This is a genomic window from Bradyrhizobium sp. Arg816 (assembly GCF_029989365.1).
Classification (GTDB): Bacteria; Pseudomonadota; Alphaproteobacteria; order Rhizobiales; family Xanthobacteraceae; genus Bradyrhizobium.
The window spans coordinates 338,180-395,414 of the sequence record NZ_JAPRAQ010000001.1 but is presented as its reverse complement, the minus strand read 5'-3'; the positions used below and the strand labels follow the sequence as shown (position 1 = coordinate 395,414).

Genomic DNA, 57,235 nt, shown 5'->3' with positions numbered 1-57,235 from the left:
TACTTATGCCCTCGAAAAGCTTGACGAGAGCGGGGAACGGGAACGGCTCGCGCGCCGCCATGCCGAGTATTACCGGGACTTGTTCGAGCGGGCTGAAGCGGAGCTGGAGATGCGCCCCACGGTCGACTGGATGGGCGACTACGGACGGCACATCGACAACCTGCGCGCGGCGCTGGGTTGGGCCTTCTCACCCGGCGGTGACGTGCAGATTGGCGCGGGGCTGACCGCGGCCGCCGTGCCCCTATGCATCCATTCGTCGTTGCTGGAGGAATGCCGAGGCCGCGTGGAGCGGGCGATCGCCGCCCTTGGGGCTACCGTCAATGGCGACGCGCGCCTCGAGATGAAGCTGCATACTGCGCTCGGTACGACCCTGATATTTGTCACCGACGCGAAAATTCCCGCGCTCGGCGGAGCCTGGACAAGGGCGCTGGAGCTTGCAGAGAGGCTTGACGATGTCGAGCATCAATTGCGGTCGCTGTTGGGCCTGTGGTTCTTTCACCGGGTTGCCGGCCGACTTCGCGCCTCCTTGACCGCCGCGCAACGATTCAGCGCCCTTGCGGCAAGCCGGTCAAATTCCAACGATCGGCTGATCGGTGAGCGATTGATCGGCATCTCGCAGCAATGCCTCGGCGATCAACCAAGCGCGCGGTATCACCTCGAACGCATGCTCGCGCACTATGTTCCTCCCGTCCAAACGTCGCGGATCAGCCGTTTCCGGAGCAACCAGCGGGTGACCGCCGGCGCCTTTCTGGGCCGGACCCTATGGCTGCAGGGATTTCCGGATCGCGCAATGCGCATCGCCGAAACATACCTGCATGAGGCATCTGCCAGCAGACACGTCAACTCGGTGTGCTACATCGTCGCCAACGCAGCATGCCCGATCGCGCTGTGGAGCGGCCATATGGATGTCGCAGACCATTATGTGACAAGGCTGATCGACCTTTCGACCAGGCATTCGCTGATGCGCTATGTCGCCTTTGCCCGCAGCCATCAAGGACTGCTTGCGATCAGGCGCGGAGATACCGCCGGCGGATTGCCGCTGCTGCGGTCAGGCATCGACGAACTCGGCGACGAAGTCAACGCATCGCACCGCTATTTCCTGTTCGTTGGTGAGATGGCGGAAGGCTTGGGGCGCGTCGGGCAAGTGGGCGAAGGACTTTCGGTGGTGCACGATGCGATCGCGCGCGCGGAGGAGACCGAAGAACGCTTGAGCATCGCCGAGCTGCAGCGCATCAAGGGCGAACTGCTGCTGTTGCAAGGTGCGCCCGGCGCTGCGGCAACGGCCGAGGATCAGTTTTACCTGGCGATGAAGTGGGCGTGCCTGCAAGGCGCTCTGTCCTGGGAACTACGCGGCGCCACAAGCTTGGCGCAGTTGTTTCGCGATCAGGGCCGACCGGCTGAAGCGAAGGCGCTGCTGCAACCGATTTACGACCGGTTTACCGAAGGTCTCGACACCGCCGACCTTAAGCGAGCAAAAGGCCTTTTGCGTGATCTCGGTTGAGCCAATCTCCGTTCTTTGGGGAGCGCAGGTCAGCGTCAGCGCCAGGCCCAGCAGGCTCACTCCCATCAGCCCGAACGAGATGAGCACTGCTGGCTTGCGGCGATAAGGTCGCAAAACGATGTAGACAGCAACAGCTCGCTTACATTTTCCTCACTGGCAGCTTATTCTAGGGGTTTCAGAGGTGGCTCCTGAGAGGGAATGCAGCTTGCGTTTTCTTTTTGAGGATTACGCATTGGATACCGACAGGCGCGAACTGCAGCGCGCAACGGACGTGATCGTTGTCGCACCCCAGGTGTTCGATCTGCTTGAATACCTGATCCGAAACAGAGAGCGCGTCGTCAGCAAGGACGACCTCATCAACGCCGTTTGGAAGGGGCGCATCGTCTCGGATGCTGCGCTGACGACTCGCCTCAATGCCGCCCGGAGCGCAATCGGCGACACGGGCGAGAGACAGCACTTGATCAAAACATTGCCGCGCAAAGGTTTCCGCTTCGTTGGTGCAGTGCAGGAAGACCGGAGGCCCGCAAATCAGGCGGTGGACCCAGTCGAGCGCACTGGCGACGCACCGCCGCGCCTATCCATCGTCGTGCTGCCCTTCGCAAACCTGAGCGGTGATCGCGAGCAGGACTATTTCGTGGATGGTGTAACCGAGAGTCTGACCACGGACTTGTCGCGCATCGCTGGTTCATTTGTCATCGCACGGCACAGCGCCGTCTCATACAAGGATAGAGCAGTCGATGTACGGCAAGTCGGCCGCGAATTAAACGTTCGCTACGTGCTCGAAGGCTCAGTGCAACGCAGCGGCAAGCGACTTCGGATGAATGTTCAGCTGATCGATGCCAGGAGCGGCCAGCATCTTTGGGCCGAGCGCTTCGAGAAGCCTGTCGTCGACCTGTTCGATATGCAGGACGAAATCGTGTCGAGGCTCGCCGGTACATTAGGTGCCCAGCTCATCGAGGCTGAGGCGCGACGAGCCGAGCGTACGCTGCATCCCGATGCGATGGACTTGTGCTTCCAGGGCCGGGCCTGGTTGATGAAGGGGATTAGCCTTGAATGCGTTACGCAAGCGCGGGGCTTCTTCGAACGCTCGCTGGAGTTCGATTCCGGCAACGTCGAAGCAATGATTGGTCTGGCAAATGTTGATACGGTAGTTGGAGGTAGCTTTACGACGGATGATGGGCCCGCGCGGCTTGCGGCGGCCGAGGCGATGGTGAACAAGGTGTTGTCGATTAGGCCGAACAGTGCCTCAGCCCACATGGCTCGGGGTTGGGTCCAGACCTTTACGAACCGGGCCGCCCAAGGCATCCGTGAGTTCGAACATGCGTTGGCGCTGGCTCCGAATTTGGTCAACGCTCATGCTGCCCTTGGTTTCGCCAAATCCTACATAGGTCGCGCTACCGAGACCGAAGGCCATATACTCGAAGCTTTACGGCTCTCTCCTCGCGACGTTTTCGCCTACCAGTGGGCGTGTTTTGCGGGCGTGGCCAAGCTGCTGCTTGGTTCAGACGTCGAAGCCGTCAGTTGGCTGCGACGAAGCACCGAGGCGAACCGTAACTTTCATCTCGCTCATATATCGCTCGCCGCTGCCTTGGCCTTGACCGGCGCGCTCGATGAGGCGCGAACTGCTGCGAGAACGGGACTTGCGCTCAACTCAGGTTTCACCATTCGTCGCTTGCTCGCAGCTCAACAAAGCGACAATCCAATTTACCTTGCCGGGCTGCAGCGCTTGTGTGAAGGCTGGCGCCTCGCTGGCGTGCCGGAAGGGTGATGAGCGCTTCCGGTCAGAAGCCGACTTCAGCGCGTTCCCGCCCTACGTCGGCTTTGGGTCAAAGTGCGAAGAACTCGGCCTGAGCAAAACCAGTCCGCTTCCACCCACGAAGCGGACCTCAGTAAGACGGTTCGCCACTTAGCTGATGAGCCAGCAGCGTTGCATGGGACGCCAGAGGGCGATGCCCCAGGGTCGGCACTGGGCTGATCTGTGCTAGGCTTCTTCAACACATGGTTGGTTTTGGCGGAGGCGATTGTGAGGCGACGTGAGTTCATCGCGCTCCTCGGCGGCGCGGCGGCAATCCGACCACTCGGCGCGCATCCGGAGCGTCCGCCAGAGCGCATCCTCTATTTCACATACTCCGCCGGCTACCGGCATGACGTCATACCGCTTTCTAAGGCAATCGTGACCCAGCTCGGAAGCAATTCGGGTGTCTTTGAAGTCACTACAACGGAAGACACGTCTGAATTTTCAACCGAAAACCTCGAGCGCTACGCAGCGGTGATGTTCTACACGTCAGGAGAACTTCCGATGAGCGACGCGCAAAAGAGAGCTCTTCTCAACTTTGTGCGCTCGGGCCGCGGGTTCCTTGGCGTTCATTCGGCGACGGACACATTCTACACTTGGCCGGACTATCTCGATCTGGTCGGTGGCTACTTTAATGGTCATCCTTGGCATCAGGCCGTGAAGATCGAGGTGGTTGATCCTGGCGATCCCCTGGTGGCTTTCCTTGGGAATTCGTTGCAAGTCGAGGACGAGATCTACCAAATCAGCGACTTCGACTATCGTGGATCACACGTGCTTCTGCGCCTCGACCCAAGCTCGGTGGACCTTGGCAAGACCGGCGTACATCAACGATTCTATGGCTGGCCTCTCATCTGGACCCGATTCTATGGCGAGGGACGAGTATTTTATTCGGCGCTAGGCCACGAGCCGTCAGTTTGGCAGGACGCCCGCTACCAGCGAATCCTCACGAACGCTATCCTCTGGTCGATGCGAAGGTCGCCCTAGTAGACGCCGCGGCACTTCGCATTTGCGCCACCGCCGGATTCGTCGGCAGGTCGCCGTGCCAGAGGTTCGGACCGTCCTGGTCTGCGACTTCCGCTCCGGGTCAAATTGCGAAGAACTCAGAGCGAGCAAAATCGGTCCGCTCCACCCCACCAAGCGGACCTCAGTGAAAGGTGTCGCCACTTCGCGGATCGGCCAGAAGCTAGCACCAGCCTATCCATCTCCGTGTCGGCCGAGGTGCGAACAAACGATTCCGGCAGCTTAGCGAGGCTCTGATGTTTGCGGGACGTTTTGCTTGCTCAATTGAGGAGGCAAGTACTTCGGCTTCCCGGGCGCTGTACTCGGTCTCGCTGGTAGGGCATCCCGCGAGGTGAAGGCGTCCCCTAGCTTCCGAAAAGACAGCGACGTGAGCGGCGATGATGGCATCATGCCACTGTTTTGCCCGACGGATCAAGCTGATTTCGTAAAATCCGCAGACGCCGGCCAGCAAGCCATTGATATCGCTGTCACCGGCTACTGTGCATGGGGTTGTTTTGGACTATTTTGTTGTGCGGCTCGCCGGGCCTGATCCGAACCGGCGCTAGTGCCCGCCGAGATAGGCCGTGATCAGCCTGGGATCGTGGATGAGATCCTTGGCGGGGCCGGACTGCACGACCTCGCCGGTCTCGAGCACATAGCCGTAGTCGGCCGTCTCCAGCGCGGCGCGGGCGTTCTGCTCGACCAGCAGGATCGAAACGCCGAGATCGCGCAGCGACGCGATGGTGCGAAAGATCTCGCGCACGATCAGCGGCGCGAGGCCGAGGCTGGGTTCGTCCAGCATGAGCAGCTTCGGCTTGGCCATCAGCGCGCGGCCGAGCGCGAGCATCTGGCGCTCGCCGCCGGAGAGCGTGCCGGCGGCCTGGCGTTGCCGCTCCTTCAGGCGGGGGAAGCGATCATAAACCTCGTCCAATGTCTTCTGGACGCCCGTGCGGTCGCGCAGGCTGTAGGAGCCGAGCAGGAGGTTGTCTGCGACCGTCATGTCGGAGAACAGCTCGCGCTTCTCCGGCACCAGGCACAGCCGGCGCTCGACGCGGTCTTCGACCGACATTCTGCCGATGTCGTGACCCTGGAAGACCATGCGCCCGCGAGAGGCGAGCAGGCCGATGGCCGCCATCAGCAGCGTGGTCTTGCCGGCACCGTTCGGGCCGATGACGGTGACGATCTGACCTTCCTCGACCGACAGCGACACGTTGCGGACCGCTTCGACATTGTCGTAGCAGACCGTCACATCCGTCATGGACAGCATCTCGCTCACGCGACGCCTCCGAGATAGGCTTCCTGGACCCGTTCGTCGCTGCGGATCGCGGCTGGCGCGCCTTCGCAGAGTTTTGAGCCGAAGTCGAGCACCACGATGCGGTCGACCAGCGACATCACGAACTCCATGTCATGCTCGACGATCAGGATCGTCAGATGGTCCGCCCGCAGCGACCTGAGCAGTTCCGCGAGCCGCAGTTTCTCCTGGCGGCGAAGGCCGGCGGCCGGCTCGTCCAGCACCAGCAGCGCAGGGTCGGCGGCGAGCGCACGCGCGATCTCAAGGATGCGCTGGTTGCCGAGCGGCAGATTGCCCGCGAGCTCGAACGGCTTGTCGCCGAGCCCGACGCGTTCGAGCTGCATCAGGGCCTCGTGCCGGGCGCTGGCCTCCTCGCGCTGGTTGAGGCGGAAGGCGCCGGCGAACAGGCCGCTGCGCGTGCGGGCATAAGTGCCGAGCATGACGTTTTCCAGCAGGCTCATGCGCGGTCGCAGCTTCACATGCTGGAAGGTCCTGGCGACGCCGGCCTTGGCGATGCGGGACTGCGCATCATGCGTGATCGGGCGTCCCGCAAAGACGATCTCGCCCTTGTTGACCCGGAGCGCCCCGGTCAGGCAGTTGAACATCGTGCTCTTGCCGGCGCCGTTGGGGCCGATGACGGCAAGGATTTCGCCGGCGCGGACCTCGAAGCTGACATTGTTGACCGCGACCAGGCCGCCGAACCGGCGCTCGGCGCCATCCACTTTCAGAAGCAGCTCTCCGGGCGTCGGTTGTGCACGACGGGGCAGGGGCGGCGCCGGTTGAGGTCGCTCGCGCCTGGCCTTGGGCAGATAGCGCACGACGAAGGGAACGATGCCCTGCCGGGCCCATTGCAGGAACAGGATGAACAGTGCGGAGAAGGCGACGATCTCGAGCTGGCCGGAGGCACCCTTGGCGATCAGCGGCAGATAGTCCTGCACGCTGTTCTTGAGCAGCGTGACGACGGCGGCCCCCACGACACCGCCGAGCAGGCTGCCGGCGCCGCCGACCATCGACATCATCAGATATTCGATGCCCATGCCGGCATCGAACGGACCGGGGCTGATGAAGCGGCTCATATGCGCATAGAGCCAGCCGGAGAGCGAGGCCAGGAAGGCCGCGATCACGAAGGTCGCGAGCTTGATGCGGAAAGCGTTGATGCCGAGGCTCTCGACCAGCGTATTGCCGCCGCGGAGCGCGCGCATGGCGCGGCCGAGCCGGGAGTCCAGCAGGTTGTAGCCGAGGAAAAGCACCGCGGCGACGATGCCCCAGATCAGGAAATAGATCTGGGCGCTCGTGACCAGCGCAATCGAACCGACGCTGATCGGCGGGATCGACGAGATGCCGTTGAAGCGGCCGAGCCCCTCGACATTGCCGAACAGGAAGCCGATCGCGAGGCCCCAGGCGACGGTCGAGAGCGAGAGGAAGTGACCTTGAAGCCGCAGGGTGACGACGCCGAGAACCGTTGCGACGCCGCAGGTCAGCACCACGCCGAACACGAGGCCGAGCCACGGGGAGTAGCCGTTCAACGCGGAGACCCACGCGCTTGCATAGGCCGCGACGCCGACGAACGCCGCCTGACCGAACGACACGATGCCGCCGACGCCGGTGAGGAGTGCAAGACCAATGGCGACCAGCGAATAGATGCCGATATAGTTCATCAGCGTGATGCTGAACGGACTGAGCACGAAGGGAGCCACCGCGAGACACAGCACGGCGAGGATGGCGGCAAACTGAATGTGGAGGCGCGTCATTCCTCGATCTCCTCCTCGGAATGCAGCGAGGCGAGGGATCGCCAGATCAGGATCGGGATCAGCAGCGAAAAGACGATGACGTCCTTGAGCGCGCTGCTCTCGAAGGAGGCGAAGCTTTCGAGGATGCCGACGCCGACGGCGCCGATCGCCGCACCGGGATAGCTGGTCATGCCGCCGACGATGGCGCCGACGAAGGCCTTGAGGCCGATCAGGAAGCCGGAATCGTAGAACACGGTGTTCACCGGCGCGATCAGGATGCCGGATACGCCGGCCATCAGCGACCCCAGCAGATAGGCGATCGTGCCGGCGCGGGCGGGGCGTATTCCCATCAGCCGGGAGCCGGTCCGGTTCACGGCCGTGGCGCGCAGCGATTTTCCGACCAACGTGAAGTCGAAGAAGAGGTAGAGGAGGCCGCTGAAAACGAGTGCCGCGATCACGATCAGCATGGTCTGGCCCGAGATCAGCACGCCCGCGAACTCGGTCGAGAGCGAGGTCAGCGGCTCGGTCCGGACCCCTTCGGGCCCGAAGAACAACAGGCCAAGGCCGACCAGCGCGAAATGCAGCGCCACGGACACCGTGAGCAACAGGAGCACGGTGCCGTCAGCGATGGGACGGAAGACGATCCGGTCCAGCAGCGGAGAGATCGGCGTGATCAGCATCAGCGCCAGCACGAGCCTGACGGCAAGCGGCGGGTCCAGGCGCATGACAAGCCAGGCTGCACCGACCACGGCGAGCGGAAGCAGGAGATAGAAGGACAGCGCGCGGGGCAGCAGCCGGAGTTCGCCGGAGCGCATCAGCGAGATGATCTCGATCAGGGTCGCAAGACAGGCCAGGATCACGACCAGCGCTCCCGTGCCCGGAAAGCGCTTCGCGTCGAGGGCAGCCAGCGTCAGCGCAGTGAAGGCCGCGATGTCGCCGAAGGGAATGAAGATGACCCGTGTCACCGTGAAGATGAGGACGGTCCCGATCGCCACCAGGGCGTAGACGGCCCCGGTGGCGATCCCGTCGATCGCGAGAATGGCTGCAATGTCGCTCGTCATTGAGACGTCGTTGCTCCCTGTGATGCCGGGGCCATTGATCCGGTTATGGCGCGTACTTCCAGGCGCCGCCGGTCAAGCGCACCACGACGAGCGAGCGCTCGTCGACGCCGGTGACCGCACCGGGCTTGAAATTGTAGACGGCATGCACGCCCGGCAGCTCCTTGGTGCTGAGGATCGCGTCCCGCAGCGCGGTGCGGAATTCCGCCGTTCCGGGCTTGGCGGTCTTCAGCGCCCGCTCGGCGGCGTTGGCGAAGATCAGCCAGGCGTCGAAGGAATAGGCGGAGAAGCCGTCGGTGGTCGGGATGTTATGGGTCTTCTGGTAGACGCTGCGGAAATCCAGCGCGATCTTCTTGGCAAAGTGCTCGTCGGGAAGCTGCTCGGCGACGATTACGGGACCCGCGGAGACCTGAATGCCGTCGGCCGCCTTGCCGCCGACATTGACGAAGTCCGGATTGACGAGCGCGACCGTGCCGTAGGTGTTGCCCTTGAAGCCCCGCTCGGCCAGCGTGAGAAGGGGCAGCGCGCCTTGCGTACCCGAGCCGCCGTCGAGCACGGCGTCGGGACGTGCGGCCATCACCTTGAGGATCTGCGCGGTGACCGAGGTGTCGGTGCGGGCATAGCGCTCGTTGGTCTGAATCTTGATGTCGCCCGCGGCTTCGGCGGCCTTGGCGCCGTTATAGACGAGGTCGCCCCAGGCATCGGAGAAGCCGACATAGCCGATGTTCTTCATGCCGTCGCGCTTCATGCGGTCGGCGACGATCTTGACGAGGAGCGAGGCCGGCTGCGGCACCGACACCACCCACTGCTCCGGTGTATCCGGCAGCTTGCCGATCGGCGAGACCGCGATCATCGGCACTTTCAGCTCGCTCGCCACCGCCGCCATGGCGATGGTCGAGGGCGCCGTGGCCGTGCCGATCAGGAGATCCACCTTCTCTTCTTCGACCAGCTTGCGCGCATTGCGGGTCGCGGCCGACGGGTCTGAGCCGTCGTCGAGCTGGATCAGGCGAATGGTCTCGCCGTTGATGGTCTTCTTGTATTCATGGGCGGCGTTGATGCCGCGCCCATAGGGGATTCCGATCGACGAGCCGTTGCCGCTCAGCGAGGTGACGAAGCCGATGGTGATGTCGGCCTGCGCAGCCGGCGCTGCGAAGAGTCCGGCGACAGTTGCGAGTAGGCTCAGAGTCTTGCGCATACGCGTTCTCCTCCGTTGTTGCTGGATAGGAATGCCTCGAAGCTGTCGTGCGGGGACCCCGAACGACGAATGAACCGATTGAAAGCATTGCTGCAGCGCCGAAATCCGGGCGCGACCGAAGAGGGTTTGCTCGGCCGGATCTCAGCGGCCATGGCGCTGGTTGCCGCTCGAACGACAGGCCCATCGGCAGATGCGGGCGGGACTTTCCTGAAGCAACGAAAGGCCGTTGGCCCGGCCGCGATGCGCGGCCGGCGATGGTGCTGCTGCCGGCTGTTCGAGCACGGCGACTGTCCACACGATCGAGTCTCTCAAAATCGGTGCCCTGCAACATCATGGTCATGGCCACCGGTCCCTGGCCGGTGATGAATTACTTAAAGCCTAAAGTATTGTTGGTGGAGCCGTCAACACGTGTCACGCCTCTGTCAGAAAAAATGTTGTTGCATACAATTTCGCCAGAGTGCGGCGCCCCCGTGTCGATCGAGCGTACGAAAAGGCCGTGCTTGCCTTGCCGTAGCAAGGGCCGTCACCGGCGACGCCGAGCGCATTTGACGCGTGAATTAGTTTATGATTGAAATATCTTCATCGGCCGTCGACGACCGATCCTCCGATCACCGCCTGAGGAGAAGGACGATGCGCATCTTCTGGCAGAGCTTCGTTGATGCGAGCGTGAACGCGCCCTACATGGCGCGGCTGTCGGAATACCTCAACAACATCGCCGCATCGGGCACGACAGTTCACGTCGAGGGCATTTCGCCGCCCGACCGGGAGTTCGGACGGCTCGCGGAATTGCGCTGCGCCGTCCAGGCGATCGACAACGGCATCGCAGCCGAGGAGGGTGGGTTCGACGCCTTCGTGATGGGACATTTCCAGGATCCCGGGCTCTACGAGTTGCGTTCGACGCTCGACATTCCCGTGATCGGGACCGGCGAGGCGACGTTGTTGGCGGCCTCTCAACTCGGCCGGAGACTCGGCCTTGTGACGCTCGATCCCGTCTTCGAGGTCTGGCACTACGAGCAGGCCGAGCGTTATGGCCTCGGCGATCGCGTGGTCCACGTGACCGGCCTCGGCTGCAAGCCGGCGGATTTCGCTGATGCCTTTGACGGAGATCAGGCCGCGCAAGCCCGCATGATCAAGGACTTTGTCGCCTGCGCACGTCCGCTGGTCGAGCACGGCGCCGACGTCGTGATCCCCGCCGGTGTGCTGCCCGGCCTTCTGATCGGAAGGGAGCATGGCCTCAAAGTCGGGCACGCGCCGGTGGTCAATTGCGCGGCCGTGGCGCTGAAAAGTGCCGAGATGTGGGTGCAGCTCCGGCAGCTCAATGGCACGGAGCCCAGCCGCGGGCCGAGCTTCAAGCGGGCCAGCGCCCAGGCGCGCGACGATTTCCGCGCACTGCTTGCTCGCAACAGCCGGTAAGACTGGAGAATGAATCATGATGACTCCCGAAAAGATCCTGTACGAGACCGAGGTGACGGCAACCGGCGGCCGGGACGGCAAGGCCGCCAGCGCCGATGGCCTGTTGTCGGTATCGCTGTCCTTGCCGAAATCGCTGGGCGGCCCCGGGGGCGAAGGCACCAACCCCGAACAGCTCTTTGCGGCCGGCTACGCCGCGTGCTTTCTCGGAGCGGTCAAGCTCGTTGCGCGTACCCGGAAGGTCGTCCCATCCGCTGAGCCGTCAGTGACCGCGAAGGTTGCGATGGGTCCGGTTCCCGTCGGATATGCGCTCGCCGTCGAACTGAAGGTCAATCTGCCCGGTGTCGAGAGGTCGGTGGCCGAGGAGGTCGTCGCGGGCGCGCACGAGCGCTGTCCCTATTCGAATGCAACACGCGGCAATATTGCCGTGAAGCTGACGGTCATCTGAGACAATGAACGAGGCGGGCGGTTGGTGACCAATACCTTGCGCACACCGTACGACGGCGTCGTGATTGCTGCGCCCGTCACGATTCCCTATGTGCGCTACTCCATCGAGAGTGCGCAGTGGTGGATCGGGCGGGCACTGAGCACGCTCGTTGCGCAGGCTGGCATCAAGGCTTCCGACATCGACGGTCTGTGCGTCTCCAGCTTCACCATGGGCACCGACAGCGGGATCGGGCTGACGCAGCATTTCGGGCTCTGCGTGCGATGGCTGGATACGATTCCGCTCGGTGGCGCCAGCGCCATCGCAGGCTTGCGAAAAGCGGCGCGCGCGGTTCAGGCGCGCGACGCCGACATCGTGGCGTGCATCGCCGGCGATACCAACCACGTCGATTCCTTCCGGCTGACGCTGGAGAACTTCTCGCGCTTCAACCAGGATGCCGTCTATCCCTATGGCGCCGGTGGCGCCAATGCGAGCTTCGCGCTGATCGCCCGCAACTACATGCGGACCTTCGGCGTCACGCGTGAGGATGTCGGCAGGATCGCCGTCGCCCAGCGCGCCAATGCCCTGCGCAACCCGCATGCGCTGATGAAGACGCCGCTGACGATGGAGCAGTATCTGGCGGCACGGCCGATCTCCGATCCCATCCATCTCTTCGATTGCGTGATGCCTTGCGCCGGCGCCGAGGCCTTCCTGGTGATGCGGGACGAGACCGCGGCCTCGCTCGGGCTGACAGCAGCACGGCTGCTTTCGACGATCGAGCGGCACAATGCCTTTGCCGACGATCCGATACAGGTCCGCGGCGGCTGGGCAATGGACATCGGCGAGCTCTACGCAATGGCCGGCGTGAAGCCTGACGATCTCGATATCGTGCAGACCTATGACGATTACCCCGTCATCACGATGATGCAGTTCGAGGATCTCGGCTTCTGCAACAAGGGGGAGGGCGCCGAGTTCGTGCGCCAGCACGACCTCACCATCGACGGTGACTTTCCGCACAACACGTCGGGCGGGCAGCTCTCGGCCGGGCAGGCCGGTGCCGCCGGCGCCTATCTCGGTCTCGTCGAGGGACTTCGACAGGTTCTGGGGACTGCAGGCCCCACCCAGGTCAGGAATGCGAGCCTCGCCTTGGCCTCGGGGTTCGGTATGATCAACTATGACCGTGGTCTCGCCTCGGGCGCCGCGATCTTTGCAGGGCCGTCGCGATGATAGAGCCGATCAAGCCGCCCCGGCGCAAGAATCCGCTGCTGCGGACGCGGCTGCCTGCTTCGCCGCCGCGACCGCGCAGCAGAACGTCGCATGGGTTTACGCGGGCGGCCGCCGAGGGCCGCTTCATGCTGCAACGCTGTGAGGCTTGCGGTTCTTTTGCTTATCCGGCGCGGGAGGCCTGTCCGTCTTGCCTGTCGGCCGGCCTTGCCTTCGTCGATGCGCCACGACAAGGTGTTCTTCTTGCCGAAACGACCGCGCGCGTGCCGAGCGACGTCTATTTCCGCGAGCGGGCGCCCTGGCGTATCGGCCTCGTGAAGATGGATTGCGGTCCGACGATTGTGACGCACCTCCATGCCGACTGCGTGGAGGGCGCACCGGTCCGCATGTCGTTTCAACTCGACAAAAGCGGCCAGGCAGTGGCCTTTGCCCATCCCGAAGGGGAGACTCCCAACATGGCAGACGACAAGCAGTGGCGGGAAATGACGGCCGATCCGAAATTCCGGCGCGTGCTGGTCACCAACGGTCGGAGCATGATCGGTCAGGAGGCCGTCGCCGCTCTGAAGGCCGCGGGCGCCAAGACGGTCTTCGTCGGCGTTGCCGAACCGTGGCGGCCTTTCGCCGGCGAGCAGCTGCTGCGCGGTCAGGACGGAATCGAGATCGTGACCCTTGACGCCGCCGACGAGAAATCTGCGGCCGATCTCGCGGCCGACATCGGCGGTAAGGTCGATATCCTCGTCAACACGACGGAATATGTGCGGCCGGGCGGCCTGCTCGACCGCAGGGGCACGAGCATCGCGCGCGACGAGATCGACCAGGCCTATCTCGGCTTCATCAACCTCGCGCAGGCCTTCGGCCCCGCGATGCGGATGCGGGGTGCCGATGGCATCAACAACAGTGCCGCGTGGGTCAACATTCTCTCGGTCCATGCGCTGGCGAACTGGCCGGCCTTTGGCGCCTACTCGGCCTCGCAAGCGGCGTGCATGTCGCTCTCGCACTGCCTCCGCGCCGAGCTCAGGCCCGGCGGCGTCAGGGTGATGAATCTGTTCACCGGGCCCGTCGACACCGAGTGGTTCCAGACCGTACCGCCGCCGAAGGTCGCGCCGCGCGCAATCGCGCAGGCGATCGTGTCGGGGCTGAGAGGCGGGCTCGAGGAGATGTATGTCGGAGATGTCGCCGAAGAGATCCGGCAACGTCTCGGGGCCAATCCGAAAGCGCTCGAGCGCGAGCTCGACAGGTGACATCTGGATTTCAACCAAGCCGGAGGACGTGACGATGCAGAGCAACAATCTCCTGGAGCTGGCGGGTGCGGTTTCTTCCGGCGCGGTGCGCGTCGTCGATCTGACCTTCACGCTCAGTCCGGATTTTCCGGTCATCGTGCTGCCGCCGGAGTTCGGCCAGGCCGCGCCGGTCCGCATCCAGGAAATCTCGCGTTACGACGGTCGCGGTCCGGCCTGGTACTGGAACAATGTCACGTTCGGCGAACACACCGGCACGCATTTCGATGCGCCGATCCACTGGTTCACCGGCAAGAACCTGCCGAACAATGCCGTCGACACGATGCCGGCCAAGGACATGATCGCGCCGGCATGTGTGATCGACTGCTCCGCTCAGGCGGCGCAGGATCCCGATTTCCTGCTGACGGTCCCGCTCGTCGAGGCCTGGGAAGCAAAGCACGGCCGGATCCCCGAGCGGAACTGGGTGCTGCTCAGGACCGACTGGTCGAAGAAGGGCTGGCGCGACTATTCCAATCTCAAGGATGACGGCGCACACACGCCCGGCCCCAACGCGGCCGTCATGAAATGGCTGGTGGAGGAGCGCGGCGTTATCGGGTTCGGCACCGAGACCATCGGTACGGATGCGGGGCAGGCCGGGCATTTCGAGCCGCCTTATCCGGCGCATCATTTCCTGCACGGCGCCGGCCGCTACGGCCTGCAATGCCTTTGCAACCTGGATCAGCTTCCGGCCACCGGGGCGGTCATCGTGGCCTCGCCACTCAAGATCCAGAACGGTTCCGGCAGTCCGCTTCGCGTCATCGCGCTGGTTGCGTCAACCTGAATCCAATCCATGGCGCGTGCCAATCGGAACAAGAACATCCTCACGAAAGACAGGTGCCATGAACTTGATCAAGAGCCTGCTGGCCTCCACTGCATTGCTTCTCGCCGTCCCGCAAATTGCTCAGGCCGAGATCCTCGTCGGTTTCGTCACCGGTCTCAGCGGGCCGGTATCCTCGATCGGCATCCCGAATGCAAAGGGCATCGCCGCGGGAGAGGCCTATGTCGGTGAGATTGGCGGCGAGAAGGTCCGCGTCATCCAACTCGACGACGCTTCCGATGCCACCGCCTCGGCGCGCAACGCGCGCAAGCTCGTCGAGCAGGAGAAGGTCGATATCCTGATCGGAACGTCGGGCGCGCCGCAGACCCTGGCGATGGCGACCGCCGCGATCGAGATGAAAGTGCCGATGATCGCAGTTTCCCCGATCGCATCCGTTCCGGACGGCGAGGGCGGTCCCTGGGTCGTGCAGACGCCGCAGCCAATGCCGCTCCTGGTCCGTGGCATCGTCGACCACATGAAGGCACAGGGATTGAAGACGGTTGCCTTCATCGGGTTCTCGGATGCGCTCGGCGACCTCTTGTATGATTCGCTGTCGCAGAGCGCCAAGGCGGTGGACATCAAGGTCATCGCCAACGAGCGCTATGCCAGATCCGACTCGTCGGTGACCGCACAGGTGCTGCGCGCGCTAGCGGCGCGTCCCGATGCCATCATGCTCGGTGGCACCGGAACGCCGGGCGCGCTGCCCGCCATCGCCTTGGCCGAGCGCGGGTATAAGGGGCCGCTCTACGGCAACAATGGAATGATCAGCGCCGACTTCCTGCGCCTCGCCGGCAAGACCGCCAATGGCATCATCTGCCCGACCGGGCCGGTGATCGCGGCCGAACAGCTTCCGGCGAGCAATCCGATTCAGAAAGTCGCCTTGGCCTACCGGGCGGCCTATGAGAAGGCGAACGGCGAGATGCCGACCGACTCGTTCTCCTCCTACTCATTCGATGGCTGGGTGGTCCTTGTCGATGCCGCCAAGCGCGCGATGGCATCGGGTGCCAAGCCCGGCACGCCGGAATTCCGCGCAGCGCTTCGTCAAGCGCTGTTCACGACCAAGGAGGTCGTCGGGACGCAGGCCGTCTACACCTATACGCCGGCGGATCGGCATGGCGTCGACGATCGCTCGCGCATCCTGGTCCAGATCGACAACGGCAAATACAAGCTGTTGCCCTGAGGCGGAAGCATGATCGTGACGGAGAACGCGCCGGTGAGCATCAGCGACGCGGTCGGCCGGGAGAACGTGCCCCCGGCCTGGGCGTGTGCAGTGACGTCGTTTCCGCCGTCGGACCGCATCCTCTCAACGATCCTCACGCGGCAGGCCGAGCGCTATGGCGATCGTGTCCTGCTTGTCGCGGGGGAGGCGCGCTGGAGCTTTGCGCAGACCGCGGCGATCGCGGCCGCGTCGGCCCAGGCGCTCGTCGATGCCGGGATCAAGCCGGGCGATCGGGTTGCGCTGATGTGTTCGAACCGTCCGGAGTTTTTGCAGGTCTATCTCGGCTGTGCGTGGCTTGGCGCCATCGCGGTCCCGATCAATACCGCGCTGCGCGGCTTCCAGCTGTCCCACATCTTCCGCAACTCGCGTCCCGCGCTCCTCGTCGTCGAGGCTCAGTTCGTCGACGCGATCGAGAGTGTCGAGGCGGGTGTCGAGCTGCCACCTCGCACCTGGATCGTCGGAGTTGCCGCCGGTGCAATCGATGCCCGGCTTTCCGCCGTATCGTTGCCGGCGCTCGGAGCCGTCGCCGCGGCGGGTGCCGCGCGTCCCGGCGATACCGTTGCGATCCTCTACACGTCGGGCACGACGGGGCCAGCGAAGGGTGTGTGCTGTCCGCAGGCGCAGCTGTTCTGGTGGGGCATTTATTCGGCGCGGGCGCTTGGCATCCGCGAGGGCGATGTGCTGTTCACGACACTGCCGCTGTTCCACACCAACGCGCTCAATGCGTTCTATCAGGCGCTCCTGAACGGCTGCACCTACGTGCTGGAGCCGAAATTCTCCGCGTCCGGCTTTTGGGCGGCCGCGCAACGGCACAAGGCGACGGTCGGCTATCTGCTCGGCGCAATGGCGTCGATGCTGCTGGCGCAGCCGAAGAATGCGAGCGACTCGACGCATCGTCTTCGCGTTGCGCTTGGCGGCGGCGTGCCGCCGCAAATCCACGATCCGTTCGTTCAGCGGTTTGGCGTGCCGCTGGTCGACGGCTACGGGTCGACCGAAACCAACTTCGTGTTCGCGGGCACGATCCCGTCCGATCGTCCGGGAACGATGGGCTATCTGGCCGAAGGCATCGAGGCGCGGATCGTCGACGAGAATGATTCAGCACTTCCTGACGGACAGGCCGGCGAGCTCTTGCTTCGCGCCGGAGAACCCTTTGCCTTTGCCACCGGCTATTTCGGCATGCCGGAGAAGACGGTCGAGGCCTGGCGGAATCTGTGGTTCCATTCGGGCGATCGGGTCGTTCGGGATGCTGACGGACATTACCGCTTCATCGACCGCATGAAGGATTCGATCCGCAGGCGTGGCGAGAACGTATCCTCGTGGGAGGTCGAGCAGACCATCCAGTCCCATCCCGCGGTCGCCGCCTGCGCGATCTACCCGCTGCCGTCTGAGTTGGGCGAGGACGAGGTTGCGGCTGCGATCCTGCTGGAGCCGGGCCAATCGCTCGAGCCCATCGACATCGTCAGGCATTGCGAAGGCCAGATCGCCTATTTCGCCATCCCGCGCTATGTGCGCATTCTGAACCAGATGCCGTTGACTGAGAACGGCAAGATCAAGAAGGGCGTGCTGCGCGAGGCGGGCATCACCACGGATACGTGGGATCGCGAGGCGGCCGGAGTGAAGCTTCGGCGCTGACTGTCGGTCCGCTCAGGGTTTTTGCAGTGCGTCCCTGACGGCGCCTTTGAGGTCGTCGAGCTCGCCGATCAATCCGTCGAAGCGGTCCGCCGGGAAATCGGCCAGCAGCTCGGCAAGCCACGCGCCGTGACTCTTGGCCATTCGCCTGAAGGTCTTGCGGCCTTCGACCGTCATGCAGACAATCTGCACGCGGCGGTCGAGGTTCGACGGCGTGCGGGTGATGTATCCATCCGCGACCAGGCGGTCCACGATCGGCGTGAGGTTCCCGGCCGAGACCATCAGCCGCTTGGGCAGCTCTCCCAGCACAAGCCCGCTCGGTTCTCGGTCGAGCTGAGCGAGAACATCGAAGCGGGGCATCGTGAAATCGAACTCATCGCGAAAACGGCGCCGCAGCTCGCCTTCGATGAGGGTCGTGCAGGCGAGCAGCCGGAGCCAGACCCGCGTTTGAGCCCTGTACTCGGCCTCCTGATCCGCCCCATTCTTTGAAACAGGCGTGGACTCCTTCGCGAGTGCCAATCGAATCTCCCGGGCTTGATGGCCTGACGAAAGCCGGCGCAGCTGTCGTGGTCACCGGCAAGATAGTTCGTGCCAAAAGTAAATTCAAGGCTGCGCCGGAGCGGCTCGGAATCGGCGCTACCGTGTGTCCAATTTACACTGAATCTCCAGATCGACGCCGCGGAGACCAGGCCGTGGGCCGGGTCTTTGCAGAACCGCCTTGACAAGATGCGTGCCGAGGAAATATTTTATGCTTAAAATAATTTGGGTGAAAGCTCGGCACACGGCGCGACGCGCGAAAGCGAGGGATCATGCGCATAGTCTGTATCGGCGGCGGCCCGGCCGGTCTCTATCTGGGCTTGCTGATGAAGCGCCGGCACCCGGAGCACGTCATCACGGTCGTCGAGCGCAACAAGCCCTACGATACGTTCGGCTGGGGCGTGGTGTTCTCCGACGCCATGATGACCGCGATGCGGATTGCCGATCCCGAGAGCGCCGCCGAGATCGAGGACGCCTTCAATCACTGGGACGATATCGAGCTCGTCTTCAAGGGAACGCGCCAGCGCACGAGCGGCCACGGCTTCATCGGCATCGGCCGCAAGCATCTGCTCAACATTCTCCAGAGGCGCTGCGAGGCGCTGGGCGTCGAGCTCGTCTTCGAGCGCGACGTCGAGTCCGATCTTGAATATCCCGACGCCGACCTGATCGTCGCCTGCGACGGCGTCAATTCCAGGATCCGCGCCCGTTACGCCGAGCAATTCCAGCCCGACATGGTGATCCGGCCGAACCGCTTCATCTGGCTCGGCACCAAGAAGGCGTTCGACGCCTTCACGTTCGATTTTCAGAAGACCGAGCACGGCTGGTTCCAGGCCCACATCTACAAGTTCGATGCAGAGACCTCGACCTTCATCGTCGAGACCACGGAAGCAGCCTACCAGGCCCACGGGCTCGACAAGCTCGATCAGCAGGGCTCGATCGAGTTCTGCGAAAAAATCTTTGCCGAGACGCTCGATGGCGCGAAGCTCCTGACCAATGCGCGCCATCTGCGCGGCTCGGCCTGGCTCAATTTCAGCCGCCTGATCTGCGGCAAATGGAGCGTGTTCAACGGCAAGTCTCATGTCGTGCTGATGGGGGACGCCGCGCACACCGCGCATTTCGCCATCGGATCGGGCACCAAGCTCGCGCTCGACGACGCCATCGAGCTCGCCAACCAGTTCGATGGCCATGGCCACGGTCGCGCCGGCATCGAAACCGTGCTCGACGCGTACGAGGAGGTGCGCCGCGTCGATGTCGCGCGCATCCAGAATGCGGCGCGCAACGCCATGGAATGGTTCGAGGTGGTCGGCCGGCGCTATGCCGATACGCTCGAGCCGCCGCAATTCTTCTATTCGATGCTGACACGCTCGCAGCGCATCAGCCACGAGAACCTTCGCCTGCGCGACCGCACCTGGCTGGAAGGTTTTGAGCGCTGGTTCGCCGAACGCGCGGGCATAGCGGTCAAGGACGGCGAGCGGGTGCCGCCGCCGATGCTGACGCCGCATCGCGTGCGCGGCCTTCCGCTTGCGAACCGCATCATGGTCTCGCCGATGGCGATGTATTCGGCGCAGGACGGGCTGATCGACGACTTCCACATCGCCCATCTCGGCGCGCGTGCCATGGGCGGCGCCGCGCTGGTCTTTGCCGAGATGACCTGCGTCTCGCCGGATGCGCGGATCACGCCGGGCTGCCTCGGGCTCTGGAACGATGCGCAAGCGGCGCAGTGGCGCCGCCTGGTCGATCTCGTTCACAGTGTCGGACACGCCAAGGTGGGAATTCAGCTCGGCCATGCCGGGCGGAAGGGCGCGACCCGGGTGCCGTGGGAAGGAATCGATCAGCCGCTGGTATCGGGGGATTGGCCTCTGATCTCCGCGTCGGCCTTGCCGTATTTGCCCCACAGCCAGTTGCCGCGGGCGATGGACCGCGGCGACATGGACCGCGTGCGGGACGATTTTGTCGCGGCAACACGTCGTGCCGCTGCCGCCGGCGTCGAGTGGCTCGAACTCCATTGCGCGCACGGTTATCTGCTGTCGAGCTTCCTCTCGCCGTTGACCAACCGGCGTACGGACGAATACGGCGGCAGCCATGAAAACCGCGCGCGCTTTCCGCTGGAGGTGTTCGAGGCCATGCGCGCGGTGTGGCCGCCCGATCGGCCGATGTCGGTGCGCCTGTCCTGCCATGACTGGACCGACGGCGGTAACATTCCGGCCGATGCGGCGGTCTTCGCTGCGATGTTCAAGGAGGCCGGGGCAGACCTGATCGATTGTTCATCGGGGCAGGTCTGGAAGGATGAGCGGCCGATCTATGGACGCCTGTTCCAGACGCCGTTCGCCGACCTGATACGCAACGAGGTCGGCATTGAGACCATCGCAGTCGGTGCGATCTCCGAGGCCGATCACGCCAATTCGATTCTCGCGGCCGGCCGCGCCGATCTCTGCGCCATCGCGCGGCCGCATCTTGCCGACCCGGCCTGGACGCTGCACGAAGCCGCACGCATCGGCATCACCAAGGTCGAGTGGCCGAAGCAGTATCTGTCCGCCAAGGGACAATACGAAACCAATCTGGCGCGCGCTGCGGCAGCTGGCGCGCAATGAGCGGAGGAGGGATCAGATGAGCTCCACGGAGAAAGTGATCCGGCGCGAATGGCTCGACTGGCCGTTTTTCGAGCCGCGTCATCATGCGGTCGGCGAGGCGCTCGACCGCTTCGTGCGGTCGGGCGCACTCGACACGATCGATCACACTGATGTCGATGGCGCCTGCCGCAAGCTCGTGCGTGCGATGGGCGAGGCGGGGGTGCTCGATTGCGCCGTCGCGGCGCCCGACGGCGATGCGACGACGATCGATTCACGCTCGATCTGCCTGTCGCGGGAGTCGCTGGCCTATGCCGATGGCCTCGCCGACTTCGCCTTCGCCATGCAGGGGTTGGGCTCCGGCGCGATCGCGCTCGGCGGCTCGGCGGACCTGCGCAAGGCCGTGCTGCCGAAAGTTCGCGCCGGCGAATGGCTGGCGGCCTTCGCGCTGTCCGAGAAGGAGGCAGGATCGGACGTCGCAGCGATGTCCTGCACGGCGCGGGCCGACGGCAACGACTACGTCATCGACGGCGAGAAGACCTGGATCTCCAACGGCGGCATTGCCGACGTCTACACGCTGTTTGCGCGAACGGGCGAGGCGCCGGGCGCCCGCGGCATCTCGGCCTTTGTCGTCTTCCCGGATGATCCCGGCTTCGGCATCGCCGACCGCATCGACGTCATCGCGCCGCATCCGCTGGCGACGTTGCGCTTCACCAATTGCCGGATTCCGTCGAGCCGTCGTCTCGCCGCGCCGGGCGGCGGGTTCAAGCTCGCAATGCAGACGCTGGATATTTTCCGTGCATCGGTCGCCGCTGCAGCCCTCGGCTTTGCCCGGCGAGCGCTCGACGAAGCGCTGTCGCATGCGCGCAGCCGGCACATGTTCGGTGCGACGCTGGGAGATCTCCAGCTGACCCAGGCCGCGCTCGGCGACATGGCGACGGAGACTGACGCCGCCGCGCTCCTGACCTACCGCGCGGCCTGGCGCCGCGACGTCCAGAAGCTTCCGACGACGCGCGAAGCTGCAATGGCGAAGCTGACGGCAACCGAGACCGCGCAGCGCGTCATCGACCGCGCCGTCCAGATGTTCGGTGGCCGCGGCGTGCGCAAGGGTGAGATCGTCGAAAGCCTTTACCGCGAAATCCGTGCGCTGCGCATCTACGAGGGCGCGACCGAGGTCCAGAAACTGATTGTCGCGCGCGATCTCCTGAAGCCGCGCTGAGAGGATTGAGAGCCCCGCATGACTACGATGAGAAAGCCGGAAGGCCCCGCGGCGAGCGGTCTGCAAGTGCTTCAGCCCGGCGGCTGGCCGCAGCCGAAGGGGTACGCGAACGGCATGATGGCGGAAGGACGTCTCGTTGTGACGGGTGGTGTCGTCGGCTGGGACATTGCAGGCCGGTTTGCTGATGGGTTTGTCGCACAGGTCCGGCAGGCACTCGAAAACATCGTCGCGATCCTGGCAGAGGGGGGCGCGCGGCCGGACCATCTCGTGCGCCTGACATGGTATGTCGTCGACATGGATGAATACACCGCGAATCTGAAGGCGCTCGGCAAGGCCTATCGCGAGGTGGTCGGCACCCACTACCCCAGCATGGCGCTCGTGCAGGTGGTGCGCCTCGTCGAGCCATCCGCGCGCGTCGAGATCGAAGCGACTGCCGTCGTCCCGCGCTGACGAGGGCGTGCGCGAAGGAGTGCTGCGGCCCATCGCGCGGGCTCATGGGCCGCTACGCGACCGGAATGAATGCATATCCTCGTCCTTCTTCGACCACTCTGCCGATGCCTGGTCGACCCAAATGAGCGCCGGCCAGCCATGTCTGCGCATTTGCTGCGTCCTGGAGCAACTTGATCCGGGTAGCCCTCGCCACGGCTTCGTCATCGTCATAGGTCCAGGTAAGGTCCGGACGGGAAAACTGTGCGGCGGGAACGTGGATGAGGTCGCCGCAGAATAGGACATCGTCCTCGTCAGCGTTGAGGAGATAACCCATATGGCCCCGAGCGTGCCCAGGTATATCCACCGCCAGTAAATGTTCGGCCAGCCGATCTCCTCCGTTAATGGGGGCAAGGAGCGAACGAAACTGCTCCAGCACCGGCTCGGCAAGAAACTCCTCGACGGCGTCTTCCCCTATCACAATCTTCCTCAGGTCATTAAAGGCTCGTCGACCGTCAGGCATCAGGAGACCATTGATGTGGTCGCCATGAGCATGAGTGAGGGCGATCATCGTGACCGATGACGCGTCGATGCCTGCCTCTGCCATCGCCTCCACGAGGTGACCCATGGATGGGTCCCAACTCCCGCCCGCTCCACAATCGATCAAGACGCGATCCATGCCAGAGCGATCGAATAGGAAGCAGTTGACCGATAATCGAACCAGCGACGCGTCCCGCTGAGGCGGTTCGATCTGCCTGCCTACTTTGTTGCCTGGATGTTTGAGGGATTCGGCGGGGAGGTCGACATATCCATCAGAGAGTGACCAAATCCTCCATGATCCCGAAGCGCAGCACAGGGTGTTGGGGCTTTGTGACAGAACTTTCACGGACAACCCGACAAGCGTTGATTCACTTTCTTAAAACGACACCGAAGTCGTCAGATTTTCGAAGTCATCACCTTCTGAGCGATCTTCCAGGTTCCTTCGATCTTCAAGCATGACAACATGTCGGTGAAGGAGCGCGGCGGAATTTGCAATTTCAGCTTCAAAAGCGCGAGCTCTCCCTCAACGTCAATCGAGAGGATCTGATCTTGGCGCTCCAGGCCCTGTTGCTTCGGAGCTTTCAAATTGCGGACAGCTGCCAGCCACGTCGCAATTGGCGTCACGCTCACGTTGCCGTCGTCGCCGACCTTGGTCACGGAACTGGAGGGATGAAATATAGACGCGAATTTGTCGGCATCCAATTCATAGGCGCTGTCGAAATAGGTCTGCGCCAGGGAGCGCAAGGCACGAGCATCGGTATCCATAGGCTTGTTATCCATAACGTTTGGAACGGGAAGAAACTGCGCGTGGCTGGAAAGCTTCGTCTCCGGCCGAAACCTGCAGATTGTTGCCTCAAGTCTTTCTTGCTGACCGAACCTAGGACAAAGTAGCTTATGAGGATAGGCACATTGAATGACATGGGGTCATGAGGGATATTCATAAATTATGAGAAACGAACTGAACGAACTCGCTACGTTTGCGATCGTCGCCAGAGAACGAAGCTTCACGCGGGCTGCGGCAAAGATCGGTGTGTCTCAGTCTGCCCTGAGCCACACGATCCGGGGACTCGAGCAACGGCTCGAGCTGCAGCTTCTTGCTCGAACGACCAAGAGCGTCGCACCGACCGCTGCAGGCGCAGCTCTCTTGAAAGAATTGTCTCCGGCACTCGAGCAGATTGCTCGTGCCATCAACGAAGCCCGAAACGTTCGGCACCGGCCTGCAGGGCGGCTTCGAATTGTCATGTCCCGGTCGGCCGCCGTGATGGTGTTGTTGCCGCGGCTCACGGCATTCGCGGAAGCCTACCCCGATATCGTTCTTGACGTCGTTACTGTCACTGGCCCCGTCGATCTCGTTGCGGGTGAGTTCGACGCTGGCATTCAACTTGGCGAGTACATTCAGAAAGACATGATCGCGGTGCGGGTAACCCAGGAATTGCGATTGGCGGTGGTCGGATCGCCTGGCTATTTTTCATCACGAAGCATTCCTCGGAAACCCAAGGATCTAAATGACCACCGATGCATAGGCCTGCGTCTTCCGGGCGGTCCATACAGGTGGGAATTCGAGAAAGGACGAAAGGCGATCACGGTCGGCGTGAGTGGCCCGCTCATCATTGACGATACCCACCTGGTGATCCAGGCGGCACTCGCCGGCGCCGGCCTGGGACTCGCATTCGAAGAGCAGATCGCAGAGCATGTTGCGAAACGTCGCCTTATTCGCGTGCTGGAAGATTGGACGCCGCCAATTCCCGGATTCTTCATGTATTACCCCAGTCGTCAGCATCAGCCGGCTGCGCTGTCTGCACTGACGAACGCGCTGCGAGCCTCTTAACCATAATTCGACACGACGGACTGTATAGTGGCACCGTCCGTCACCCTGGCGATGAACCAAGGGCTGGTCGAATTGGAAAGGACGGGAGGGCGCTGTCTTCCTGGCCACGCGTTCGAGTGCCGCATCATCACAGAAAATACCGAACGTTTCGTCCCCCGGTGGTGGACTAATACCGAGCCGGCACATGTTGCGAAGTCGGCGTGCATCCATCGCGGATGGTGCCTCCGCCAACGCGGCGAGCGTAGCGGCTGATCGAGGTCGCCGAGGTACTCCCGAATTCCCGCAGCATCGTCGCGGTCACAGATTATAAATCGACATTGTTAGCATCGCCATTTCCTGCTGACAGATATGCAAATTCATTCTGAGGAGGGAATTTCTCAATGTTGAAGCATTACATCAAGGCCACGGAAGCGTTGAAGCGTCTGCGCACGGACCAGGACGGCGTGGTGTCTTTCGAGTACATCATTGTCGCGGCTTGCATCATCGGCGCCGTGACCGCGGCGTTCGGTACCGGAGCCGGCGGTGCTATCGCGACGGCGCTGACGGGCGGTATTACCGCCATCACGGCCGCTTTCACCGCGGCTGTGTAGTTCAGGCATCTTGCCCCGGAGGGGGGCACCGGAATCTGCCCCCCAATTTTCTTTCGGCGTGCATTCATGAATTGAATTGCTCCCACAGCATCACTTCTGAAAGTTCTGACTTCGAGCCAAGCAGGGATTCCTCCCATGTCGAGGTATCACGTCAAGTGCATGAATGCGCTGAAGCGTCTGCGCACGGACAAGGACGGAGTGGTGTCGTTCGAATACGTGATGCTTGCGGCTTGCATGGTCGGCGCCGTGAGTGCTGCTTTGGGTACGGGCGCTAACGGAAATGTCGCGAACGTGCTGACGAGCGGAGTTGGTGCGATCAGCGCCGCGATCAGCGCCGCCGTCGGAAGCTAATACAGCCGTCTTGGCTCGTGAAGTCACGGGAGAATGTCGCTACGGTTTGTTTGAGGCGTGCGTTTGATGAGTTGGATTTTTTCCATAACCTCGTTTATCGAAATCTTATTGTTGCTATACGTCGCAAGTATCGATGTCGCGACAAGATTGATCCGAAACGACATCTGCCTGGCGCTGGCGCTGCTCGGGATCGCTGGTCAATTCGCCAACCCGATGCAAATCCTCGAATCCCTGATCGCAACGACGATCCTGTTCCTGCTGCTGTTCATGATTTACCAGCGGGGATTGATTGGTGGCGGTGATGTCAAGCTGCTGGTCGCACTGGCGATCGGTCTTCCGCTGACGGGCGTGATTCAGTTGTTGACGATCACCGCGCTGGCCGGCGGCGTCCTTGCCCTGGTGCATGTGATGATGCGCCTCCTGCCACATCCCCGGCTCGCGCCCGCCGGATCATCGCTCGTACGTCGCGTCTACGCGATAGAGCGTTGGCGCCATTTGCGACACGCGCCGTTACCTTACGGGGTTGCCATAGCGTGCGGTGGTATCTGGACGGTTTTCAGCAAAGGACTTTGACATGTCATCCGCTTTGCGCCTCTCGATCATCATGGTGTTTGTGCTGGCGACGGCAGCGCTCGGGCTCATCGCCTACAGCATGAACCTGCCGAAGGCACAGGTCCCGGTCCAGATTGCGGAGAGTACTCCGGCTCCGGCGCCTGCCCCCGTCGGGTATTTCGTCGCGGCACATCCGCTACCGAGAGGGACGCTGGCCCGCGATGAAGATTTCACGACCCGCTCCGCGTCATCGTCGGATGGCGTTCCTGCAGGGGCAATCCTTGATACGCCCGACGCCAGGATCGGACTTCGCGGATCGCTGGTTCGTAACTTCCTCGACACTGGCAGTCCCGTCACATCGAAGGACATATTGCGCCCGCGCGAACGGGGTTTCCTCGCCAGCGTGTTGGCGCCGGATAGCCGTGCGATCAGCATCAATGTTGACGCCGCCTCCGGTGTCTCGGGTCTGATCTGGCCGGGTGATTACGTGGATGTCGTGTTGACCGAGGAGTCGACGACAGCAAGCGAGAAGCAAAATCCGGATCACCAGCACGGCACGCTGAGCGAAACCGTCGCCCACAATGTTCGAATTGTCGCGATTGACCAGGAGATCGTGCAAGGCGGCTCGGCCAGCAACGCCTCGGCCGGTAAGGTGGCGCGTACCGTATCGCTGCAGCTCGCGCCGGAGCAGGTCAAGAAAGTCGTCGTCGCAGCGCAGCTCGGGAAGCTCTCCCTCGCCGTACGGTCAGCGGTCGATCGACAGGATACAGGGGACACCGACGCGACGGTCGTGATCTATGCACGCAATAGCGGCACGAAATACTCGGTTCGGAGAGACGATGCAGGGAGCACGCGCATGGCGTCGACTGGCGATGTCTTGCCGGCGATCGCCTCATCAACGCCGGTCGCTTCGGCCGCATCGTCACGTCGGTAAGGGGAGGCTGTGGTGATCTCTAACATGGCAGTGGTAAGTCCGTCTGAAGAGCAAGCGTCTGTTGTAACGCGCGATCGCATCGTCTGTTTCGTAAATGACGAGCTCAGTGCAGCGGCTCTGCGCAAGGGCCTCGAAGGTAGCAACTTGTCGATCCGGCGCGGCACGATCCGTAATGCGATACGTATGCTGGAAACCGACACCGAGATATCCGCATTGGTCACGGACATCAGTGGAATCGATGATCCCTTTACCGAACTGGAAAGGCTGGCCGGCGTCTGCCCACCCGATGTTCGGGTGGCGCTGATTGGAGAGAGCAGAGAGATCACCTTCTACCGTGAGCTGATGGAGATCGGCTTGACGGAGTATCTGCCGAGGCCGCTGACACGGGACATGGTGTTGGATCAACTGCGCCCGAAGTTGCTTGGCGATGTGGCGCCCGGTCCCGATCGTGGCGGGCATGTGATCTCGATCTGTGGCGCGCAGGGCGGCGCCGGAGCAACGAGCATTGCCATCAACCTGGCGCTCCAAATCGCGGAGACCACGAAAGCGAAGGTCGCGCTGCTCGACCTTCACCTGCAAGGTGGCGAGACGGCAGTGATGCTGGGTGTTCAGCCTGGACCGGGGCTGCGGATCGCTTTGGAAAACCCGATGCGGGCGGACACATTGTTCCTCGAGCGGGCGGCCATCGATGTCAACGAGCGGGTTTGCCTGATTTCCGCCGATGAAGAGCTTGATGCGCAGCTCGACATCACTGAAGCGGGCGTGAGACACGTGCTCGGTCTGCTCCGGCAACGATTCAACTACATCGTCGTCGATGTGCCTGTCCCGTTTCCGCCGTCGATCCATCCGGTGATCACGCTCTCCCGCCACGTGCTGGTGCTGCTGGAGGCCGAAGTGACCGGACTTCGCAACGCCCATGCACTCCGCACCGCGGTCACCAATATCGCCGGCAAGGATCGGGTCTTTACCTTGCTCAATCGTGCCGGTCGCGCCGGAGGACTTCCCAAGGCCACGATGGCCAAGGCTCTGGGCGCAGAACCGGACATGGTGATCCCCGATCTCGGGAAGGGGATGACCCAAGCGGTCAATCTCGGAATTCCGGCTCTAAAGCACGTATCAGGACTGCGGCGTCACCTCGCTCCGATCGTACGAGAGATCACGGGTGTCGGTGCCGAGAGGAAGGGACTGCTCAGGAGGCTGCTCGGGCTATGAAAAAGTTTGGTCGGCGCGAGGACGACATGCCAGCTCGCTTGCCTGCATTGACGTCAGGCTTGCCTGCGTCGACGCCGAGCTTGCCGGCATCTACGCCAGTCTTGCCTGCATCTCCAAGGCGCGACGAACCTTCCATTCAGCGGCCGGTGATGCCGGCTTCGCTGCGCGAACGGGTCATCGAGCAGATTGAGCCGTCGGTGGCCGCAACTGTTTCGCGCGATGTTCTTCGGCGGCAAATCGAGGAGATCATCCACGGAATTGCCAACCAGGAACGGCTCGAACTGTCGGGTCGTGAGCAGTTTCAGCTAGCGGACGAGATTGCGGACGACATGACCGGCTACGGTCCGCTCCGTCCGCTTCTGCTCGATCAATCGATTAACGACATCATGGTCAACGGACCGAGTAACGTTTACGTCGAGCGAAATGGTAAGCTGGAACGGATCGCGGTGCGATTCCGCGACAATGATCACATCGCCTCGGTAGCACAGAAAATCGCTGCGCAAGTCGGGCGCCGGGTCGACGAATCCAGTCCGATGGTGGATTGCCGCTTGCCGGACGGCAGCCGGGTCAACATCATCTTCCCGCCGCTCGCGATCCATAGCCCCTGCATATCGATCCGGAAATTCCCGAGCCGCCGTCTGGACATGGCCGGCATGATCCAGAACGGCTCGGTGACGGCGGCCATGGGAGCGTTGCTGGAAATCGCCGCCCGATCCCGGCTGAATGTTCTGGTCTCCGGCGGTACCGGTTCTGGCAAGACGACGCTGTTGAACGCCCTGAGCCAGTTCATCGATCACAGTGAGCGCATCGTCACCATCGAGGATGCAGCTGAGTTGCAGCTTCAACAGCCGCACGTGATCAGCCTGGAGACCCGGCCTCCGAGCCTCGAAGGCACGGGGCAGGTGACACAACGCGACCTGGTGTGGAATGCGCTTCGGATGCGTCCCGACCGGATCGTCGTAGGCGAGGTGCGCGGCGCTGAAGCGTTCGACATGCTGCAAGCGATGAACACCGGTCATGATGGTTCGATCTCCACGGTGCATGCCAATAGCGCCCGCGATGCAATGACCCGTATCGAGAACATGGTGCAGATGGGACAGCCGAATCTGCCGCTGCGGGCGATCAGGTCTCAGATCGTCGCTGCGCTGGATCTCATCGTGCAAGTCGAACGCATGCGCGACGGACAGCGCCGCGTCATCCAGATTTGCGAGGTGATCGGGCTGGAAGGCGAGGTGATCACCACCAATGACATCGCGGCGTTCGAATATGAGCACGAGGACGTTCACGGGCGGATATCGGGCACCTATAGGTCCACCAACGCGGTCCCCAAATTCAAGAGCCGCCTGACCTATTATGGGCTTGATCGAGCCTGGGCCGAAGCCATGAGGCAGCTGTAATGCCGGAGTTCCTGACGACAATTGACCTGGCGCTCCTGATCTGCGCAGCAGCTACCGCGTTGTGGCTCGACGCGCGACAACGACGCATCGATCGACAGCTGGCGATCGCTCTGCCAGTCTCAGAGGCGGCGAAACTGCCCTCCATTCGCCGGTTGGAGGCCGGGTCCCGCTGGCAGCTTCTCTTCCGCATGGTCAGTTACAAGCCTGGGATAGCTTACGCCTTGCATCCCGCATATGTGCTATTTGCCGGCGTGATCGCCGCAGTCGCAATCCTCTATGCCAACAGCGTGCTGAGGTTCTCCGACGGTTACGCATATCCCGCGGCTGTTCTTGTCGCGGTCGTGGTGGTGCGAGGTCTGTTTGGATGGCAGCGACATCGTCTCGCCAGTCAACTGTTTCGGCAGCTGCCCGACGCGATCCAGTTGGTGACGAGTACTGTGCGGTCCGGGCTCCCCGTGACCGAGGCATTTCGCACCATTGCTCGCGAGATGCCGCAACCAACCGCCGGGCAGTTTGCAATCGTATGCAGCGAAGTGAGTTTGGGCAGACCTCCAGAGGAGGCTGTCGAAGCTGTCTATCGGCGAACCCAGGTGGCGGAGTATGGGATCTTTGCGGTCACGCTTGCAGTCCAGCTGAAGTCGGGTGGCAGCTTGAGTGAAACGCTGCAAACGCTGGGCGATACTGTGCGGCAGCGTGTCGCGCTCGCGGCTCGCGCGAAGGCTCTGGCTGGAGAGGTGATCTTTTCCTCACGAGCGCTTTCATTGTCGCCCATCATTGTCGGCGGGCTGCTTTACGCGATCAATCCGGTAACAGTCGATCTGCTGATCTATGATCCGACGGGAAACAGGCTGCTGGCCTATGCGGCGGCCTCGGTGATTATCGGGTCCCTTGTGATCCGTTGGATGGTCAGAAGGGAAACAGAACTATGACCCTTGGTCTCGGTTTGGTGGCCCTCGCTATCATAATTGCGGCTGCGACCGCCGTGTTGATGATCCACGAGGTCCACATTCGTGCGTTGAACACACGGGTGTCAAACGCCGTGCTGGGCATTCCCGGCCCGTCAGCGCCCTTCCAGGACGTGACCGGTTGGCTTTCGTCACTCGGCACGCGGTACCGACGGTTCTACTCGGTGGAAAATCTCGACCAGCTCCGAATGGTCGTTCAATCGTCGGGTTTGAATCCTCATCGGACCTTGTCGATCTGGATCGGTGTCAAAACCGTCAGCATGTTCCTTTTCCCGGTCGTTGCCTTGTTCGTTGGGCAGCTTCTCGGGAAGCCTCTGGCCGATATGCTGATCTTCGGTCTCATGGGCGTGGTGATCGGAATCATGGGGCCGCGGTTGATCCTGCTAGTGTTGAAGCGGCGCTTCAATGCCGGCATTCGGCTTGGTACTCCGGATATGATCGACTTGCTGGTTGTCTGCAGCGAAGCGGGAATGGGTCTGGAAAGTGCGCTGGAGCGCGTCGCGGACGAGATGAGTGAAACCAATCCTGCCATGGCCCGGGTTTTGTACGGCCTTCTCGATGATCTCAGGATATTGCCAAATCGCAGCGAGGCATTCGAGAAATTGGCATCGACGTCAGAAGGACTTCGCCGGTTCGGCACCATGGTGAGCCAAAGCCTGCAATACGGAACGCCGTTGAGTCAGGCCTTGCGCAGCATCGCCATCGACCTCCGGCGAGAGCGCATTACCAATCTGGAGGAACGAGCTCACAAGCTGGGCGCCAAGCTGACGATTCCGATGGTGCTGTTCCTGCTTCCGGCCATGTTCGTCATTTTGGGTGGCAGTCCGTTCCTGCATCTTGTGCGTACGTTCTCCAGCATCGGGGTGAAGTGAGCCATGAACACGCTGACCCTGTCGAAGAACCGGTCGCTGTCGAAGAGCCGGCCTCATGAGTGGACGATGCAACTGCTCGGCAGCATGTGGTTCATGTTGCTGGCACTCTGCGTCGCCATCAGAATTGGCTCGTTTACCGATCCCTGGCCATCACTTCTGTCGAGCTTTTGCCTTGCCATCTTCTACATGCTGCTGGCGCTGCTGATCCTGACGAGATCACCGGCAAAGGCGCATGCGGACGGGGTCATGCCGAGAATAGCTGCATTCGTCGGCTCCTATCTGCCGTGGACGATCTCCTTCTTCGGCAAGACCGACGAGGCGTTGCCGAACCTGCTGTCGACCGCCTGCGTGCTGATCGGCCTGGTCATGATGCTTGTCACCATCCGGCACCTGGGGCGGTCGTTCAGCCTGGTGCCGCAGGCGCGTTCGGTGGTGCAAACCGGCCCCTATCGATGGATCAAGCATCCGCTCTATTTCGCGGAAGAGATCGTGATCGTGGGCGTCGTGCTGCAATACCTGACACCGGTCACGGTGCTTGTGCTGGTCCTGCATATCGGCGTTCAGGTGTGCCGGATCCTCTACGAGGAAGACCTGCTTCGGCGCACTTGCCCGGAATATTCGAGTTACGAAGCATCGCGTTGGAGATTGATCCCTTACGTTTGGTGAGCGCTATGCGTGGCAGAACTGTCATGGACATCGGTCGGATCGCTCGTGCCCTGAGGCTGCATCCAGACGTGCCAAGAGCCCGTCGAGGCGGGCGCGCGAGTCATCAAAGATCTTTCATCGCCGATCAGCGCGGCGCGGCCGCGCTTGAGATGATGTTCGTTTACATCATCCTGGTGTCGAGCCTGCTCATGCCGCTTGCCGATGTCGCCGCCGCGGGTTTTCGGTTCGTATCCGGGTGGGAGGCACTGCGCGCCTTCGGGCAAAAGATCCAGTACAACCCGCCACAGGACATTACTTCCTGGGCAAGCTGGAAGTCGGCGCTCCCCACGTCGGTGTCGGGTTATCCCATCAACAATCTCCAGGTCGTCTGCAGCGATAGCATGGCCGCCTGCTCCGCAGCCAACCCTGGTTCGCCCAAGCACTACACCTACTCCACGACCGTCACCGTGGCGCCGATCGTGCTGCGATCGGTGATCTGTCGGAGCGGCAACGCCAATCCCTGTTCGTTCACACTGGTTTACGCAGAGCGATTTCAATAGGAGTGGTCCATGCGTGGCTTGCTTCACTCTCGTCGCGGTGCCGCCGCCTTTGCAACCGTTCTCGCCCTGACGCCGTTGATAGGAGTGGTTGCGCTCGGGGGTGAGGCGGGATCGTGGTACGTGACGAGGCAGCACGCGCAGAATGCCGCCGATGCCGCCGCTGTCTCGGGTGCCATGCAGCAATTGTGCTTATCGAACGCACCGTGCGCGGTTACGCAAACCGTGGACTATCGCGCCAAGCAGGCCGCGGCACAGAACGCGTTCTGCAACACGGGCAGCACGTCCTATCCCGGCTCCCAGTGTGGGGGCGGCCTTCCGTCGGGAATCTCGCAGTCGGTCCAGATCGCTTCGCTCACGTCATGGAAGGGGACGGCCGGAACTTACGTTCAGGCCACTGTCAGCCAGCAACAGCCAGCATACCTGGCGCGCGTGCTTGGATTGACCACTGTCACCATACCCGCGACGGCCGTGGCCACAATCAAGAGTGTGCTGTACCCGCCTTGCGTCCTGGCATTGACAGGCCCCATCGGTTTCCAAGGCAGCCCGAACATCAATGCGCCCAATTGCGGAATGGCCTCGAACAGTACGGCCAAGAATGCAATCGACTTCACCGGCGGCGGGATGACCATGAATCTCGGCTCGCTGTCGACTGTCGGTGGCTGCACGGGTGCCGCATCGTTCTGTAACAAGGCGTTGACGTATTTGCCGACCCCGACCGCCAATCCCTTCTCCGCTCTCGATGGCGCGCTCACCACGTTGTGCGGAGCGAATCCCACGCTCCCCGCCAAATGCGGTCTTCCAACTTGCGCGTCACTAAACATTCCAAACGCTCCGAAACTCGTCGCTTACACGGCCACCTCCAAATGCACGAATGACAATGTTTCGACGACAGGAAATAGCAATTTGAACTTGGCTTCAGGCGTGTCGGTGTACTTCATCTCAAATACGTTGTCCCTCAAAGGCGGCTCCTCGATCACCTGTAACAGTCCATGCACAGGAGTGACCTTCATTCTGCTGCCCGGGGCGACAATCGACACGAAGGGGGGCGGCACGCTCACCCTCAAGGGGCCGGCAACAGCTCCAAGTCTCGCGTCGCTTCCCACGGCCCTTCAGTCCAGCGCTGCATTATTCCAGTACATGTCCATGTACGATGCTTCAGCGGCGGATGTGAGCTTTGGCGGAAACAGCAACATCACCCTTACAGGAAACATCTATGCGCCGAACGCATCGGTGACTTTTCAGGGCAATCCGACGATCGCCGTAGGCGGCACCGGCGGCGGTTGTGGCCAGTTGATCGCCAAGTCAGTCGCGTTCAACGGCAATGCCACCTTTGACACCACCGGGTGCCCATCGCAAACGAAGCTGCCGAAAAGCCAGTATGTCCAGTTGGTGCAATGATGAGAAAGCTCGATCAGCGCGGCATCGGGGCGATGGAATTTTGCCTGGTCGGCTTGCCGCTTTTCATACTGATGTTCACCATCTTCGATCTGGGGCGTTACGCAATCACCATGCAGTCGTTGCGAACGCTCGCGAATGCCGGTGCTCGGGCATGGATGATCAACGACTGCTTCGTCAATAGCGCAATGAGCAAGACTGCGCCAACCTGTAGCGGTGACCCTCTACCATCGGCGGCGGCCAAAAAAGCCGTCGCCCCAATGCTGTTTGCCGGCGGTCTCACGCCGACACTGAACACGGCTGCGGGAGCCGCTGCGCTCACTGTGACAGCATCTGATCCGAGCTTCAGGATGCTGATGCCGATATGGGGCGCAGCATTGAACGCGCCGAGCGCGTCCACCACCATTCCCTTCTAGGAATGTTGTCCTGCGACGCCGGCCTGGTTCTGAACCGGTACTCCGAAACGCGGTAGGAATTCGCCGAGTGGCGGGGCCGCTGAAACGAGTCGGGGCGCTCATGCTGCAAAATATGTCCAGTCAGGTCGAACGAGTGGTGCTCGCTCGCAACATCGAGAAACTTTCGCTGACGCTGCGGCAAAGTAGCGAGAGGCTCGCCTTGCAAGGACGCGGCACGAAGGAAATGATCTTGATCCTCATTCGGGGCCGGCTGCGCGCCGGAAAATGCGAAGTAACGGATTTGTAGTGGGACCGACGTAAGCTTTGCGACGTGGTGCGCGAAGGAGAGTTGTTAGGAAGTCGAGCACGTAGAATTACGGGACAGCTGCGGATCGCGGCGAGGGGGGAATCGAAATGGGTGGCCGTCGCATTTCGAGAAGGGCAGGAGCGAGACTTCTCGCCTTGAGCGTGTTGGCACTGGGCCCCGCGCTTGTGCTGCCTGGTTCCGTCGACCGCACAGCGGCCGCAGAGCGGCGGTCCTCCGGCGGCGGCGTCTTCGTGAGCGAAATGAGCGACGTCCAGCGGGTCAAGGTGGTCGTCAACAAGTCCCGTACCTTCAAGGTCGATACGCCCTTTGCTACGATTGTCGCCGGCTCGCCTGACATCGTCGACGTGAAGTCGCTGAGCGATCACCTGATCTACGTCCAGGGCAAGCAGACCGGCACCACCAACGTCATCCTGTTCGACAGCTCGATGAAGCAGATCGGGATCCTCGACGTCGAGGTCGTGATCGACACAGGCAATCTGCAGCAGAACATTCGGACCAGCACCGGCGGGCAGGGCATTCGCGTCACGGCCTCCGAGGGGCAGGTGGTGCTCAGCGGAATGGCCGCCGACGCGGTCGTGGCCGAGCGAGCCATGGCAATCGCCACCAGCACCGTTGCGAAAGGGGGCGTCGTCGTCAACGCGATGAGCGTCGCGGCACCGCAACAGGTGATGCTCGAGGTGCGCTTTCTTGAGGTGAATCGGGAGGCTGGGCGTAACCTCGGCGTGAACCTTTATGCGGCGAACGCCAACGGCACTAACGTCGGTAATACTGGGCTGGGGAGTGCGACCGCCGGCCGAACACCGATTGGTGGTATTAATACGGTCCAAAACCCCATTGGTAATACTGGCGGTACGCCTGTTGGTGCTTCTCCTACCGGCAGTCTTCCGCTGCTCGGAACTGTGGGAACGCTCGTCGGCACCGCAGGCGGCGTCGCCCCGATCCCGTTCGGAAGCTTGTTGACCAGCATTCTTCGGACCAGCAACGGAGGCTCGGTGGACCTGCTGATCTCTGCATTGGAAACGAAAGGATTGGTTCGCCGGTTGGCGGAGCCGAATTTGACTACCCTTTCCGGCGATGCCGCCCGCTTCCTGGCTGGCGGTGAATTTCCAGTGCCGATCCCGAACACGACGACGACCGGTTTTCCCACCATCACCATCGATTACAAGAAGTTCGGTGTCGAGTTGGCCTTCGTGCCCACCGTTCTCTCGCGGGGCGTGATCAATCTTCGGGTTGAGCCGTCGGTGAGCGAGCTTGATTTCACCAATGCGGTGACGATTCAGGGGACGACAGTTCCTGCTTTGACCCGCCGCGACGCGCGCACCACGGTCGAATTGCGCGACGGCCAGAGTTTTGCCATCGCCGGCCTGCTCCAGACCCGCAACCGGCAGGACGTTTCGCAATTGCCCTGGATCGGCTCGGTGCCCGTGCTTGGAACCTTGTTCAGCAGCAAGTCCTACCTGCAGGAGGAAACGGACCTCGTCATCATCATCACGCCGCGCCTGGTCGCGCCGGCGGCGCCCGGTCAGCAATTGGCGTCGCCGCTCGACTCCCGCCTGCCGGCCAACGATGTCGACTTCTTCCTCAATGGCCAGATGGAAGTCCGCAAGCGGTACGACGACTACGTCAATTCCGGTGGCGACGTGAAGGGCCCCTACGGCCACATCATCGCTCCTGAGCTCAGGACGCCCGTTCCGCGCCCAGCCGCCGCCGCCGACCAGCCGGTCGTAAAGACCCTCAACTAGGAGCGAGAGATGACCATCAGGTATCTGGTTCTGTTCGCGCCCTTCCTGCTCGGGGGATGTTACGGCCTCGCCGGTCATGACGAGATGGACCGCTACTTCCAGCGTTCCGATTCCATCACGATGAGCGCCGGTGATGCCAAGCAGGTCAACGCCGTTACCCATACGATCCACCCATGGCCGCGATACGTCGGTGATCGCAGGATCGCGTACGACGCGCGGCGCGTTGGCGCCGCCGTGACACGTTATGGCAACACGAAACAGCCGGTGGATCAGCTTCCCGATGTTGGCGATGCGACGAAACAGATGGGCGTGCGGCCTACCGCAACCCAGAACATCGACATAGAAGGATTGCCGCCTGGAACGAACGGTGGAGTATCGGTGCCGGTCGGCGGTCCCGCGATCGGAGGCGGCAGGTAACGACTTTTGGGAAATGACCTTGGCGATTTTGCGTGCGGACGGCGTAGTAATTCCGCTGGGCCGCGTGGGGGGACGAGGGTTTATGCGGCGCGTGATTCTGATGCTGACCTGTTGCTGGACGGGGATAGGTCTTGCGGCATGTGACTACACGACGCGGGTGGCTGCCATTGTCGCCCCCGTGGATCCGCCGGGCGGTGACCCCGTGCAGGAGCCCACCGACGTCAAGTATTATCCGTCGGACGAGCCCGTGCGGCTGGGCCTGGAGCATTTCAACCGCGGCAACTACGGGATCGCGCAGCGCTACTTCAAGGACGCTGTCGAGAAGTCACCGAAGGACGTGACGGCCTGGGTCGGGCTGGCGGCGAGCTATGATCGGATACGCCGGTTTGACCTTGCTGATCAGGCTTACACCCAGGCGATCCGGCTCGGAGGCGAAACCGTTCAAATCCTGAATGACCAGGGATATTCGTACATGCTGCGCGGCAATCTGAATGCGGCGCGGCGAAAGTTCGAGAAGGCCTATTCGCTCGATCCAGGCAACCCGGTCATCGCCAATAACCTCGAGCTTCTCAATGGCAGCCGGCGGTTCATTGAGAGGCCGCCGAACAATCAGCCTTGAAACGCGGTCGATTGATTCTATCGATGTCGATTGGACGCGCATGCCGGTCGAAGACAGCCGGCCTAGCTCGGACCTGACTTCCAACTGGTCGCGAATTCCCGACGATTAATACGGCGGCAGGACCGCGTCGACCTTTTGACTGTCTCTCCTGACGATGATGATCGCCCCGTTTCGGATGGCGAACCGCGCGCCAGCCAATCTGGGCATCTTCTCCGCTAGCGATGATGGCAGAGGGATTGTCCCTCCCGTGACGGGATCGCCGACGTTCACGGCTGGTGTCGCCGGGCCCGCAAACGGCGCCGGCTTGATATACTCACGGATCAACTGAGTTTCCTCGCGCGAGAACGCGAGCGGTTCCTGTCGGGACAGATTTTCCGCCAAAGCCTTGTTCTTTTCGGCGGCGGCCTTGATCTCCGCCAGCCTGGCCTTCTCCGCCTGATCATAACTCGCCAGTCGTTCTCTCAAGGGAAGCAATTCGCGTTGGAGCGAGGCGATCTCGGCTTTGAGGGATTTGATCTGAGCGAGTGCGAGCAGCCCGCCGGCGCAGACCGCGACGACGAGTAAGGTCAGGAGCGCAAAGGTTCCGCCGCTAATCCCCGCGCTTCTGCGCGGGACGGCCGTATTCGGTACATCGTGCACCAGATGACCGCGCCAGATGCGGCTCAATCGATCGAGCCTCGCGGCGAGTGCCTTGAGCAGCTTCTGTCGGCGCGAAACCTCTCGTGCGGGCGGCAGGAGCCCGAAGCCCGAACTTCGCGTCAGGAAAGCAGGGGCATCGGCAGCGCGATCGGTCGCGATAGGCTGACCATTCGCGAAGACAGTCTGGTCGGGATCTGCTCGGTGCGAGACCCGCGACCTGTCAATTTGGTCGTCGGCCGCGCCTCTTCCATCAGCAGCGTTCAACATCTCGCCTCCGTGGAATTGAGGCTATCATGCCTGCTCAATATTTGCGATCGGCTGGAGCGGTGCAGCACCGTCAGAGAGACTAATGCCGATCAAGGCGATCAAGCTGAAATCGAATCCGAACGCCATCGGGGTCCGCGTGGGTCGCGATGCAGTCTTCGACAATCCGTCGAGCGTTCGACGCCGGGATGTCCGGAAGTCACCCAGACCCGGCCGCCGATGGCGACAACAACGACCGTCGTGCTCTTTCAGGAGGCTTGCCTCGGGCTTTTGCGGTGGCTTAGGTGCCGAACGGCCAATTTGATGAAATTGCGCACGACCATCGAGGTCTCATCCTCTCGGAACACCAGAAACACATCGGCTGAGGGTGGTGAGGGTCTGATGGGCCGGAATACAATGTCGGCTGTCGTGAAGCGCGCAATGGACTGGGGCACCAGTGCCACGCCGAAGCCCGCCACGATCAGGCTCGGAATCGACTGGGCGTCGACGACCTGCTGGGATACCCGCGGCAAAAAGCCGGCATCGACACAGCATTTCTGGATGTAGCGTGCGAACTCCGAGCTATTGGGGTCGAGGACGATGTGATCCTCCGATGCTAGTTCGCCAAGCGCAACCCGCTTGCGCCCGGCCAACGGGTGCGCGTGCGGCAGTGCGAGGACCACCTCTTCCCGCCAAGCAAGCTTGCTGGTCAGGCCGTGTTCGGTCGGAACGCTGCGAATGAGACAAATGTTGGTCGTGCGGTTGAGGAGTGCTGCGATCTGCAATGCAGGCGCCTGCTCATGCACCGTGGTTTTCACCGACGGAGCAACCTTTCGGTAGGCGGCAAGCAGTTCCGCCAGCCGACCGCGCAGGATGGAGCCGGTCGCACCAACGTCAAGCGTGCCGATAAGGCCGGCGCCGATCGACTGAACTTCGTCTTCCGCGAGCTTGATTTGCTGGAGAATGGCGCGACCTCGGCCCAGCAGGGCTTCACCGGCCTTCGTCAGTTCGACCCTGCGGCTGGTCCTGTGGAGAAGCTGCGTCTTGAGCTCGGCCTCCAGCGTCTGGATGTGCTGGCTCAGCGGTGGTTGGGAAAGGTTCAGTCGCCGAGCGGCGAGGGTGAAGCTGCGCTCTTCGGCGACGGCGATGAAGTAACGAAGCTGGCGGAGATCCATTCGGAAAACCTATCAATCGTGTCGTTCTATATATTGGACTTGAGATCCGCGATGGTCAACGAATGCCCGACGGAGCCGTCTGCGAGCCGGGCATGGTCCGCGATCACGGCAAGCGCGCTCCTTTGTGCGTACGACGACACGTCACCACCAAACAACAAGATAGGCGGAGGCCTGAAGGCCCACCAAGCCGCGCCAGTCGAAGACCAGCCAAGCGAGGAAAAGCCGTGCCCAAGATCTTCAAGTCACTCTTCTTCCAAGTCGTCATTGCGCTAATGCTGGGCATCGCCCTCGGCATGGCTAATCCCGACCTCGCCCTTCAGATGAAGCCGCTCGGCGACGGCTTCATCAAGCTGATCAAGATGCTGGTGCCTGTGATCGTGTTCTGCGTCGTCGTGCACGGTATCGCGGCGGCGGGAGACCTGTCGAAGGTTGGAAGGGTTGGCATCCGCTCCCTGCTGTATTTCGAGATCGTCACCACCGTCGCACTGGTGTTCGGCATTGGGCTTGCCTACTATTTCGAGCCGGGCGCGGGAATGAACATCGACCCGAAGACGCTCGACGCCAAGGCCCTTAGCGGGTTCAGCCAGTCCGCGGCTCAGGTCGCCGGAGGCGGCGTCTCCGAATTCCTGATGAAGCTCATCCCCTCGACGATTGTGGGGGCCTTCAGCTCCGGCGACGTCCTGCAGGTGCTGATCGTCTCGATCATGTTCGGCTGCGCCGTGTCCTTGTGCGGCGAGCGAGCGAAGCCGGTCGTCGAGTTCATCGAGCGCGTGAACGAGATCATCTTCAAGATGATGAATTTCGTCGTCCGGCTCGCGCCGCTCGGCGTCTTCGGTGCCATCGCCTTCACGGTCGGGAAGTACGGTGTTGGTTCGCTCAAGCAACTCGGCGGGCTCGTCGGCCTGTTCTATTTGGCCGTGGTCCTGTTTGTGATCGTGGTGCTGGGCGCGATCATGCGCCTGTCCGGCTTCAGCCTGTTCAAGTTGCTCGCCTACTTGCGCGAAGAATTGATGATCGTTCTCGGCACCGCCGCAGGTGACAGCGTTCTGCCGCAAACCATGCGAAAGCTCGAGCAGCTCGGCATCAAGCGGTCGACGGTTGGTCTGGTAATACCGACCGGATACTCGTTCAATCTGGACGCGTTCTCCATCTACTTGACGCTGGCCGCAGTCTTCATCGCACAGGCGACCAACACACCGCTTGCGACAGGCGATCTCTTGGCCATCCTTGGCATCGCGTTGCTCACCTCGAAGGGCGCGCACGGCGTTCCGGGCTCGGCCATCGTCGTGCTCGCCGCGACGCTTGCCGCTATCCCGGCTATTCCGGCGATTGGCCTCGTGCTCATCCTGTCGGTCGACTGGTTCATCGGCATTGCCCGCGCCCTCGGCAATTATGTCGGAAACTGCGTTGCCACCGTCGTCGTCGCGTCCTGGGAGGGCGACATCGACAGGGCAAAGGCGCATCGTATCCTGAACGGCGAGATTGATCTCTCAAGTGAGGGGCTGGTCGATGCCGTCGGCGGAGATGAGCCCGTCCCGAGTGCACAGACGGCGTGAAACGCGACTGTTCGTTGGAGTGTGGCGATGCTGACGCTTTCGATTGAGCCTCTAACGAGGAAGGCATTTGCGCCGTTTGGCGATGTCGTCGATACGGATGGGTTGACGCCCCTGCCGATCAACGAAGGCTATGCCCGGCGCTTCAACGATCTCGCTACGATCGACGTCACCGCGGAAGGCGGACAGATCAACATCAGTTGGTTTGTCGCCTCCACCCGGCCTGCGCCGATCGCGATCCGGCTGATGGAGCGCCATCCGCTGGGAAGTCAATTGTTCATGCCCTTGAACCGAAAGGACTGGCTGATCGTCGTCTGCGCGGATCCGCTTATCGCCTCGACCTATCGGGGCTTCGCTGCAACGGGACACCAGGGCGTGAACTATGCCCGCAACTGCTGGCATCATCCGCTGCTTGTTCTGGAAGACTCCAGTCCGTTCTTCGTCGTCGACCGGAAGGGCGGGGGCGACAATCTTGAGGAATATTGGCTGGAAGAGATGATGCAGCTCGATCTTGCGCCGGACAGCATTCTCGGAAAATGACGCGCGACAAGCAGAGCCGCGCAACGACATACCACACGGGAAACCAATAGAGGCCACGATCATGCCATCGCAAACCTATCACGTGCCGCAGGGCGGCCATCCGGCCCAGACGGAGCTCTTGAGCGGCCGGGCGGTCTTCACGAACGCATATGCGGTCATACCCGGCGGCGTGCAGCGCGATATCGTCGTCAGCCATCTGCCGCATTGGGACAACACGCGTGTCTGGGTGCTGGCGCGACCGCTCTCCGGATTCGCCGAGACATTTTCGCACTATCTTATGGAGGTGGCACCGGGTGGGGGAAGTGAGTTGCCGGAGCCGGACAAGGATGCCGAAGGCGCGCTGTTCGTCGCGGGTGGCAAATTGAGCCTCGAGGTGGCGGACAAGGAGCGGGAGCTGCGGCCCGGGGGCTTTGCCTATCTTCCGCCCGGCCGCGGCTGGAGCATTCGCAATCGCAGCTCGAGCCCAGCTCATTTTCATTGGATCCGCAAGCTGTATCAGGGCGTACCGGGGCTTGCTCACCCCGACGTCATCGTGACCAACGAGGACTCGGTCGCACCGACGCTAATGCCAGATACGGATGGGAGATGGAGAACCACACGCTTCATCGATCCGGCCGATGTCCGATATGACATGCACATCAATATTGTCACGTTCGAGCCGGGCGCATCTATTCCCTTCACAGAGACCCATGTCATGGAGCACGGTCTTTACGTTTTGGAGGGCAAAGCCGTCTACCGGCTCAACCAGGATTGGGTCGAGGTCGAGGCTGGAGATTTTATGTGGCTGCGGGCGTTCTGTCCGCAGGCGTGCTACGCCGGGGGCCCAGGTCGGTTCCGTTATCTCCTTTATAAGGATGTCAATCGACACATGGATCTGCGGCCCTTCACGGCAGCGTAAGTTCGGATCAATTCGATCGGTAGCGAACTGAAAATCGAACTCCTCGGAACCAACATGAGCGCCACGGTCGGCAACTGGCTCGGGAAGCTCGGGCGCATTGCAGGAGATCGCGGACGGATCATCCGGACGATGCTGATAATTGCACAAAAGCTCGGGGTTACATCGGCTCGATGCCGATCTTCTTGATGACCGCGGCCCATTTTGTCGTTTCTGATGTCATGAAATCCTTCAGGCCTTGTGGGTCCATCACCATGGGCTCGGCGCCTTGCTCGACGAAGAGGGTGCGCACCTTCGGATCGTTCACGGCTTCCGCCATTGCCGCATAGAGCCTGTCGAGCACGGCTTTGCCTGTGCTCGCGGGCGCGAGCAGAGCAAGCCAAGCGGCGCTCTCGTAATTCTTGAGGCCCGCCTCCGCCGCGGTCGGCACATCCGGCAGCGCGGTCATGCGCTTGTCGCTGGCCACCGCGAGCGGGCGTGCATCGCCGCTCTTGATCAGGCCGATGACGTTCGGCAAGAGCTGGAAGCCAAGCGGACTTGGCCCGCGATGAAGTCCGGCGTGTAGGCGGCGATATTGCGATAGGGAACGTGCGTGATCTCGGTGCCCGTGAGCTGCTCGAAATAGGCGGCCGCGAGATGCTGCGACGAGCCGACGCCGACCGTGCCGTAGTTCAGCTCCCGCGGATGCGCCTTGGCATAATCGATCAGCTCGTTCAGCGATTTCGGTGGCAGCCTCGAATTGATCACGATGACATTCGGTAACGTCGCGAACAGACCGATCGGTACGAGATCCTTCTGCGGATCGTAGGGCAGCTCCTTGTACAGCGACTTGTTCGCGGCCAGCGGGCCGGAGGTGCTCATAAGCAGCGTGTAGCCGTCGGGTGCTGCATGCGCCGCAGCCGCGGTGCCGATATTGCCGCCGGCGCCGGGACGGTTGTCGACCACGAAGGCCTGCCCGAGTGACATCGACATGCGGTTGAGCAGGATGCGGGTGATGACGTCGCTCGCGCTGCCGCCGGCAAAGGGTACGAGCACCTGGACCGGGCGAGCGGGATAGTCTTGCGCTTGTGCAGGCCACAGCCCGGTGGCGGCGAGAGCCGCGCCTGCGCCGAGCGACAGCAACGTCCGGCGGTCAGGGTGGACCATCCCAGCGTACCGCGCTGTGCTGTCCATGAACTTGCTGCGATCGAACCATGCCATCTCGGACTGAATCTCCCGACTGTGTCCTGTTCTGCGAGCCCAGGGAGCGTCCGGAACGAAAGTCGTGCGGGATGAGCGCCAGGCGGCGATTTTTGTGCCTGGACCGTAGTGAGCGGCTCGATGCGACCGTCATGCCGGCTGGTCTCAAAACTTACCAACCCGTCTCATTTTACTGAGGGTGCGACATCTCGTCCGGACGGAGAGCCTGCATTTAAGAGATCGTTTTCCGCCGCGGCTTGTTGCGCACCTTGCGAGATGACAAGGTCGCGCGGACCGAGGGCTCCACGAGTTCGCTTGCCGCTTTCGCGGCCTCCGCGAGGTCGCGACTGACTACATCGAGCACCGCCTTGGCCGCGACCGACACCGCTCGCCGCGGGTGATGCACCCAGGCAATCGAGCGCACGATCCGTTGCTGGTCGAAGCGATGCGCCCGGATGACGCCGCTCGCGAGCGATTGCCGGAGCGCGATGGTCGGCAGCACCGTTGCGAAGTCGGTGGTCGCGATCACGTCGCAGAGCGCGGGCAGGGTGTCGAGCTCGAGCCGCGGCCGCAGGTCGATGCCGATTGCGGCGGCGTGCTCATCCAGGATCAGCCGCAGGCCGTGGCGTTTGGACGGCAGCACGAGGTCGAAGTTTGCGATGTGGTCAAAGCGCAACTTTGCCGGCGGCTTGACCGGGCTGTCCTTGCGGCAGGCAAACACCATCTCCTCATCCATGATGTGATGCGCAGCCAGCGGCGTCTTCCGGCGCGGCACGTTGATCAGCGCGAAATCGAGCTGGCCTGTGTTGACCCAGTCGACCAGCGTCTCGGTATAGCCCTCGCAGGCGGACAGCGTGATTTCGGGATAACGACTGGCGACCGTCGCGGACGAACTGGCCATGGTGCTCTGCGCCACCGACGTGATGAGGCCGACCGAGACCCGCCCCGAAATGCGCCCGCCGAGCTGCGCCATCTCCTGCCGCGCGTGCTCGGCGTCGCGCACGATCGGAGCGGTCAGCCGCACCAGCGCCTCGCCGGCGCTGGTCAGATTCATGCCCTGGACGCTGCGGTCGAACAGCTTCTGGCCGAGCTCGGCCTCGAGCTTGGCGATCTGCATGCTCAGCGCCGGCTGCACGATGTTGAGCTGACGCGCGGCGCGGGTGACGTTCTTTTCCTCGGCGAGGCACAGGAAATATTGCATCTGCCTGAGTTCCACGGGGCCTGTCCCTTCGTTCGCCGGTCTTGCTCGCGCACATCATCACAGCTGATGGATGATATAATCAATCATTATTTGTAGTGATGGGTGGGATTGCCTAGTCTCGTGGCGGACCGCGGGGCCTCAGGGCCCGGGCCGTCTGGGAGCGAAATCAGACATATGCAGGACGCCACACCCAAACGGATGATCATCGGCATTTCCGGCGCCTCGGGCGTCACCTATGGCGTGCGCCTGCTGCAGCTCCTGCGCAATGCCGGCGTGGAGACGCATCTGGTGATGTCGAAGACAGCTGAGCTGACCTTTGCCTACGAGACCGATTTGAAGATCGCGGAGGTGAGGGAGCTCGCCAATGTCTGCCATGCGATCGACGACATGGCCTCGGCGGTTTCGAGCGGCTCGTTCCGCACCGCCGGCATGATCGTGGCGCCGTGCTCGATGCGCTCGATGTCCGAGATCGCCTCGGGCGTGACCACGACGCTTTTGACCCGCGCTGCCGACGTCGTGCTCAAGGAGCGCCGGCGGCTGGTGCTGATGGTGCGCGAGACGCCGCTGCACACCGGGCATCTCAGGACGATGACGGCCCTGTCGGAGATGGGCGCGATCATCGCGCCGCCCGTGCCCGCTTTCTATGCCAAGCCGGAAAATCTAGAGGACATGGTGGAGCATACCGTCGGCCGCGTACTCGACCTGTTCGACATCGATATCGGCGTCGTGCGCCGCTGGGGCGAGGACGAGGCGCTCAAGCGTCGCGCGCCGCCGCTGCGCAAGATCGCGCCTTGACCTGAAGACCTGAGGAATGACCCGTATGCGAATGGAAAATGTTGCGAGGAGAGGCGCGAACGCGCCCGCCGATCTGCGCGCCTGGCTCGCTTACCTCGCCGAACGCGGCAAGCTCGCGATTGCGCGCGAGGGCATTGGACTTGCGGACGAGCTCGCCGCTGTCGCGAAGCGGCTCGAACGCGATAGCGCCGTGCTGTTTCCGCGTCCCGACGGGCACGAGATTCCCGTCGTCGCCAATCTCTTCGCCGGCCGCGACTGGGTCGCCGATTCCATCGGCGTGACCGAGGACCAGTTGCTGCCACGGTTCCTGGCTGCCGCAAGCCATCCGCTGCCGACGCATGAGGTCGCGAGCGGACCGGTGCAAGACGTCGTCCACGAGGACGTCGATCTGCTGCGCCAACTCCCGGTGCCCAAGCACAATGAGCGCGACAGCGGCCCCTACATCACGGCCGGCCTGCTGATCGCGCGCAACCCGAAGACCGGTGTACAGAACGTCTCGATCCACCGCTGCCAGATCAGCAGCAAGAACCGCATCGGCGTGCTGTTGCTGCCGCGGCACACCTTGTCCTACTACCGCCTCGCGGAAGAGCTGGGCCAGGCGCTGGAGATCGCGATCGTGATCGGCGCCCATCCGGCCTTGATGCTGGCCTCGCAGGCGATCGCCGCGCTTGACGAGGACGAGATGGCGATTGCCGGCGCGCTGCTCGGAGCGCCAGTCGACGTCGTGAAGTGCCGCACCAATTCAGTCCGCGTGCCCGCCCACGCGGAGATCGTCATCGAGGGACGCATTCTTCAGGGCGTGCGCGAGCCGGAAGGTCCGTTCGGCGAATTCCCCCAATATTACGGTCCGCGCGCCAATCGCGAGGTGATCGAGGTCGATGCGATCACGCATCGGAAGGCGCCGATCTTCCACACCATCGTCGGCGGCGGCTTCGAGCATCTGATCCTCGGCGGCGTGCCGCGCGAGGCGACGCTGCTCCAGCATCTGCGCCGCAGCTTTCCAAACGTTCTCGATGTCCGCCTCACGCGCGGTGGCACCTGCCGCTACCACCTCGCGATCAAGATCGACAAGGCGAACGACGGCGAGCCCAAGAACATCATGATGTGCGCCTTCGGCGCCCATTATGACATCAAACAGGTGGTCGTGGTGGACAAGGACGTCGACATCTCCTCGTCCGAGGAAATCGAATGGGCGGTGGCGACGCGCTTCCAGGCCGACCGCGACCTCATGGTCGTCGCCGGCGCGCTCGGCTCGAAGCTCGATCCGACCACCGACAACGGCATCAGCGCCAAGATGGGTCTCGATGCGACCGCGCCGGTCAACGCGCCCGAGCTCGCTTTCAAGCGTATTCGCGTCAAGGGCGAGGAGGAAGTCGATCTCGCCACGGCCTTGCAGGCCGACCCCGGCGCCGCGGTCGCGCGGTTTCTCTCGGAGACGCGCGCATGAGCGGATTTCCGCTCGGAAGCAACTTGCGTCGGTTTGCGCCATTGGAATATGAAGCGAGTGCTGCTTATGGTGCCGCGCCAATGAAGCAATCATTTTGCAGCGCAACGCTGCCGGGAGGAAGGAACTGATGTCGACGGCCCTGCGCATCGCTCACGGCGCTTTCGGCAGGGTCGCTCTGCTCGACATGGACCGTTCGCTGGTCCGCCACGCTCATCATCACTGTCACGTCCTGCTCAAGGTTGAGGGCTCCGACACGCAGTTTCTTGTGGGCGACCAGGTCACGCCGCTGACGGATACGGCCGCCGTGCTTGTCGACGGCTGGAAGCCGCATGCCTATGTGCACGACGCCAACCGTCCGCGCACGCTGATCATGGCGCTCTATATCGAGCCGGAATGGCTGAAGGAGTTCCGTCCCGGCTGGGCGGCCAGCGGTGCGCCGGGCTTTTTCGAGCGGCCGTCGGGCGAGGTGTCGCCGCGCATCCGTCAGCTCACGCTGCATTTGGCGGCCGAAATGATGGCGAATCCGGATGCGGTGCGGACCCACGAGCAGACGCTCTCGGATCTCATGATCGCGGTGATCGAGCGCTTCACGCCCTGGCGCAGCTTCCCGACCTCGATCCGCGGCATGAGCGCGGTGAGCTGCGACTGGCGGATCCGCCGCGCGATGGACGCAATGCGCGTGCACGAGTCCTATGCCAATGTCGATCAGTTCGCGAAGGGGGCGGGCCTGTCGCGCGCGCAGTTCTTCCGCCTGTTCGAGACCTCGCTCGGCGTCTCGCCAAAGCTCTATCTCAACGTCGTCCGCATGGAGCGCGCGCTGGACGCTGTGATGCGCGAGGACACGCCGCTCGGCGAACTCAGCGAGCGCTTTGGTTTTCCGGAGCCGGCGCATTTCGCGCGCTTCTTCCGCGATCACGCCGGCGTCAGCCCGCGCGAGTTTCGCAACGTCTCGCGTCTTGCGGGTTGAGTCTTGCAGGCTGATGTTGCGCTGCACGCTCTCGAATGAGACGATTTGGTAAGTCGTGAGAGCGGGCGGTATGGCCCGCGCCCCCTCTGTCCTGACAAACGTCATCGTCGCGTCAAAGAACGCGTCGGGAGGTATGCCGGGACATGTTGCAGGCGGTCAAATCCGCAAATCCGGGAAGTGGCGATGAGCCGTGGGTCGGGCGTTCGATCGAGCGCGTCGAGGATGCCGCGCTGCTCAGCGGCCGCGGCCGCTTCATCGACGATCTCGGTGTCCAGCCCGGCACGCTGCACGCGACGATCCTGGGCTCGCCGCATGCGCATGCCGATATTCTTTCAATCGACGTTGAAGCCGCGAAGCGTCTGCCGGGCGTTGCCGCGGTTCTGACCGGCAGCGACGTCAAGGCCGTGACGACGAGCCTCGTCGTCGGCGTGAAGGCGCCGGTGGAGTGTTGGCCGATCGCGATGGATCGCGTGCGCTATGTCGGCGAACCGGTCGCTTTGGTCGTTGCGACCGACCGCGCGCGCGCCGAGGATGCGGCCGAGCTGATCAGCGTCGAGTATCGCCCGCGCGGCGCCGTCGTCGATCCGCTCGGTACGCTCGCGCCGGGTGCACCCGTGCTGCACGACGGCTTTCCCGGCAATCTCGCCAGCGACCGCTATTTCCGCTACGGCGATCCCGAGAAAGCCTTCGCGGAGGCACCGCATCGCTTCTCGATCGACATCCGCTATCCCCGCAATTCCTGCACGCCGATCGAGACCTACGGCGTCGTCGCATCGCACGATGCGGGCGAGGATGCCTATGAGGTGCTCGCCAATTTCCAGGGCCCGTTCAGCATCCACACGGTGATTGCGCGCGCGCTGAAAGTGCCGGGCAACCGGTTGCGGCTGCGCACGCCGCCGGATTCCGGAGGCAGCTTTGGCGTCAAGCAGGGCGTGTTTCCCTACATCGTGCTGATCGCCGCCGCCGCGCGCGTCACGGGCCGGCCGGTGAAGTGGATCGAGGACCGGCTCGAGCATCTCACCGCGTCGGTGTCGGCGACCAACCGCGCGACGACGTTGGCGGCGGCGGTCGCAGCCGACGGCAAGATCCTCGCGCTCGACTGGGACCAGGTCGAGGATTGCGGCGCGCATCTGCGCGCGCCTGAGCCTGCCACGCTCTACCGCATGCACGGCAATCTGACCGGCGCCTACGACATCCGCCACGTCAAGATCCGCAACCGCGTCGTGGTCACCAACAAGACACCGACCGGTCTCAACCGCGGCTTTGGCGGCCCGCAGGTCTATTTCGCGCTGGAACGCCTGGTCCAGAGGATCGCGATCGGCCTCGGCCTCGATCCGCTCGATGTCATCAAGCGCAATCTGATCGATGCCGGCGCGTTTCCGTATCGCACCGCGACTGGTGCCTTGCTCGACTCCGGCAACTACCAGGAAGCCGTCGCGCTCGCAGTCGAGCAGGGCAGGCTCGCGGAACTGAAGGCGAAGCGCGACGAGGCGCGGGCGCAGGGGCGTCTCTATGGCATCGGCTTCACCGCGGTGGTCGAACCCAGCGTCTCCAACATGGGCTACATCACGACCGTGCTGACGGCAGCCGAGCGCCGCAAGGCAGGTCCGAAGAACGGCGCGCAGGCGACGGCCACCGTCGGCCTCGATCCGGTCGGCAGCGTCACCGTTCACGTCGCGTCCGTGCCGCAGGGGCAGGGCCATCGCACCGTGCTGTCGCAGGTCGTCGCCGACGTGTTCGGCCTCCAGCCTGGGGATATCCGCGTCAACACCGAGATCGACACGGCCAAGGACGCCTGGTCGATCGCGTCGGGCAATTACGCGAGCCGCTTCGCAGCAGCGGTGGCGGGCACGGCGAAGCTCGCGGCCGAGCGCGTCGCCGGCCGTCTCGCGCGCATTGCAGCCAGCCAGTTGAACGTCGAAGCCGCGGACATCGTGTTTGCAAAAGGTTTCGTCGCCTCCAGGCACAATCCGGAAAACCGGATCGCGTTCTCGCGCGTCGCCGCCCTCAGCCACTGGTCGCCGGGCTCACTGCCTGACGACGCCGGCCAGACCATCCGCGAGACCGTGTTCTGGACGCCGCCGGAGCTGACGCCGCCTGATGACGAGGACCGCATTAACTCCTCGCTCTGCCACGGCTTCATCTTCGATTTCTGCGGCGTCGAGATCGATCCGACGACGCTGGAGACGCGGATCGATCGCTACGTCACCATGCACGATTGCGGCACCATCCTGCATCCCGGCATGGTCAACGGCCAGATCCGCGGCGGCTTTGCTCAGGCGCTCGGCGCCGCGCTCTTTGAGGAATATGCCTACGCCGAGGACGGCAGTTTCCTCACGGGAACGCTCGCCGATTATCTGCTGCCGACCACGACAGAGGTGCCGGAGCCCGAAATCTTCCACATGGAGACGCCGTCGCCGTTCACCCCGCTCGGCGCGAAGGGCGTGGGCGAGGGCAATTGCATGTCGACGCCGGTCTGCATCGCCAATGCGGTCGCGGATGCGCTCGGTGTTGCCGACATCACCTTGCCGCTGGTGCCGGCGCGGCTTGCAGAGCTGGTGCGCGGTGCCGAACCGCCGCCTCCCGATGGCGGCGCGATTGCTACGCCAGCGCGTGAAGGTGACCGGCGATTGCGCGGTGAGGGCGCGGCTTCGGTGAAGGGGGCGCCCGAGCAGGTCTGGGCGATGCTGCTCGATCCCGCCACGCTGCAGTCGGTCATTCCCGGCTGCCAGAGCGTGGACAAGATCACCGACACGCATTTCCGCGCCGACGTCACGCTCGGCATTGGCCCGGTCAGCGGGCGTTATCGCGCCGACGTCGAGCTGTTCGATCTCGACCCGCCGCGCGCGGTCACCCTGCGTGGAGGCGCCACCGGCGCGCTTGGCTTCGGCAATGCCGAGGGACGTATCACGCTCGCGCCCGACGGCAACAGCGGAACAAAACTGACCTACAGCTACGACGCCGCGATCGGCGGCAAGGTGGCCAGCATCGGCGGCCGTCTGCTCGACGGCGCGACGCGTGTGATCATCGGCCAGTTCTTCACCGCGCTCGCGCGAAAGGCTGGAGGTGGAGGCGCCGAGGGCAGCAGCTTCTCGTTGTTCGCGGTGCTGGCGAAGGTGGCGAGCCTGTTCGGGGGGCGCCGATGAAACCGCCCGCATTCGACTATCTCCGGGCCGAGACTGTCGGCGACGTTCTCGAAGGGTTGGCACAGCAGGGCGGCGATGCCCGCGTGCTCGCCGGCGGGCAGTCGCTGATGGCGATGCTGAACATGCGCCTCGCTAAGCCAAAGCTGCTGATCGACATTATGCGCCTTAAGGAGCTGCGCCAGATCGAGCGGAAGGGCGATGCCGTCACCATCGGTGCCGGGGTGCGCCAGGCTGATCTCCTGGCGTGGCCTGACCTTGCCGCGGCGCTGCCGCTGGTCGCGTTGGCGCTGCCATGGGTCGGGCACATGCAGACCCGCAGCCGCGGCACCATCTGCGGCTCGCTCGCGCACGCCGATCCCAGCGCCGAGATGCCGCTGACGCTGGTTGCGCTCGGCGGCGAGGTGGTCTTGCGCAGCGCAAAGCGGCGCCGCCGTGTGCCAGCAAAAGACTTCTTTGCCGGCATGATGCTGACCGCGCGGGCGGACGATGAGCTGATCGAGGGCATCTCGCTCCCGGTGGTCCGTGAAGGCCGCTTCGTCTTCCGCGAGGTCGCGCGCCGCCATGGCGATTTCGCCATTGTCGCCTGCGCGGCGATGAAGACACCGACGGGCGTGCGTCTCGCCGTTGGCGGCGTCGCCGACGTTCCGACCGCGCGCGACTGGCCGCGGCTGGAGGGCAGCGCGCTCGACGATGCCCTCAATGCTTTCGCCTACGAGCTTGGTGCCCGCGACGACGTCCACGCCACCGCGCGCTACCGGCGCGACCTCGTGCGCATGATCGGTCGCGATCTGATCGGCGAGGTGCTGCAATGACCCGTCTCAAGGCTGATCAGCGCCATTCCGTGCGTTTCTCGCTGAACGGCAAGTCCGTGGAAGGCGAGGCCGAGCCACGCATGCTGCTCTCCGATTTCCTGCGCCACCAGCTGGGTGCGACCGGCACCCATGTCGGCTGCGAGCATGGCGTCTGTGGTGCCTGCACAATCGTGGTCGACGGCATGTTGACGCGGTCTTGTCTTACGCTCGCGGCGCAGGTCGATGGCTGCGATCTCAAGACCGTCGAAGGGCTAGCGCCGTCGGCTGACCGGCTCGGCGTGCTGCAGCAGGCGTTCCGCCGCAACCACGCGCTCCAGTGCGGCTTCTGCACCGCCGGCATTTTGATGTCGCTCGACCACTACCTCGCCAGCAACCGGGCGCCGACCGAAGCGGAGATCCGCGATCTCCTCAGCGGGCATATCTGCCGCTGCACCGGCTACACCCCGATCATCCAGGCGGCCCTCGAAGCCGCCGCCGAACTCGCTTCATCCAAAAAAGAGACGTCCGATGCTTGATCTCGCCAGCAGCTTCATCGCCAGCGCCGCGCGCGATCCTCACGCCATTGCATTGGTCGACGGCGATCTGCGCCTGACCTACCGCCAATGGTACGGCAAGATCTCCGCGCTGGTGGCGTCGTTCGACCGCCTCGGCCTCAAGCCCGGCGATCACGTCGTCACGTTGCTGCAAAACCGCTGGGAAGCGGCGACGCTGCACTGGGCCTGCCAGTTCGCAGGCCTCGTGATCACGCCGATCAACTGGCGCGCCAAGGCCGACGAGCTCGATTACTGCATCGAGAACGCCGATGCCTGCGCGATTGTCTACCAGGATATCTCTGCCGAGGCGGTGCAGGGCTCGGGGCTGGCAGGCAAGCAGCTGCGCGTGTCCGTCGATCCCGGGACGGGGGAGGCCACCAGCTTTGCCGACCTGATCAAGGACAGCACGCCGGACGCCGAGCCGCGCGTCGGCACTGATGCCTGGTCGATCATGCTCTACACGTCGGGTACGACCTCGCGGCCGAAAGGCGTGCCGCGGCGGCATCGCGCCGAACGTGCCGCGGCGATCGCCCATGTCGCGCAAAATCTCTACGGCCGCGGCGAGCGCACGCTCGGCGTGATGCCGCTCTACCACACCATGGGTGTCCGCTCGCTGCTGGCGATGTCGCTGATCGGGGGCAGCTTCATCTGCCTGCCGCGCTATGACAGCCGCCAGGCCTTGGCGCTGATCGAGAAGGAGGAGATCACCAACCTCTATCTGGTGCCGACGCTCTATCACGACCTCGTTCATCACGAGGCCTTCGCCGAAACCGATGTCTCCAGCGTGCGCAAGCTCGGCTTTGCCGGCGCCTCGATGACCGACGGTCTTCTCAAGAGGCTGAACGAGGCGTTCAAGCCAGAGTTGTTTGTCAATCACTACGGCAGCTCCGAGATCTACACCTTTACGATCGATCAGAATGCAGCGGCCAAGCCCGGCTCGGCCGGCAAGGCGGGGCTGAACCAGCACGTCAAGGTCGTCCGCATCGGCGCGAAGTCGGTCGCGGAGCTTGCTGCGGTCGGCGAGGAGGGCGAGATCATCGCCACGCTTGCCGGTGACGAGGCCTTTGAAGGCTACTGGCGTCGCCCCGAGGCCGACGCCAAGTCGCTGCGCGAGGGCTGGTACTTTACGGGAGATACCGGTTTCGTCGATCCCGACGGCGACCTGTTTGTCACCGGCCGCGTCGACGACATGATCATCACCGGCGGTGAGAACGTCTCGCCGGTCGAGATCGAGAGCTGCCTGTCGCTGCATCCCGCCGTTGACGAAGTCGCAGTGGTCGGCGTCGCTGACGAGAAATGGGGCAAGGTCGTCGCGGCGTTCGTCAAGCGCAATCGCCCTGTGTCGGACGTCGAGCTGGAGCAGTTCTGCCGGACGACGGGCCTTGCCAATTTCAAGCGGCCGCGCCGCTACGTCTTCGTCGACGCGATTCCGAAATCGCCGGTCGGCAAGCTGCTGCGGCGACTGCTCGTCGCCGGAGAATACGAGGCCGAGCGCCTGCCGCCGTCAGACGCCGCCTGATCATCAATCATCAACAGAAGGAAGCACAGATGCCGTCACCCTATACATTCACCGATCCCCGGCTTGCCAAGCTCGACGGGTTCAAGGTCGAGATCGACGAGGCGCATGAGCGCGCCGACATCATCTTAGGGAGGCCGCCCTACAACGTCGTGGCGATGCCACAGCGCGACCAGCTGCGGCTGACCTTCGAGACGCTGGACGAGGATCCGCGCGTCCGCGTGATCGTGGTGCGCGGCGAGGGCGAGCACTTCTCCAGCGGCGGCAATATCGGCGGCTTCATGGAGGCGAGCCCCGAGCACGTCTCCAAGCTCGCCTGGAACATCGCCGCACCTGCGCGCTGTGCCAAGCCCGTGATCGTCGCCAACCGCGGCTATTGCTTCGGCGTCGGCTTCGAGCTGTCGCTGGCCTGCGATTTCCGCATCGCCTCCGAGACCACACAATACGCGCTGCCGGAGCAGAAGCTCGGTCAGATCCCGGGCTCGGGCGGCTCGGCGCGCCTGCAGAAGATGGTCGGCATCACCCGCACCAAGGACATCGTGATGCGCTCCAAGCGCATCTCGGCGAAGCAGGCCTATGACTGGGGCATCGCCACCGAATGCGTGCCGGATGCCGAGCTGGAGAAGGCGACCGACAAGCTGGTCGACGAGCTCCGCACCTTCTCGCCGCTGGCGCAGCGCACTGCGAAGAAGCTCCTCAACGACACCGAGGATTCGACGCTCGCCATCGCGATCGAGCTCGAAGGCCATTGCTACAGCCGCCTGCGCCAGTCGGAGGACTTCAAGGAAGGCGTCGAGGCCTTCAACGCCAAGCGTCCGCCGAAGTTCACCGGCCGCTGATACGCGACAAAACCGCCGCGGTTCGCAATGACGCGATCCGCGGCTCTATCAAAACGGGGGAGGTAAAACAACATGGCTGAGATGGATATGCCGGTCGCGGGCGCACAAGCGTCCGCAGATAACAAGCAGATGGTCAATGCGATCATCGCATCGGTGCTCGGATGGGCGCTCGATCTGTTCGATTTGTTCATTCTGCTCTATGTGGCGCCGGTCGTCGGCGCGCTGTTCTTTCCGTCGAGCAATGCGGCGCTGTCGCTCGCCGCGGTCTACGGCTCGTTCGCCGTGACGCTGTTGATGCGGCCGCTCGGCTCGGCCGTGTTCGGGCATTATGCGGACGTGCACGGCCGCAAGCAGGCCATGCTGATCGCCATCATCGGCGTTGGAATCAGCACGGCAGCCTTCGGCCTGCTGCCGACCATCGCCCAGGTTGGAATTCTCGCGCCGATCATCTTCCTGATCCTGCGCCTGGTGCAGGGCATCTTCGTCGGCGGCGTGGTGGCCTCTACCCACACCATCGGCACGGAATCGGTACCGGCGCAATGGCGCGGCGCGATGTCGGGCCTGGTCGGCGGCGGTGGCGCCGGCATCGGTGCGTTGCTCGCGTCCTTCATCTTCCTGATCACGTCCTCGATCTTCCCCGGCGATGCTTTCGCGGTATGGGGCTGGCGCTTCATGTTCTTCTCGGGGCTGCTGAGCTCGCTGCTCGGCTGGTTCATCTTCCGTAACCTCGAGGAGTCGCCTTACTTCAAGGAGCTCAAGCGCCAGCAGGGTAACAAGCAGGCGAGGGTCTCGAAGGCGCCAGTCAAGGACGTGTTCTCCGGCGAATATCGCGGCGTGCTGCTGGTCAACCTTCTCATCACCTTCGGCGGTGGTGCCGGCTATTACCTGACCTCGGGCTATCTGCCGAGCTTCCTGAAAGTCATCAATGCGGTCCCGAACCAGACTTCATCGCTGATCCTGATGGGCGCGAGCGTGTCGGCGTTCTTCTCGGCCGTGCTGGTCGGCGCGCTCAGCGACCGCATTGGCCGCAAGAAGACGTTCCTCGTGATCGGTGTGCTGGCCGCGGTGCTGCTGCCGCTGTGCTACCTCAATCTCGCGGCGACCAAGGACACGACGCAAATCACGCTCTATGCGCTCGCGATCGCCTTCATCGGCAATGCCGGCTATGCGCCGGTGCTGATCTTCCTCAACGAGCGTTTCCCGACCGCGTTGCGCGCGAGCGGCACGGGTCTGTCCTGGAACATCGGCTTTGCGCTGGGCGGCATGATGCCGACCTTCGTCTCGCTGGTGAGCGGCAGCCCCGCGGAGATCCCGATGTCGCTGGCCTACTTCGCGGTCGGCGTGTTCGTGATCTATCTGATTGGTGCGGTCGTCATTCCCGAGACCAAGGGTGACTTCCGCTGAGCCAAATCGGCGCGGCCGCATTCGTGGCCGCGCCGAGCCATCGAATTACGTGATGAGACGGGAATGGAGGGGCTGGCATTCCGCTTGACCGACTGCATTTGGCAGGAGGTCTGCTCTTCAATCGCACTGTATCAAGAAAGCCCATTTCCGCGCCTTGAGGGGCTTCGGTCAAATTCGGGCGTCAGGCAGGACCACGCGGCTGCAAGAAGCTTCGTTTCATTCGCCGTCCTCGCCGGAGAAATCTGCTCTATGCCGAAATAGCCATCTTCTCGACTTCGCCAAAGGCGGCACGACTCGTTCGCTGCGAGGTATCAAAAGAGTTTTACCTTTCATTGACGCGAGTCCGGCCCGGCCCAAACATGGCTCGATGGGCGTCGCTCGGCATGATCCGGTGCCGGCGGAGCGGCCAATGCATTGTCGGAGATCAGGATCATAATGTCGTCCGCGCTCGAAGAACTCTCGATAGCGACCGACGTGCTGATCATCGGTGGCGGATGGCGGGCGCTTGGGCCGCGACATCTGCTGCTGAGGCAGGCGCGAAAGTCGTGCTGGTCGACAAGGCCGCAATCGTAAATTGGAAGGCTGTAGACGCGTGGGTGACGGTGGGCGGGGCAACTATCTGCGGAATGATCGGTTAAGGAGTGGTCGCTCTCAGCCTCCTGCAATCGCGCGATGGACGAGCGCGATAACC

General features: G+C 63.0%; 55 protein-coding genes (2 of these 55 cut by a window edge). 42 read left to right on the top strand and 13 right to left on the bottom strand.

Going from position 1 to position 57,235, the window contains the following annotated elements:
- The 3 genes from OWC48_RS01865 to OWC48_RS01855 all read left to right on the top strand — a co-directional run.
- Positions 1-1,501, top strand: the 3' portion of a protein-coding gene (locus tag OWC48_RS01865) for a winged helix-turn-helix domain-containing protein (RefSeq protein WP_282518397.1). The gene continues 1,370 nt to the left of window position 1, outside the view; only the last 1,501 of its 2,871 coding nucleotides appear in the window; its start codon lies off the left edge, out of view; its stop codon occupies positions 1,499-1,501.
- 205 nt (positions 1,502-1,706) lie between these two features.
- On the top strand, positions 1,707-3,269 hold the full coding sequence (locus OWC48_RS01860; RefSeq protein ID WP_282518396.1) for a winged helix-turn-helix domain-containing protein: 1,563 nt from the start codon (positions 1,707-1,709) through the stop codon (positions 3,267-3,269).
- Between the two features lie 255 nt (positions 3,270-3,524).
- Positions 3,525-4,280, top strand: coding sequence for a ThuA domain-containing protein (locus OWC48_RS01855; protein WP_282518395.1), 756 nt, complete (start codon positions 3,525-3,527; stop codon positions 4,278-4,280).
- A 577-nt stretch (positions 4,281-4,857) separates the two neighbouring features.
- Here the strand turns inward: OWC48_RS01855 and OWC48_RS01850 are convergent.
- From OWC48_RS01850 to OWC48_RS01835, 4 genes are read right to left on the bottom strand one after another with little or no spacing between them, the layout of a single operon-like run.
- On the bottom strand, positions 4,858-5,571 hold the full coding sequence (locus OWC48_RS01850) for an ABC transporter ATP-binding protein (protein ID WP_282518394.1): 714 nt from the start codon (positions 5,569-5,571) through the stop codon (positions 4,858-4,860).
- Positions 5,568-7,337, bottom strand: coding sequence for a branched-chain amino acid ABC transporter ATP-binding protein/permease (locus tag OWC48_RS01845; RefSeq protein WP_282518393.1), 1,770 nt, complete (start codon positions 7,335-7,337; stop codon positions 5,568-5,570). The genes OWC48_RS01850 and OWC48_RS01845 overlap by 4 nt, the downstream gene beginning before the upstream one ends.
- Complete coding sequence (locus OWC48_RS01840) at positions 7,334-8,377, bottom strand: branched-chain amino acid ABC transporter permease (protein WP_282518392.1); 1,044 nt, start codon at positions 8,375-8,377, stop codon at positions 7,334-7,336. The genes OWC48_RS01845 and OWC48_RS01840 overlap by 4 nt, the downstream gene beginning before the upstream one ends.
- A 43-nt stretch (positions 8,378-8,420) precedes the next feature.
- Positions 8,421-9,569 (bottom strand): ABC transporter substrate-binding protein, encoded by a 1,149-nt coding sequence (locus OWC48_RS01835; protein WP_282518391.1) that lies wholly within the window; start codon positions 9,567-9,569, stop codon positions 8,421-8,423.
- A 630-nt stretch (positions 9,570-10,199) separates the two neighbouring features.
- On the opposite strand from OWC48_RS01835, the gene OWC48_RS01830 reads away from it, so the two are divergent.
- Genes OWC48_RS01830 through OWC48_RS01800 form a run of 7 tightly spaced genes read left to right on the top strand, consistent with a single transcriptional unit; the run spans position 10,200 to position 17,572 of the window.
- Positions 10,200-10,982 carry an aspartate/glutamate racemase family protein gene (locus tag OWC48_RS01830; protein ID WP_282518390.1) on the top strand — a complete coding sequence of 261 codons (783 nt, stop codon included), beginning with the start codon at positions 10,200-10,202 and terminating at the stop codon, positions 10,980-10,982.
- Positions 10,983-10,998: 16 nt separating this feature from the next.
- Complete coding sequence (locus OWC48_RS01825; protein WP_368860653.1) at positions 10,999-11,427, top strand: organic hydroperoxide resistance protein; 429 nt, start codon at positions 10,999-11,001, stop codon at positions 11,425-11,427.
- A gap of 24 nt (positions 11,428-11,451) precedes the next feature.
- On the top strand, positions 11,452-12,630 hold the full coding sequence (locus OWC48_RS01820; protein ID WP_282518389.1) for a thiolase family protein: 1,179 nt from the start codon (positions 11,452-11,454) through the stop codon (positions 12,628-12,630).
- The gene (locus OWC48_RS01815) at positions 12,627-13,868 is read left to right on the top strand and encodes an SDR family NAD(P)-dependent oxidoreductase (RefSeq protein ID WP_282518388.1); all 1,242 of its coding nucleotides are present in this window, start codon (positions 12,627-12,629) and stop codon (positions 13,866-13,868) included. Before OWC48_RS01820 ends, OWC48_RS01815 begins: the two co-directional genes overlap by 4 nt.
- A gap of 34 nt (positions 13,869-13,902) precedes the next feature.
- Positions 13,903-14,685 carry a cyclase family protein gene (locus OWC48_RS01810; RefSeq protein WP_282518387.1) on the top strand — a complete coding sequence of 261 codons (783 nt, stop codon included), beginning with the start codon at positions 13,903-13,905 and terminating at the stop codon, positions 14,683-14,685.
- A 58-nt stretch (positions 14,686-14,743) separates the two neighbouring features.
- Complete coding sequence (locus OWC48_RS01805) at positions 14,744-15,901, top strand: ABC transporter substrate-binding protein (protein WP_282518386.1); 1,158 nt, start codon at positions 14,744-14,746, stop codon at positions 15,899-15,901.
- Positions 15,902-15,910: 9 nt separating this feature from the next.
- Positions 15,911-17,572 (top strand): ATP-dependent acyl-CoA ligase, encoded by a 1,662-nt coding sequence (locus OWC48_RS01800; protein ID WP_282518385.1) that lies wholly within the window; start codon positions 15,911-15,913, stop codon positions 17,570-17,572.
- A 12-nt stretch (positions 17,573-17,584) separates the two neighbouring features.
- Here the strand turns inward: OWC48_RS01800 and OWC48_RS01795 are convergent, their stop codons facing one another.
- Positions 17,585-18,088: a MarR family winged helix-turn-helix transcriptional regulator gene (locus tag OWC48_RS01795; protein WP_282518384.1), complete on the bottom strand. Its 504-nt coding sequence runs from the start codon at positions 18,086-18,088 to the stop codon at positions 17,585-17,587.
- A gap of 290 nt (positions 18,089-18,378) precedes the next feature.
- Between OWC48_RS01795 and OWC48_RS01790 the strand changes: the two genes are divergently transcribed.
- Genes OWC48_RS01790 through OWC48_RS01780 form a run of 3 tightly spaced genes read left to right on the top strand, consistent with a single transcriptional unit; the run spans position 18,379 to position 22,342 of the window.
- Positions 18,379-20,697 (top strand): bifunctional salicylyl-CoA 5-hydroxylase/oxidoreductase, encoded by a 2,319-nt coding sequence (locus tag OWC48_RS01790; protein ID WP_282518383.1) that lies wholly within the window; start codon positions 18,379-18,381, stop codon positions 20,695-20,697.
- Between the two features lie 16 nt (positions 20,698-20,713).
- On the top strand, positions 20,714-21,892 hold the full coding sequence (locus tag OWC48_RS01785; RefSeq protein ID WP_282518382.1) for an acyl-CoA dehydrogenase family protein: 1,179 nt from the start codon (positions 20,714-20,716) through the stop codon (positions 21,890-21,892).
- A gap of 18 nt (positions 21,893-21,910) precedes the next feature.
- Complete coding sequence (locus OWC48_RS01780; RefSeq protein WP_282518381.1) at positions 21,911-22,342, top strand: RidA family protein; 432 nt, start codon at positions 21,911-21,913, stop codon at positions 22,340-22,342.
- Between the two features lie 52 nt (positions 22,343-22,394).
- Here OWC48_RS01780 and OWC48_RS01775 read toward each other — a convergent pair whose 3' ends face one another.
- Together OWC48_RS01775 and OWC48_RS01770 are read right to left on the bottom strand one after the other, a co-directional pair.
- Positions 22,395-23,204, bottom strand: a complete 810-nt coding sequence (locus tag OWC48_RS01775) for an MBL fold metallo-hydrolase (protein WP_282518380.1) — start codon at positions 23,202-23,204, stop codon at positions 22,395-22,397.
- Positions 23,205-23,254: 50 nt separating this feature from the next.
- Positions 23,255-23,623, bottom strand: a complete 369-nt coding sequence (locus OWC48_RS01770) for a nuclear transport factor 2 family protein (protein WP_282518379.1) — start codon at positions 23,621-23,623, stop codon at positions 23,255-23,257.
- A 181-nt stretch (positions 23,624-23,804) separates the two neighbouring features.
- Between OWC48_RS01770 and OWC48_RS01765 the strand changes: the two genes are divergently transcribed.
- The 17 genes from OWC48_RS01765 (at position 23,805) to OWC48_RS01685 (ending at position 37,660) form a co-directional block, all read left to right on the top strand.
- Positions 23,805-24,686 (top strand): LysR substrate-binding domain-containing protein, encoded by an 882-nt coding sequence (locus OWC48_RS01765; protein WP_306664154.1) that lies wholly within the window; start codon positions 23,805-23,807, stop codon positions 24,684-24,686.
- A 380-nt stretch (positions 24,687-25,066) separates the two neighbouring features.
- Entirely contained in the window at positions 25,067-25,276 is a 210-nt protein-coding gene (locus tag OWC48_RS01760; protein WP_282518378.1) for a hypothetical protein, read from the top strand.
- Positions 25,277-25,411: 135 nt separating this feature from the next.
- Positions 25,412-25,627: a Flp family type IVb pilin gene (locus OWC48_RS01755; RefSeq protein ID WP_282518377.1), complete on the top strand. Its 216-nt coding sequence runs from the start codon at positions 25,412-25,414 to the stop codon at positions 25,625-25,627.
- Positions 25,628-25,693: 66 nt separating this feature from the next.
- Complete coding sequence (locus tag OWC48_RS01750) at positions 25,694-26,200, top strand: prepilin peptidase (RefSeq protein WP_282518376.1); 507 nt, start codon at positions 25,694-25,696, stop codon at positions 26,198-26,200.
- Position 26,201: 1 nt separating this feature from the next.
- A complete protein-coding gene (gene cpaB, locus OWC48_RS01745) occupies positions 26,202-27,113 on the top strand; it encodes a Flp pilus assembly protein CpaB (RefSeq protein ID WP_282518375.1) in 912 nt (303 codons plus the stop codon).
- 12 nt (positions 27,114-27,125) lie between these two features.
- Positions 27,126-28,325, top strand: coding sequence for an AAA family ATPase (locus tag OWC48_RS01740; RefSeq protein WP_282518374.1), 1,200 nt, complete (start codon positions 27,126-27,128; stop codon positions 28,323-28,325).
- Positions 28,322-29,722 (top strand): CpaF family protein, encoded by a 1,401-nt coding sequence (locus OWC48_RS01735; protein WP_282518373.1) that lies wholly within the window; start codon positions 28,322-28,324, stop codon positions 29,720-29,722. The genes OWC48_RS01740 and OWC48_RS01735 overlap by 4 nt, the downstream gene beginning before the upstream one ends.
- Positions 29,722-30,651: a type II secretion system F family protein gene (locus tag OWC48_RS01730; RefSeq protein WP_282518372.1), complete on the top strand. Its 930-nt coding sequence runs from the start codon at positions 29,722-29,724 to the stop codon at positions 30,649-30,651. The genes OWC48_RS01735 and OWC48_RS01730 overlap by 1 nt, the downstream gene beginning before the upstream one ends.
- Positions 30,648-31,559, top strand: a complete 912-nt coding sequence (locus tag OWC48_RS01725; RefSeq protein WP_282518371.1) for a type II secretion system F family protein — start codon at positions 30,648-30,650, stop codon at positions 31,557-31,559. The genes OWC48_RS01730 and OWC48_RS01725 overlap by 4 nt, the downstream gene beginning before the upstream one ends.
- Positions 31,560-31,562: 3 nt before the next feature.
- A complete protein-coding gene (locus OWC48_RS01720) occupies positions 31,563-32,225 on the top strand; it encodes an isoprenylcysteine carboxylmethyltransferase family protein (protein ID WP_282518370.1) in 663 nt (220 codons plus the stop codon).
- A 23-nt stretch (positions 32,226-32,248) separates the two neighbouring features.
- Positions 32,249-32,764, top strand: coding sequence for a hypothetical protein (locus OWC48_RS01715; RefSeq protein WP_282518369.1), 516 nt, complete (start codon positions 32,249-32,251; stop codon positions 32,762-32,764).
- A 9-nt stretch (positions 32,765-32,773) separates the two neighbouring features.
- Positions 32,774-34,162 carry a pilus assembly protein TadG-related protein gene (locus OWC48_RS01710; protein ID WP_282518368.1) on the top strand — a complete coding sequence of 463 codons (1,389 nt, stop codon included), beginning with the start codon at positions 32,774-32,776 and terminating at the stop codon, positions 34,160-34,162.
- Positions 34,162-34,575 (top strand): TadE family protein, encoded by a 414-nt coding sequence (locus OWC48_RS01705; RefSeq protein ID WP_282518367.1) that lies wholly within the window; start codon positions 34,162-34,164, stop codon positions 34,573-34,575. The genes OWC48_RS01710 and OWC48_RS01705 overlap by 1 nt, the downstream gene beginning before the upstream one ends.
- Before the next feature lie 67 nt (positions 34,576-34,642).
- On the top strand, positions 34,643-34,861 hold the full coding sequence (locus OWC48_RS01700) for a hypothetical protein (RefSeq protein ID WP_282518366.1): 219 nt from the start codon (positions 34,643-34,645) through the stop codon (positions 34,859-34,861).
- A gap of 107 nt (positions 34,862-34,968) precedes the next feature.
- On the top strand, positions 34,969-36,624 hold the full coding sequence (locus tag OWC48_RS01695; RefSeq protein ID WP_282518365.1) for a type II and III secretion system protein family protein: 1,656 nt from the start codon (positions 34,969-34,971) through the stop codon (positions 36,622-36,624).
- A gap of 9 nt (positions 36,625-36,633) precedes the next feature.
- Entirely contained in the window at positions 36,634-37,041 is a 408-nt protein-coding gene (locus OWC48_RS01690; RefSeq protein WP_282518364.1) for a hypothetical protein, read from the top strand.
- Between the two features lie 82 nt (positions 37,042-37,123).
- Entirely contained in the window at positions 37,124-37,660 is a 537-nt protein-coding gene (locus tag OWC48_RS01685) for a tetratricopeptide repeat protein (RefSeq protein ID WP_404979697.1), read from the top strand.
- Between the two features lie 105 nt (positions 37,661-37,765).
- Here OWC48_RS01685 and OWC48_RS01680 read toward each other — a convergent pair whose 3' ends face one another.
- Entirely contained in the window at positions 37,766-38,566 is an 801-nt protein-coding gene (locus tag OWC48_RS01680; RefSeq protein WP_282518362.1) for a hypothetical protein, read from the bottom strand.
- 245 nt (positions 38,567-38,811) lie between these two features.
- Positions 38,812-39,717: a LysR substrate-binding domain-containing protein gene (locus tag OWC48_RS01675; RefSeq protein WP_282518361.1), complete on the bottom strand. Its 906-nt coding sequence runs from the start codon at positions 39,715-39,717 to the stop codon at positions 38,812-38,814.
- A gap of 224 nt (positions 39,718-39,941) precedes the next feature.
- On the opposite strand from OWC48_RS01675, the gene OWC48_RS01670 reads away from it, so the two are divergent.
- The 3 genes from OWC48_RS01670 to OWC48_RS01660 all read left to right on the top strand — a co-directional run bounded on the left by OWC48_RS01670 (position 39,942) and on the right by OWC48_RS01660 (position 42,708).
- On the top strand, positions 39,942-41,273 hold the full coding sequence (locus OWC48_RS01670) for a C4-dicarboxylate transporter DctA (protein WP_282518360.1): 1,332 nt from the start codon (positions 39,942-39,944) through the stop codon (positions 41,271-41,273).
- Positions 41,274-41,300: 27 nt separating this feature from the next.
- Positions 41,301-41,810, top strand: a complete 510-nt coding sequence (locus OWC48_RS01665; RefSeq protein ID WP_282518359.1) for an ureidoglycolate lyase — start codon at positions 41,301-41,303, stop codon at positions 41,808-41,810.
- 61 nt (positions 41,811-41,871) lie between these two features.
- Positions 41,872-42,708: a bifunctional allantoicase/(S)-ureidoglycine aminohydrolase gene (locus tag OWC48_RS01660; RefSeq protein WP_282518358.1), complete on the top strand. Its 837-nt coding sequence runs from the start codon at positions 41,872-41,874 to the stop codon at positions 42,706-42,708.
- Between the two features lie 157 nt (positions 42,709-42,865).
- Here OWC48_RS01660 and OWC48_RS47530 read toward each other — a convergent pair whose 3' ends face one another.
- The 3 genes from OWC48_RS47530 to OWC48_RS01645 form a co-directional block, all read right to left on the bottom strand.
- Positions 42,866-43,222 carry a tripartite tricarboxylate transporter substrate binding protein gene (locus tag OWC48_RS47530; RefSeq protein ID WP_282518357.1) on the bottom strand — a complete coding sequence of 119 codons (357 nt, stop codon included), beginning with the start codon at positions 43,220-43,222 and terminating at the stop codon, positions 42,866-42,868.
- Positions 43,201-43,905: a tripartite tricarboxylate transporter substrate binding protein gene (locus OWC48_RS47525; protein ID WP_282518356.1), complete on the bottom strand. Its 705-nt coding sequence runs from the start codon at positions 43,903-43,905 to the stop codon at positions 43,201-43,203. Before OWC48_RS47525 ends, OWC48_RS47530 begins: the two co-directional genes overlap by 22 nt.
- Before the next feature lie 211 nt (positions 43,906-44,116).
- A complete protein-coding gene (locus tag OWC48_RS01645) occupies positions 44,117-45,085 on the bottom strand; it encodes a LysR family transcriptional regulator (RefSeq protein WP_282518948.1) in 969 nt (322 codons plus the stop codon).
- Positions 45,086-45,259: 174 nt separating this feature from the next.
- On the opposite strand from OWC48_RS01645, the gene OWC48_RS01640 reads away from it, so the two are divergent.
- The 9 genes from OWC48_RS01640 to OWC48_RS01600 all read left to right on the top strand — a co-directional run bounded on the left by OWC48_RS01640 (position 45,260) and on the right by OWC48_RS01600 (position 56,544).
- Positions 45,260-45,880 carry a UbiX family flavin prenyltransferase gene (locus tag OWC48_RS01640; protein WP_282518355.1) on the top strand — a complete coding sequence of 207 codons (621 nt, stop codon included), beginning with the start codon at positions 45,260-45,262 and terminating at the stop codon, positions 45,878-45,880.
- A gap of 25 nt (positions 45,881-45,905) precedes the next feature.
- Positions 45,906-47,327 (top strand): UbiD family decarboxylase, encoded by a 1,422-nt coding sequence (locus tag OWC48_RS01635; RefSeq protein WP_282518947.1) that lies wholly within the window; start codon positions 45,906-45,908, stop codon positions 47,325-47,327.
- A 127-nt stretch (positions 47,328-47,454) separates the two neighbouring features.
- On the top strand, positions 47,455-48,294 hold the full coding sequence (locus OWC48_RS01630) for a helix-turn-helix transcriptional regulator (protein ID WP_282518354.1): 840 nt from the start codon (positions 47,455-47,457) through the stop codon (positions 48,292-48,294).
- Between the two features lie 143 nt (positions 48,295-48,437).
- Entirely contained in the window at positions 48,438-51,440 is a 3,003-nt protein-coding gene (locus OWC48_RS01625) for a molybdopterin cofactor-binding domain-containing protein (protein WP_282518353.1), read from the top strand.
- On the top strand, positions 51,437-52,252 hold the full coding sequence (locus OWC48_RS01620; RefSeq protein ID WP_282518352.1) for a xanthine dehydrogenase family protein subunit M: 816 nt from the start codon (positions 51,437-51,439) through the stop codon (positions 52,250-52,252). Before OWC48_RS01625 ends, OWC48_RS01620 begins: the two co-directional genes overlap by 4 nt.
- Positions 52,249-52,767 carry a (2Fe-2S)-binding protein gene (locus tag OWC48_RS01615; RefSeq protein WP_282518351.1) on the top strand — a complete coding sequence of 173 codons (519 nt, stop codon included), beginning with the start codon at positions 52,249-52,251 and terminating at the stop codon, positions 52,765-52,767. Before OWC48_RS01620 ends, OWC48_RS01615 begins: the two co-directional genes overlap by 4 nt.
- Positions 52,760-54,304, top strand: a complete 1,545-nt coding sequence (locus OWC48_RS01610; protein WP_282518350.1) for an AMP-binding protein — start codon at positions 52,760-52,762, stop codon at positions 54,302-54,304. Before OWC48_RS01615 ends, OWC48_RS01610 begins: the two co-directional genes overlap by 8 nt.
- 29 nt (positions 54,305-54,333) lie before the next feature.
- Positions 54,334-55,140, top strand: coding sequence for an enoyl-CoA hydratase/isomerase family protein (locus OWC48_RS01605; RefSeq protein WP_282518349.1), 807 nt, complete (start codon positions 54,334-54,336; stop codon positions 55,138-55,140).
- Positions 55,141-55,212: 72 nt separating this feature from the next.
- Positions 55,213-56,544, top strand: a complete 1,332-nt coding sequence (locus OWC48_RS01600) for an MFS transporter (protein WP_282518348.1) — start codon at positions 55,213-55,215, stop codon at positions 56,542-56,544.
- Positions 56,545-57,195: 651 nt separating this feature from the next.
- Here the strand turns inward: OWC48_RS01600 and OWC48_RS01595 are convergent.
- Positions 57,196-57,235 carry the 3' end of a low specificity L-threonine aldolase gene (locus OWC48_RS01595; protein ID WP_282518347.1) on the bottom strand. The gene runs 1,016 nt beyond the window's last position, so only the last 40 of its 1,056 coding nucleotides appear in the window; the start codon falls outside the window, past its right edge; its stop codon occupies positions 57,196-57,198.

Coding starts and splice junctions, on each gene's coding strand:
- OWC48_RS01705 (WP_282518367.1), top strand. CDS start 34,162: ATGAGAAAGCTCGATCAGCGCGGCATCGGGGCGATGGAATTTTGCCTG.
- OWC48_RS01720 (WP_282518370.1), top strand. CDS start 31,563: ATGAACACGCTGACCCTGTCGAAGAACCGGTCGCTGTCGAAGAGCCGG.
- OWC48_RS01800 (WP_282518385.1), top strand. CDS start 15,911: ATGATCGTGACGGAGAACGCGCCGGTGAGCATCAGCGACGCGGTCGGC.
- OWC48_RS01630 (WP_282518354.1), top strand. CDS start 47,455: ATGTCGACGGCCCTGCGCATCGCTCACGGCGCTTTCGGCAGGGTCGCT.
- OWC48_RS01635 (WP_282518947.1), top strand. CDS start 45,906: ATGCGAATGGAAAATGTTGCGAGGAGAGGCGCGAACGCGCCCGCCGAT.
- OWC48_RS01730 (WP_282518372.1), top strand. CDS start 29,722: ATGCCGGAGTTCCTGACGACAATTGACCTGGCGCTCCTGATCTGCGCA.
- OWC48_RS01835 (WP_282518391.1), bottom strand. CDS start 9,569: ATGCGCAAGACTCTGAGCCTACTCGCAACTGTCGCCGGACTCTTCGCA.
- OWC48_RS01805 (WP_282518386.1), top strand. CDS start 14,744: ATGAACTTGATCAAGAGCCTGCTGGCCTCCACTGCATTGCTTCTCGCC.
- OWC48_RS01760 (WP_282518378.1), top strand. CDS start 25,067: ATGTTGAAGCATTACATCAAGGCCACGGAAGCGTTGAAGCGTCTGCGC.
- OWC48_RS01845 (WP_282518393.1), bottom strand. CDS start 7,337: ATGACGCGCCTCCACATTCAGTTTGCCGCCATCCTCGCCGTGCTGTGT.
- OWC48_RS01625 (WP_282518353.1), top strand. CDS start 48,438: ATGTTGCAGGCGGTCAAATCCGCAAATCCGGGAAGTGGCGATGAGCCG.
- OWC48_RS01680 (WP_282518362.1), bottom strand. CDS start 38,566: ATGTTGAACGCTGCTGATGGAAGAGGCGCGGCCGACGACCAAATTGAC.
- OWC48_RS01785 (WP_282518382.1), top strand. CDS start 20,714: ATGAGCTCCACGGAGAAAGTGATCCGGCGCGAATGGCTCGACTGGCCG.
- OWC48_RS01605 (WP_282518349.1), top strand. CDS start 54,334: ATGCCGTCACCCTATACATTCACCGATCCCCGGCTTGCCAAGCTCGAC.
- OWC48_RS01770 (WP_282518379.1), bottom strand. CDS start 23,623: ATGGATACCGATGCTCGTGCCTTGCGCTCCCTGGCGCAGACCTATTTC.
- OWC48_RS01735 (WP_282518373.1), top strand. CDS start 28,322: ATGAAAAAGTTTGGTCGGCGCGAGGACGACATGCCAGCTCGCTTGCCT.
- cpaB (WP_282518375.1), top strand. CDS start 26,202: ATGTCATCCGCTTTGCGCCTCTCGATCATCATGGTGTTTGTGCTGGCG.
- OWC48_RS01710 (WP_282518368.1), top strand. CDS start 32,774: ATGCGTGGCTTGCTTCACTCTCGTCGCGGTGCCGCCGCCTTTGCAACC.
- OWC48_RS01645 (WP_282518948.1), bottom strand. CDS start 45,085: ATGCAATATTTCCTGTGCCTCGCCGAGGAAAAGAACGTCACCCGCGCC.
- OWC48_RS01830 (WP_282518390.1), top strand. CDS start 10,200: ATGCGCATCTTCTGGCAGAGCTTCGTTGATGCGAGCGTGAACGCGCCC.
- OWC48_RS01750 (WP_282518376.1), top strand. CDS start 25,694: ATGAGTTGGATTTTTTCCATAACCTCGTTTATCGAAATCTTATTGTTG.
- OWC48_RS01725 (WP_282518371.1), top strand. CDS start 30,648: ATGACCCTTGGTCTCGGTTTGGTGGCCCTCGCTATCATAATTGCGGCT.
- OWC48_RS01685 (WP_404979697.1), top strand. CDS start 37,124: ATGCGGCGCGTGATTCTGATGCTGACCTGTTGCTGGACGGGGATAGGT.
- OWC48_RS01825 (WP_368860653.1), top strand. CDS start 10,999: ATGATGACTCCCGAAAAGATCCTGTACGAGACCGAGGTGACGGCAACC.
- OWC48_RS01695 (WP_282518365.1), top strand. CDS start 34,969: ATGGGTGGCCGTCGCATTTCGAGAAGGGCAGGAGCGAGACTTCTCGCC.
- OWC48_RS01790 (WP_282518383.1), top strand. CDS start 18,379: ATGCGCATAGTCTGTATCGGCGGCGGCCCGGCCGGTCTCTATCTGGGC.
- OWC48_RS01615 (WP_282518351.1), top strand. CDS start 52,249: ATGACCCGTCTCAAGGCTGATCAGCGCCATTCCGTGCGTTTCTCGCTG.
- OWC48_RS01815 (WP_282518388.1), top strand. CDS start 12,627: ATGATAGAGCCGATCAAGCCGCCCCGGCGCAAGAATCCGCTGCTGCGG.
- OWC48_RS01600 (WP_282518348.1), top strand. CDS start 55,213: ATGGCTGAGATGGATATGCCGGTCGCGGGCGCACAAGCGTCCGCAGAT.
- OWC48_RS01675 (WP_282518361.1), bottom strand. CDS start 39,717: ATGGATCTCCGCCAGCTTCGTTACTTCATCGCCGTCGCCGAAGAGCGC.
- OWC48_RS01765 (WP_306664154.1), top strand. CDS start 23,805: ATGAGAAACGAACTGAACGAACTCGCTACGTTTGCGATCGTCGCCAGA.
- OWC48_RS01690 (WP_282518364.1), top strand. CDS start 36,634: ATGACCATCAGGTATCTGGTTCTGTTCGCGCCCTTCCTGCTCGGGGGA.
- OWC48_RS01610 (WP_282518350.1), top strand. CDS start 52,760: ATGCTTGATCTCGCCAGCAGCTTCATCGCCAGCGCCGCGCGCGATCCT.
- OWC48_RS01665 (WP_282518359.1), top strand. CDS start 41,301: ATGCTGACGCTTTCGATTGAGCCTCTAACGAGGAAGGCATTTGCGCCG.
- OWC48_RS01715 (WP_282518369.1), top strand. CDS start 32,249: ATGGACATCGGTCGGATCGCTCGTGCCCTGAGGCTGCATCCAGACGTG.
- OWC48_RS01640 (WP_282518355.1), top strand. CDS start 45,260: ATGCAGGACGCCACACCCAAACGGATGATCATCGGCATTTCCGGCGCC.
- OWC48_RS01755 (WP_282518377.1), top strand. CDS start 25,412: ATGTCGAGGTATCACGTCAAGTGCATGAATGCGCTGAAGCGTCTGCGC.
- OWC48_RS01810 (WP_282518387.1), top strand. CDS start 13,903: ATGCAGAGCAACAATCTCCTGGAGCTGGCGGGTGCGGTTTCTTCCGGC.
- OWC48_RS01840 (WP_282518392.1), bottom strand. CDS start 8,377: ATGACGAGCGACATTGCAGCCATTCTCGCGATCGACGGGATCGCCACC.
- OWC48_RS01780 (WP_282518381.1), top strand. CDS start 21,911: ATGACTACGATGAGAAAGCCGGAAGGCCCCGCGGCGAGCGGTCTGCAA.
- OWC48_RS01620 (WP_282518352.1), top strand. CDS start 51,437: ATGAAACCGCCCGCATTCGACTATCTCCGGGCCGAGACTGTCGGCGAC.
- OWC48_RS47525 (WP_282518356.1), bottom strand. CDS start 43,905: ATGGCATGGTTCGATCGCAGCAAGTTCATGGACAGCACAGCGCGGTAC.
- OWC48_RS01660 (WP_282518358.1), top strand. CDS start 41,872: ATGCCATCGCAAACCTATCACGTGCCGCAGGGCGGCCATCCGGCCCAG.